Annotated in this window: 57 protein-coding genes (2 of these 57 cut by a window edge); 31 read left to right on the forward strand and 26 right to left on the reverse strand. The window is 65.1% G+C overall.

The window, feature by feature from the left end; translation table 11 throughout:
* Together ACE10X_RS07605 and ACE10X_RS07610 are read left to right on the forward strand one after the other, a co-directional pair.
* Positions 1–322: the end of a tripartite tricarboxylate transporter substrate binding protein gene (locus ACE10X_RS07605; protein WP_038384236.1), read on the forward strand. 668 nt of this gene lie to the left of the window's left edge; the window shows 322 of its 990 coding nt (coding positions 669–990); its start codon lies off the left edge, out of view; it ends in the stop codon at positions 320–322.
* Positions 323–462: 140 nt separating this feature from the next.
* Positions 463–843 (forward strand): hypothetical protein, encoded by a 381-nt coding sequence (locus ACE10X_RS07610; RefSeq protein WP_304557512.1) that lies wholly within the window; start codon positions 463–465, stop codon positions 841–843.
* On the opposite strand, the gene ACE10X_RS07615 is transcribed toward ACE10X_RS07610, so the two are convergent.
* Genes ACE10X_RS07615 through ACE10X_RS07630 form a run of 4 tightly spaced genes read right to left on the reverse strand, consistent with a single transcriptional unit; the run spans position 840 to position 3,819 of the window.
* Positions 840–1,313: a YbaK/EbsC family protein gene (locus ACE10X_RS07615; RefSeq protein ID WP_028341121.1), complete on the reverse strand. Its 474-nt coding sequence runs from the start codon at positions 1,311–1,313 to the stop codon at positions 840–842. The genes ACE10X_RS07610 and ACE10X_RS07615 overlap by 4 nt on opposite strands.
* Positions 1,314–1,318: 5 nt before the next feature.
* On the reverse strand, positions 1,319–2,062 hold the full coding sequence (locus ACE10X_RS07620; RefSeq protein WP_038384234.1) for a haloacid dehalogenase type II: 744 nt from the start codon (positions 2,060–2,062) through the stop codon (positions 1,319–1,321).
* Positions 2,059–2,898 carry a dienelactone hydrolase family protein gene (locus tag ACE10X_RS07625; protein WP_038384233.1) on the reverse strand — a complete coding sequence of 280 codons (840 nt, stop codon included), beginning with the start codon at positions 2,896–2,898 and terminating at the stop codon, positions 2,059–2,061. Before ACE10X_RS07625 ends, ACE10X_RS07620 begins: the two co-directional genes overlap by 4 nt.
* A 36-nt stretch (positions 2,899–2,934) precedes the next feature.
* Positions 2,935–3,819 (reverse strand): amidohydrolase family protein, encoded by an 885-nt coding sequence (locus tag ACE10X_RS07630; RefSeq protein ID WP_225162235.1) that lies wholly within the window; start codon positions 3,817–3,819, stop codon positions 2,935–2,937.
* A 470-nt stretch (positions 3,820–4,289) separates the two neighbouring features.
* Between ACE10X_RS07630 and ykgO the strand changes: the two genes are divergently transcribed.
* Positions 4,290–4,415 carry a type B 50S ribosomal protein L36 gene (gene ykgO, locus ACE10X_RS07635; RefSeq protein ID WP_002718645.1) on the forward strand — a complete coding sequence of 42 codons (126 nt, stop codon included), beginning with the start codon at positions 4,290–4,292 and terminating at the stop codon, positions 4,413–4,415.
* A gap of 123 nt (positions 4,416–4,538) precedes the next feature.
* Positions 4,539–5,207: a tetratricopeptide repeat protein gene (locus ACE10X_RS07640; protein ID WP_051002944.1), complete on the forward strand. Its 669-nt coding sequence runs from the start codon at positions 4,539–4,541 to the stop codon at positions 5,205–5,207.
* 97 nt (positions 5,208–5,304) lie between these two features.
* Here the strand turns inward: ACE10X_RS07640 and ACE10X_RS07645 are convergent, their stop codons facing one another.
* Complete coding sequence (locus ACE10X_RS07645) at positions 5,305–5,481, reverse strand: hypothetical protein (protein WP_018269760.1); 177 nt, start codon at positions 5,479–5,481, stop codon at positions 5,305–5,307.
* Positions 5,482–5,840: 359 nt separating this feature from the next.
* Here ACE10X_RS07645 and ACE10X_RS07650 point away from each other — a divergent pair, with 359 nt between their 5' ends.
* Together ACE10X_RS07650 and poxB are read left to right on the forward strand one after the other, a co-directional pair.
* Complete coding sequence (locus tag ACE10X_RS07650) at positions 5,841–6,803, forward strand: alpha/beta fold hydrolase (protein WP_038384230.1); 963 nt, start codon at positions 5,841–5,843, stop codon at positions 6,801–6,803.
* Between the two features lie 110 nt (positions 6,804–6,913).
* Entirely contained in the window at positions 6,914–8,650 is a 1,737-nt protein-coding gene (gene poxB, locus ACE10X_RS07655; RefSeq protein ID WP_038384228.1) for a ubiquinone-dependent pyruvate dehydrogenase, read from the forward strand.
* Positions 8,651–8,785: 135 nt separating this feature from the next.
* On the opposite strand, the gene cycA is transcribed toward poxB, so the two are convergent.
* Positions 8,786–9,178, reverse strand: coding sequence for a cytochrome c-550 CycA (cycA, locus tag ACE10X_RS07660; RefSeq protein WP_018269764.1), 393 nt, complete (start codon positions 9,176–9,178; stop codon positions 8,786–8,788).
* 236 nt (positions 9,179–9,414) lie between these two features.
* On the opposite strand from cycA, the gene ACE10X_RS07665 reads away from it, so the two are divergent.
* Positions 9,415–10,908, forward strand: a complete 1,494-nt coding sequence (locus tag ACE10X_RS07665) for an FAD-linked oxidase C-terminal domain-containing protein (RefSeq protein WP_137482614.1) — start codon at positions 9,415–9,417, stop codon at positions 10,906–10,908.
* Here the strand turns inward: ACE10X_RS07665 and ACE10X_RS07670 are convergent.
* The gene (locus ACE10X_RS07670; protein WP_038384225.1) at positions 10,905–11,318 is read right to left on the reverse strand and encodes a hypothetical protein; all 414 of its coding nucleotides are present in this window, start codon (positions 11,316–11,318) and stop codon (positions 10,905–10,907) included. The two genes, ACE10X_RS07665 and ACE10X_RS07670, sit on opposite strands and share 4 nt — an antisense overlap.
* A 319-nt stretch (positions 11,319–11,637) precedes the next feature.
* Between ACE10X_RS07670 and ACE10X_RS07675 the strand changes: the two genes are divergently transcribed.
* Positions 11,638–12,783, forward strand: a complete 1,146-nt coding sequence (locus ACE10X_RS07675) for an acyltransferase (RefSeq protein ID WP_038384224.1) — start codon at positions 11,638–11,640, stop codon at positions 12,781–12,783.
* Between the two features lie 143 nt (positions 12,784–12,926).
* On the opposite strand, the gene ACE10X_RS07680 is transcribed toward ACE10X_RS07675, so the two are convergent.
* Positions 12,927–13,412 carry a putative quinol monooxygenase gene (locus ACE10X_RS07680; RefSeq protein ID WP_244435765.1) on the reverse strand — a complete coding sequence of 162 codons (486 nt, stop codon included), beginning with the start codon at positions 13,410–13,412 and terminating at the stop codon, positions 12,927–12,929.
* 164 nt (positions 13,413–13,576) lie between these two features.
* Between ACE10X_RS07680 and ACE10X_RS07685 the strand changes: the two genes are divergently transcribed.
* The 7 genes from ACE10X_RS07685 to ltrA (ACE10X_RS07715) all read left to right on the forward strand — a co-directional run bounded on the left by ACE10X_RS07685 (position 13,577) and on the right by ltrA (ACE10X_RS07715) (position 22,643).
* Complete coding sequence (locus tag ACE10X_RS07685) at positions 13,577–14,293, forward strand: ArsR/SmtB family transcription factor (protein WP_375764132.1); 717 nt, start codon at positions 13,577–13,579, stop codon at positions 14,291–14,293.
* A gap of 32 nt (positions 14,294–14,325) precedes the next feature.
* On the forward strand, positions 14,326–15,561 hold the full coding sequence (locus ACE10X_RS07690) for an FAD-binding protein (RefSeq protein WP_038384222.1): 1,236 nt from the start codon (positions 14,326–14,328) through the stop codon (positions 15,559–15,561).
* Positions 15,558–16,874 carry a glycolate oxidase subunit GlcF gene (glcF, locus tag ACE10X_RS07695; RefSeq protein ID WP_304557523.1) on the forward strand — a complete coding sequence of 439 codons (1,317 nt, stop codon included), beginning with the start codon at positions 15,558–15,560 and terminating at the stop codon, positions 16,872–16,874. The genes ACE10X_RS07690 and glcF overlap by 4 nt, the downstream gene beginning before the upstream one ends.
* Positions 16,875–17,088: 214 nt before the next feature.
* Positions 17,089–17,505 (forward strand): hypothetical protein, encoded by a 417-nt coding sequence (locus tag ACE10X_RS07700; protein ID WP_038384219.1) that lies wholly within the window; start codon positions 17,089–17,091, stop codon positions 17,503–17,505.
* A 393-nt stretch (positions 17,506–17,898) separates the two neighbouring features.
* Positions 17,899–18,894 carry a TorF family putative porin gene (locus ACE10X_RS07705; protein WP_026192245.1) on the forward strand — a complete coding sequence of 332 codons (996 nt, stop codon included), beginning with the start codon at positions 17,899–17,901 and terminating at the stop codon, positions 18,892–18,894.
* A gap of 472 nt (positions 18,895–19,366) precedes the next feature.
* On the forward strand, positions 19,367–20,743 hold the full coding sequence (ltrA, locus tag ACE10X_RS07710; protein WP_028144467.1) for a group II intron reverse transcriptase/maturase: 1,377 nt from the start codon (positions 19,367–19,369) through the stop codon (positions 20,741–20,743).
* 574 nt (positions 20,744–21,317) lie between these two features.
* The gene (gene ltrA, locus ACE10X_RS07715; protein WP_375763020.1) at positions 21,318–22,643 is read left to right on the forward strand and encodes a group II intron reverse transcriptase/maturase; all 1,326 of its coding nucleotides are present in this window, start codon (positions 21,318–21,320) and stop codon (positions 22,641–22,643) included.
* A 239-nt stretch (positions 22,644–22,882) separates the two neighbouring features.
* Here ltrA (ACE10X_RS07715) and ACE10X_RS07720 read toward each other — a convergent pair whose 3' ends face one another.
* Complete coding sequence (locus ACE10X_RS07720) at positions 22,883–24,628, reverse strand: ABC transporter ATP-binding protein/permease (protein ID WP_375764133.1); 1,746 nt, start codon at positions 24,626–24,628, stop codon at positions 22,883–22,885.
* Positions 24,629–24,938: 310 nt separating this feature from the next.
* Between ACE10X_RS07720 and ACE10X_RS07725 the strand changes: the two genes are divergently transcribed.
* Both ACE10X_RS07725 and ACE10X_RS07730 read left to right on the forward strand, forming a co-directional pair.
* A complete protein-coding gene (locus tag ACE10X_RS07725) occupies positions 24,939–26,609 on the forward strand; it encodes an L-lactate permease (protein ID WP_038388060.1) in 1,671 nt (556 codons plus the stop codon).
* Between the two features lie 152 nt (positions 26,610–26,761).
* Positions 26,762–27,178, forward strand: a complete 417-nt coding sequence (locus tag ACE10X_RS07730) for an META domain-containing protein (RefSeq protein WP_038388059.1) — start codon at positions 26,762–26,764, stop codon at positions 27,176–27,178.
* Between the two features lie 60 nt (positions 27,179–27,238).
* Here the strand turns inward: ACE10X_RS07730 and ACE10X_RS07735 are convergent, their stop codons facing one another.
* Positions 27,239–27,916 (reverse strand): hypothetical protein, encoded by a 678-nt coding sequence (locus tag ACE10X_RS07735; protein ID WP_304557526.1) that lies wholly within the window; start codon positions 27,914–27,916, stop codon positions 27,239–27,241.
* A gap of 206 nt (positions 27,917–28,122) precedes the next feature.
* On the opposite strand from ACE10X_RS07735, the gene ACE10X_RS07740 reads away from it, so the two are divergent.
* A complete protein-coding gene (locus ACE10X_RS07740) occupies positions 28,123–28,761 on the forward strand; it encodes a bifunctional transcriptional activator/DNA repair enzyme AdaA (protein ID WP_244436010.1) in 639 nt (212 codons plus the stop codon).
* The gene (locus tag ACE10X_RS07745; RefSeq protein ID WP_028341102.1) at positions 28,718–29,185 is read left to right on the forward strand and encodes a PaaI family thioesterase; all 468 of its coding nucleotides are present in this window, start codon (positions 28,718–28,720) and stop codon (positions 29,183–29,185) included. Before ACE10X_RS07740 ends, ACE10X_RS07745 begins: the two co-directional genes overlap by 44 nt.
* A 201-nt stretch (positions 29,186–29,386) precedes the next feature.
* Here the strand turns inward: ACE10X_RS07745 and ACE10X_RS07750 are convergent, their stop codons facing one another.
* Complete coding sequence (locus ACE10X_RS07750) at positions 29,387–29,914, reverse strand: ester cyclase (protein WP_038388054.1); 528 nt, start codon at positions 29,912–29,914, stop codon at positions 29,387–29,389.
* 248 nt (positions 29,915–30,162) lie between these two features.
* On the opposite strand from ACE10X_RS07750, the gene ACE10X_RS07755 reads away from it, so the two are divergent.
* On the forward strand, positions 30,163–30,360 hold the full coding sequence (locus ACE10X_RS07755; protein ID WP_038388053.1) for a hypothetical protein: 198 nt from the start codon (positions 30,163–30,165) through the stop codon (positions 30,358–30,360).
* Positions 30,361–30,378: 18 nt separating this feature from the next.
* On the opposite strand, the gene ACE10X_RS07760 is transcribed toward ACE10X_RS07755, so the two are convergent.
* Positions 30,379–31,578 (reverse strand): hypothetical protein, encoded by a 1,200-nt coding sequence (locus tag ACE10X_RS07760; protein WP_038388052.1) that lies wholly within the window; start codon positions 31,576–31,578, stop codon positions 30,379–30,381.
* Positions 31,579–31,686: 108 nt separating this feature from the next.
* Positions 31,687–32,163, reverse strand: coding sequence for a MarR family winged helix-turn-helix transcriptional regulator (locus tag ACE10X_RS07765; protein WP_038388051.1), 477 nt, complete (start codon positions 32,161–32,163; stop codon positions 31,687–31,689).
* 98 nt (positions 32,164–32,261) lie between these two features.
* Here ACE10X_RS07765 and ACE10X_RS07770 point away from each other — a divergent pair, with 98 nt between their 5' ends.
* Positions 32,262–32,630 carry an antibiotic biosynthesis monooxygenase gene (locus ACE10X_RS07770; RefSeq protein ID WP_038388050.1) on the forward strand — a complete coding sequence of 123 codons (369 nt, stop codon included), beginning with the start codon at positions 32,262–32,264 and terminating at the stop codon, positions 32,628–32,630.
* Positions 32,631–32,661: 31 nt separating this feature from the next.
* Here ACE10X_RS07770 and ACE10X_RS07775 read toward each other — a convergent pair whose 3' ends face one another.
* From ACE10X_RS07775 to ACE10X_RS07785, 3 genes are all read right to left on the reverse strand, one after another.
* The gene (locus ACE10X_RS07775; protein WP_038388049.1) at positions 32,662–32,952 is read right to left on the reverse strand and encodes a hypothetical protein; all 291 of its coding nucleotides are present in this window, start codon (positions 32,950–32,952) and stop codon (positions 32,662–32,664) included.
* Between the two features lie 90 nt (positions 32,953–33,042).
* Positions 33,043–34,689: a chaperonin GroEL gene (gene groL, locus ACE10X_RS07780; RefSeq protein ID WP_038388056.1), complete on the reverse strand. Its 1,647-nt coding sequence runs from the start codon at positions 34,687–34,689 to the stop codon at positions 33,043–33,045.
* A gap of 204 nt (positions 34,690–34,893) precedes the next feature.
* The gene (locus ACE10X_RS07785; RefSeq protein ID WP_018269780.1) at positions 34,894–35,190 is read right to left on the reverse strand and encodes a co-chaperone GroES; all 297 of its coding nucleotides are present in this window, start codon (positions 35,188–35,190) and stop codon (positions 34,894–34,896) included.
* Positions 35,191–35,507: 317 nt separating this feature from the next.
* On the opposite strand from ACE10X_RS07785, the gene ACE10X_RS07790 reads away from it, so the two are divergent.
* Entirely contained in the window at positions 35,508–36,026 is a 519-nt protein-coding gene (locus ACE10X_RS07790) for a hypothetical protein (RefSeq protein ID WP_038388048.1), read from the forward strand.
* Between the two features lie 258 nt (positions 36,027–36,284).
* Here ACE10X_RS07790 and ACE10X_RS07795 read toward each other — a convergent pair whose 3' ends face one another.
* From ACE10X_RS07795 to ACE10X_RS07805, 3 genes are all read right to left on the reverse strand, one after another.
* Positions 36,285–36,563, reverse strand: coding sequence for a hypothetical protein (locus ACE10X_RS07795; RefSeq protein ID WP_080583566.1), 279 nt, complete (start codon positions 36,561–36,563; stop codon positions 36,285–36,287).
* Between the two features lie 189 nt (positions 36,564–36,752).
* Positions 36,753–37,226, reverse strand: a complete 474-nt coding sequence (locus tag ACE10X_RS07800; RefSeq protein WP_304557531.1) for a hypothetical protein — start codon at positions 37,224–37,226, stop codon at positions 36,753–36,755.
* Between the two features lie 510 nt (positions 37,227–37,736).
* Complete coding sequence (locus ACE10X_RS07805; protein ID WP_038388046.1) at positions 37,737–38,513, reverse strand: protein phosphatase CheZ; 777 nt, start codon at positions 38,511–38,513, stop codon at positions 37,737–37,739.
* A 310-nt stretch (positions 38,514–38,823) separates the two neighbouring features.
* Here ACE10X_RS07805 and ACE10X_RS07810 point away from each other — a divergent pair, with 310 nt between their 5' ends.
* Positions 38,824–39,630 carry a L,D-transpeptidase gene (locus tag ACE10X_RS07810; protein ID WP_038388045.1) on the forward strand — a complete coding sequence of 269 codons (807 nt, stop codon included), beginning with the start codon at positions 38,824–38,826 and terminating at the stop codon, positions 39,628–39,630.
* 168 nt (positions 39,631–39,798) lie between these two features.
* Here ACE10X_RS07810 and ACE10X_RS07815 read toward each other — a convergent pair whose 3' ends face one another.
* The 6 genes from ACE10X_RS07815 to ACE10X_RS07840 form a co-directional block, all read right to left on the reverse strand.
* Entirely contained in the window at positions 39,799–40,653 is an 855-nt protein-coding gene (locus ACE10X_RS07815) for a DUF2076 domain-containing protein (RefSeq protein WP_304557532.1), read from the reverse strand.
* A gap of 180 nt (positions 40,654–40,833) precedes the next feature.
* A complete protein-coding gene (locus ACE10X_RS07820; protein WP_304557533.1) occupies positions 40,834–41,676 on the reverse strand; it encodes a ChbG/HpnK family deacetylase in 843 nt (280 codons plus the stop codon).
* On the reverse strand, positions 41,673–42,719 hold the full coding sequence (locus ACE10X_RS07825) for a glycosyltransferase family 2 protein (protein ID WP_038388039.1): 1,047 nt from the start codon (positions 42,717–42,719) through the stop codon (positions 41,673–41,675). The genes ACE10X_RS07820 and ACE10X_RS07825 overlap by 4 nt, the downstream gene beginning before the upstream one ends.
* A gap of 141 nt (positions 42,720–42,860) precedes the next feature.
* Positions 42,861–43,838 carry an ATP phosphoribosyltransferase gene (gene hisG, locus ACE10X_RS07830; protein WP_016848035.1) on the reverse strand — a complete coding sequence of 326 codons (978 nt, stop codon included), beginning with the start codon at positions 43,836–43,838 and terminating at the stop codon, positions 42,861–42,863.
* On the reverse strand, positions 43,835–45,001 hold the full coding sequence (locus ACE10X_RS07835) for an ATP phosphoribosyltransferase regulatory subunit (protein ID WP_038388043.1): 1,167 nt from the start codon (positions 44,999–45,001) through the stop codon (positions 43,835–43,837). The genes hisG and ACE10X_RS07835 overlap by 4 nt, the downstream gene beginning before the upstream one ends.
* A 264-nt stretch (positions 45,002–45,265) precedes the next feature.
* A complete protein-coding gene (locus ACE10X_RS07840) occupies positions 45,266–46,015 on the reverse strand; it encodes a 16S rRNA (uracil(1498)-N(3))-methyltransferase (RefSeq protein ID WP_375764134.1) in 750 nt (249 codons plus the stop codon).
* Between the two features lie 456 nt (positions 46,016–46,471).
* Here ACE10X_RS07840 and ACE10X_RS07845 point away from each other — a divergent pair, with 456 nt between their 5' ends.
* Complete coding sequence (locus ACE10X_RS07845; protein WP_038388037.1) at positions 46,472–47,206, forward strand: hypothetical protein; 735 nt, start codon at positions 46,472–46,474, stop codon at positions 47,204–47,206.
* A gap of 10 nt (positions 47,207–47,216) precedes the next feature.
* Positions 47,217–48,149 (forward strand): 4-hydroxybenzoate octaprenyltransferase, encoded by a 933-nt coding sequence (gene ubiA / locus ACE10X_RS07850; RefSeq protein WP_038388036.1) that lies wholly within the window; start codon positions 47,217–47,219, stop codon positions 48,147–48,149.
* 215 nt (positions 48,150–48,364) lie between these two features.
* Here the strand turns inward: ubiA and ACE10X_RS07855 are convergent, their stop codons facing one another.
* Positions 48,365–48,889, reverse strand: coding sequence for a DUF6101 family protein (locus ACE10X_RS07855; RefSeq protein ID WP_038388035.1), 525 nt, complete (start codon positions 48,887–48,889; stop codon positions 48,365–48,367).
* Positions 48,890–49,163: 274 nt separating this feature from the next.
* Here ACE10X_RS07855 and ACE10X_RS07860 point away from each other — a divergent pair, with 274 nt between their 5' ends.
* The 6 genes from ACE10X_RS07860 to lpxK form a co-directional block, all read left to right on the forward strand.
* Positions 49,164–50,552 (forward strand): TldD/PmbA family protein, encoded by a 1,389-nt coding sequence (locus ACE10X_RS07860; RefSeq protein ID WP_038388034.1) that lies wholly within the window; start codon positions 49,164–49,166, stop codon positions 50,550–50,552.
* Complete coding sequence (locus ACE10X_RS07865) at positions 50,539–51,348, forward strand: 3'(2'),5'-bisphosphate nucleotidase CysQ (RefSeq protein WP_038388033.1); 810 nt, start codon at positions 50,539–50,541, stop codon at positions 51,346–51,348. Before ACE10X_RS07860 ends, ACE10X_RS07865 begins: the two co-directional genes overlap by 14 nt.
* Positions 51,349–51,493: 145 nt before the next feature.
* Positions 51,494–51,742 carry a DUF4170 domain-containing protein gene (locus tag ACE10X_RS07870; protein WP_016848023.1) on the forward strand — a complete coding sequence of 83 codons (249 nt, stop codon included), beginning with the start codon at positions 51,494–51,496 and terminating at the stop codon, positions 51,740–51,742.
* Positions 51,739–52,452, forward strand: a complete 714-nt coding sequence (locus ACE10X_RS07875) for a lysophospholipid acyltransferase family protein (RefSeq protein ID WP_038388032.1) — start codon at positions 51,739–51,741, stop codon at positions 52,450–52,452. Before ACE10X_RS07870 ends, ACE10X_RS07875 begins: the two co-directional genes overlap by 4 nt.
* On the forward strand, positions 52,415–53,749 hold the full coding sequence (locus ACE10X_RS07880) for a 3-deoxy-D-manno-octulosonic acid transferase (RefSeq protein WP_050384218.1): 1,335 nt from the start codon (positions 52,415–52,417) through the stop codon (positions 53,747–53,749). Before ACE10X_RS07875 ends, ACE10X_RS07880 begins: the two co-directional genes overlap by 38 nt.
* Positions 53,742–54,282 carry the 5' portion of a tetraacyldisaccharide 4'-kinase gene (gene lpxK / locus ACE10X_RS07885; RefSeq protein WP_038388028.1) on the forward strand. It continues 482 nt past the right edge of the window, so only the first 541 of its 1,023 coding nucleotides appear in the window; it begins with the start codon at positions 53,742–53,744; its stop codon lies off the right edge, out of view. Before ACE10X_RS07880 ends, lpxK begins: the two co-directional genes overlap by 8 nt.

Consider the following 54,282-nt stretch of genomic DNA (forward strand, 5'->3'; position numbering starts at 1 on the left):
TAAGATGCGCGTGCTCGCCAATTGGGGCGCCGAGCGGATCGCGAGCTTCCCCGATCTGCCGACGTTCAAGGAGCTCGGCTACAAGGACGTCGAGTTCTACATCTGGGCGGGACTGTTCGCGCAAGCCGCGCTGCCGGTGCCGATCATGGACCGGCTGCGCGCCGCGATGGCCGATGCCGTGAAGGCGCCGGAGGTGATCAAGACCTTCGAAACCGCGGGCAGTCCGGTCGCCTATATGGACGCGCCGGCGTTCTCAAAATTTGTTGCAGACGACAGCGCGCGGTTGATCGCGGCGGTGAAAAAGATCGGGAAGGTCGAATAGGTCCCTCCGGGACAAATTCTCTTCACTTTTAGTTGTCCGCGTGAACGATCCTTGGCCGCATTCATTGGGCAGCTTTGGAGCAAATCGCGGCGCGGGAACTTGCGCGCGCGGGCCAATATCTGGAACTACGGGAGCCCGACATGCGATCGCAGCGGATCGTCCTGAGCCTTGCCATAGCGATCGGCGGAGCTGCCACGGCAACGGCCGCGGTCGCCGAGGAGTATCGGGGAACCTGGGAACAGCAGATGGCGTGCACACCGGACGTGTGGCGGCTCTGCAGCGATCAGGTGCCCGACGTGCAGCGCATCGTGGCTTGCCTGCGGCAGAACACGCCGCAACTTTCCAACAGCTGTCGTGCCGTGTTCGAATCGAACGCGCAACAGCAGCAGACACAAGGCCGGGCCCAACAGCCGCAAATGCAGGGTCGTGCGCCGCAGCAGCCGCAGATGCAGCAGCGGCCGCGTGCACCACAGCCGGTGCAGCCGGCGCCATCGCGGCCACCGTTCGACGATGAGGACTAATTCTCGGGTCTGACTTCGCAGACGTCGACCCATTCGGCTGCGGTCAGCTCCGCCATCCTGTCGGGCGTGATGCGGACCGCGCTGTGGGTCGAGCCCGCGGCCGGCACCACGACATCGAATGCCTTCAGCGATACGTCGCAATAGACCGGCAGTGGCGTCTTCAGCCCGAACGGGCAGACGCCGCCGACCTCGTGACCGGTGATGTCGGCGACCTCGTCGAGGCCGAGCATCTTCGGCTTGCCGCCGAACGCCGCCTTGACCTTCTTGTTGTCCATCCGCGACGTCCCGGCGGCGACGATCAGCACCACGCGGTCGCCGACCCGCAGGCTCAACGTCTTGGCGATCCGCGCCGGCTCGACGCCATAGGCTTCCGCCGCCAGCACGACGGTCGCGGAGCTCGTGGTGGATTCGATCACGGAGATTTCGGGCGCCTTCTCGGCGAAGAAGGCGCGGACGGAGTCGAGACTCATAATGTTCAGGACCTTGCAGACACCAGGGTGGGAAGTTCGGAGAGACCGTGGATCCGGTGATCGGGCACGACGCCGAGCTCGTCCATCTGGGTACGCAGTGCCTTGAACATCGTCAATGGCGCGACCGTCTCGTTTTCGACGCAGGCCAGCGCCATCGCTTCCGGCGTCACCCGCTCGATCCAGGCGACGCTGAGGCCGAACGACTTGGCACCGCAGGCGTCCCACGGATTGGAGGAGATGAACAGCACCTCCGCCGGCGGTACTTTCAGCACCTCCTCGATCAGCGTGTAGGCCTCCGGCGCCGGCTTGAATACCTTGTGCGCATCGACGCTGATGGTCGCATCGAGCACGCGGTCTAGTCCTGAGTTGCGCACCAGCGCATTCAGCATATCAGGGCTGCCGTTGGAGAGGATCGCGAGCTTCTTGTCTTTCATCGCCTCGAGCGCGGCGACCGCATCCGGATACAGCGCCAGATGCTGATACTTGTCGATGATGCGGGCGAAGGTCGCCGCGTCATATTGCAGGCCGAGGCAGCGCAGCGTGTAGGCGAGGGAGTCGCGAGTTACGACGGCGAAATCCTGGTAGCGCCGCATCAGCGAACGCAGCCAGCTATATTCGAGCTGCTTGATGCGCCAGATCTGCGTGATGATGTCGCCGTAGCCGGGGAACGCATCCTCGGTGACGTCGGCCACCGACTGGACGTCGTAGAGTGTGCCGTAGGCGTCGAAGACGATTGCCTTGATGGTCATTGTGATCTCTCTTGCCCGCCGATTGTCGCATACAGGAATTTCCTGAGTGCGTCGATGGATTGATCCCTTGCCACCTCGTTGAATTCGAGGTGATGACCGAGCAGCTTCTGGGGCGCGCGGAATGACGGTACGTCGAAATCATGATAGGCGCCGGGATAGATGATGAGTTCGATCGGATACCCCAGCTCTTTCTGCCGTGAGATGCCGTAGTCATCGCGGCCTTCGGCCAGATTCCGGCACTCCTTGGCCGGGGTCCAGTCGTCGAGCTCGCCGACCATGATCAGCGTCGGCACCGTCATGTCGCCCTTGATGCTGAGGCAGGGCGGATAGAACGCGACGGCCGCACGGAATTTCTCCTTGGCGTTACGCTCGATCGCGCCGCTCTCTACCGAGAGCAGGGCAAGCCACGCTCCTTGCGAGAACCCGATCACCGCGACGCGGGCAGGATCAACCGCCGATTGCCGCGCGAGGAAACTCAGCGCACGATAGGCGTCGTGGACGGTCGCAGCCGGCGGCCCGCTCGCGCAGGTGCTGGTGATGCCCCGTGGGCCGAACCGGTCGACCGTGAGGGTGACGTAGCCCCAGGCCGCCAGCCGCTTGCCCCAGCGCTCGTCGAGTTGCTTGAAAAAGCCGCCGCAGCCGTGCAGCAGCACCACGGCGGGCGAAGGGCCCGGTCCATCGGGCAATCGCAGATAGCCCTGCAGTGGCTGCGCACTTGCAAGCGGGCTCTCGAATTCGACGAACGCGGCCGGCTGGCCGGCGCGTGCCGCGCAGCAGAGTTCTGCGCTTCCGATCAGGAGTGCGGAGAGGGTGGCAAGTCCGGTGAAGTTCGTCATGAACCACCTCCGAAGCTTGCCGCCGACAATACTCCCCTAGATGCCCAAAATCTTCCGCGCGTTGGCCTTCAGGACCTTCGGTCGGATCTCGTCGCGGATGTCGAGCTTGGCGAAATCGGCGAGCCAGCGGTCCGGCGTGATCACGGGCCAGTCCGAGCCGAACAGCATCTTGTCCTGCAGGATCGAGTTGATGTAGCGCACCAGGATCGGCGGGAAGTATTTCGGCGACCAGCCGGAGAGGTCGATATAGACGTTCGGCTTGTGGGTCGCGACCGACAGCGCCTCTTCCTGCCAGGGGAAGGAGGGATGCGCGAGGATGATCTTGAGGTCGGGAAAATCGGCCGCGACGTCGTCCATGTACATCGGGTTGGAATATTTCAGCCGCATCCCCATGCCGCCCGGCATGCCGGAGCCGACGCCGGTCTGGCCGGTGTGGAACAGCGCGATCGCGCCGCCGTCATTGATGGCTTCATAGAGCGGGTAGGCCATGCGGTCGTTGGCGTAGAAGCCCTGCATGGTCGGGTGGAATTTGAAGCCGCGGACGCCGTATTCCTCGATCAGCTTGCGTGCCTCGCGGACGCCGAGCTTGCCCTTGTGCGGATCGATCGAGACGAACGGGATCAGCACGTCGAGATGGTCGGAGGCGACCTCGAGCATTTCGTAATTGTTGTAGCGGCGGAAGCCGGTCTCGCGCTCGGCGTCGACCGGGAAGATCACCGCGGCGATGTTCTTGGCGCGGTAGTAGGCGGCGGTCTCCGGCACGGTCGGCGGATGCTTGTGCGGCGACTTGAAGTAGTCGGCCATCTGCGCCTGGAAGTCGTCATAGCCGTCGTCGCCATGCATGCCGCATGGCTCCTCGGCATGGGTGTGGATGTCGATCGCGGTGACCTTTTCGATGTCGGGCAGTTTGAGCTTGGGCATTCGGCTTCCCCGGCGGCGTGTTCATTGGTGATGGAAAATAATTATATGATATAACGATTTTCGCAAGCGCCGAGGAGTTGAAGGCTTATGGTTGCGCGCCGAGCTCAATCCGGCGCAAAGTCCGGTTCTGTCACGGTCGGGGGCGGCGCGCGGAGGACGGAAACGCGATTCGGCGGCCGTGACGCCACCGTCAAAGGGACATGGCGGGTCGCCTCGATGGCCCGGATAATTGTGGCCGTCGCCGTTTCCGGAGCGATCTCAAGGACGTGGCTCGGTGCCTCGCGCGGGTTCCAAGCCAGGATGGGCCCGAAAATCGGCCCGTCTCGGTTGACATTTAACGGTCCGATGGCTTAGAACCCGGCCGTCCCGGGCGGCAGGCCGCTTATCGGGATAAATCCCATTTTGCCAAATATTGGCATTGATCAGGTACGGCCTCCAACACGGGCCTTTCGAAGCAACAGGATTGTCCCATGAAGGTCCGTAACTCGCTCAAGTCGCTGCGCGGCCGCCATCGCAACAACCGTCTGGTTCGCCGCAAGGGCCGCGTCTACGTGATCAACAAGGTCCAGCGCCGCTTCAAGGCGCGCCAGGGTTGATCCGACCAATCTGATCGACAAGGCTGATCCTGCCCGGGTCGCCGGCCGATTTCGATCCTTCCTTCACAGGTCTTTGACGCCGCGCTGCTTTGCAGTGCGGCGTTGTGCGTCTAGACTTCCGCCATGGGATTAAAGCTCGGATCCAAGTTCCTGGGGCCCGCCAACCGCCGGCTGGCGATCCTCATCGCCGCGCTTCTGGCCATGCCTGTTGCAGCCGTTGCGCAGGACGATCCGCGGGTGGTCCCGCCGCCCAAGGCCCAGAAAAAACTACCTGAAGCTCCGACCAAGCTGCCGAAGGTGCCGGCCGACCGCACCCGCGGACTGGATTTCCTGTTCGGCGCCCTGAAGGCCGCCCCCGACGAGGACAGCGCCCGCCATGTCGAGGCGCGGATCTGGGCGCTGTGGCTGCAAACTCCGAGCGATACCGCGGCGCTGTTGATGGTGCGCGCCAAGGCGGCGATCGATGCCCAGAATGTCGATGTCGCGCTGAAGCTGCTGGACGCGGTGATCAAGCTCCGCCCCGACTATGTCGAGGCCTGGAACCGGCGTGCGACGATCTACTATTTGAAGAACGACTACGTTCGTTCGCTGGGAGACCTGCAGCAGGTGCTGACCCGTGAACCCCGCCATTTCGGCGCGCTGGCGGGCGTCGGCATGATCATGCAGGACATGGGCGACGACAAGCGTGCGCTCGACGCCTTCCGCAAGGCGCTGGCTGTCGATCCCTACCTCGAGAAGGTGCCGCAGATCGTCAAGCAGCTGACCGAAAAGGTCGAAGGCCGCGACATCTGATTGCGTGCGATTGATCGCGATCGTGGGGCGATGGCCGCGAATGGGCACGTTGCTCACGAGCCTGATGCTTGCTCGCGATACGGTCCGGCGCAGGAGGCTAGTGCAAGAACTTGCCGCGGGACGCGGTGTCCTGGGCTACGGCAGCATAGAATTGCTGAAGCTCCGCCTCCAGATGCTCATTCACCAGCAACAGTGCCTTCAGGGCGCCGCGCAGGTCGCCATTGCAGCTCGCCACGATCTGATCGATGGCCGCATCGCTAGGGTCGGAAATCATGGTACTCCTCCGATTACTTCCCGTTGAACTCGTCATGCGGACGCCGGTTCCTGTGGATACTGTGTACAAGCCAGGAAGCGTTCCAGTAGCGTCCCGGTGTCGATGAAGCCTCGCGTCTGATGGCGAAAATGCCACCGCCAATCTATGAAATTACTAATGACGCAGGTATGAACCCGCTATCCACAGGCTGGGCGCATTGTGGACAACTCCGCGCCGGGGCGCGAGCCGGAAAATCGACAATTGGCTTTTCGAACAAGAGCATGTCCGGGCAGGGGGAACATCCGCGCGAAACCTGATTTCGGCTTCGTCGTAATTGTCAGGTGCCCAATCAGGTGCCTACGACCTTTCGGATCCTCTCGATGTTGACCGTAATCATTGCGCTGGCGGTAGCCGGGCTGGCGCTGGCCTTGGCGACACAGCTCGGCGCCCTGCTGATCCAGCGCGCCTTTCCGCCTCGGGGCCGAATGATCGATGTGGCCGGGGCGTGGCTGCATGTGGTCGAACTCGGTCCGCGCGACGCGGTTGGGCCGCCGGTCGTGATGCTGCATGGCGCAAGCTCCAATCTGCGCGCGATGCAGCCGCTCGGCGATCGCATTGCCAAAGCGCGCCGGGTCATCCTGATCGATCGGCCGGGTCACGGCTGGAGCCCGCGCGAGCGCGTCGCGGATTCGACGCCCGCGATCCAGGGCCGGATGATTGTGGAGGCGTTGACCAGGCTCGGCGTCGAGCGGGCGATCGTGGTGGCGCATTCCTGGGCCGGCGCGCTTGCCTTGCGCATTGCGCTGGATCATCCGGATCGCGTCGCCGGCCTCGTGCTGCTCGCCCCTGTGGCCTATCCGTGGCGCGGCGGCGCCGGACGCTACAATGACGTGATTGCGACGCCGCTGATCGGGCCGTTGCTCGCGCACACGATCACGCTGCCGCTCGGTCTCCTCATTGCCAGTTCGGCTGCGCGCAGCGTGTTCGCGCCGCAGCCGATACCGGCTGACTTCGTCCGCGACAGCGAGGCATTGTTGCTGCTGCGTCCGCGCGAGTTCATCGCCAATGCGCGCGACCTCGTCACGCTGAAGGCCGCCGTCGTCGAACAGGCCCCGCGCTATGCCGAGATCAGGGCGCCGCTGTCAATCATTTCGGGCGACATCGACAAGACGGTCTCGACCGGCATCCATTCGCGGCCGCTCGCCGCATCGGCGCCGAACGCGAAGCTGATTGTGCTGCCGGGCACAGGCCACATGGTGCAGTACGTCGTGCCTGACCTCGTGGCGTCCGAGATCGAGACAATGGCCGACCTGATGATGCGGGACGTGGTGACGGCGCAATAGCTGCCGCGCCTTTGCGCCGCGCGAATGTGATCCGGCAAGGCTTGCGCCGCCCCGCGGCGCCGAACATCATGCGGCTCACCGGTTTCGGATTGCAGCAAAGGACACGTCTCATGCGGATCGACAACATTGCCGACCTCATCGCTGAAACCCTTGCCCAGGCCGGCGTCGAGCGCATCTACGGTGTCGTCGGCGACAGCCTCAACGGCCTGACCGAGGCGTTGCGCAAGCGCGGCACGATCGATTGGCTGCATGTGCGTCACGAGGAGGTGGCCGCGTTCGCCGCCGCCGCCGAATCCCAGATCACGGGCGCGCTCGCGGTGTGCGCGGGTTCCTGCGGCCCGGGCAATCTCCATCTCATCAACGGCCTGTTCGACGCGCATCGCAGCCGCACGCCGGTGCTGGCGATCGCGGCGCAGATTCCCTCCGCTGAAATCGGCGGCGGCTATTTCCAGGAGACCCATCCGCAGGACCTGTTTCGCGAATGCAGCCATTATTGCGAGCTGGTGTCGGATCCGGCGCAACTGCCCTACATGCTGGAGAACGCGATCCGCGCCGCGGTCGGCAAGCGCGGCGTCGCCGTATTGGTGCTGCCCGGCGACGTCGCGATGCGGACGGCGCCGAAGCGCGACATCGCGCCGAATGCCGGCCTGCTGCCGCCGGCGCCGGTGGTGCGTCCGGCCGAACCTGAGTTGAATGCGCTGGCGGCGCTGCTCAATGGCGCGCGGCGCGTCACGCTGTTCTGCGGCCGCGGCTGCGCCGGCGCGCATGACGGCTTGATCAAGCTTGCCAAGACGCTGAAGAGCCCGATCGTGCACGCGCTCGGCGGCAAGGAATATGTCGAATACGACAACCCCTACGACGTCGGCATGACCGGCTTCATCGGCTTCTCCTCCGGCTATGCCGCCATGCACGGCTGCGACGTGCTGCTGATGCTGGGCACCGACTTTCCCTACAAGCAGTTCTTCCCGACCGGCATCAAGATCGCGCAGGTCGACATCCGCCCGGAAAATCTCGGCCGCCGCTGCAAGCTCGACCTCGGCATCGTCGGCGACGTCGGCGAGACCATCGCCGCGCTGCTGCCGAAGCTCACGGCAAAGACCGACCGCAAGTTTCTCGACGCCAGCCTCGCGCATTACAAGGATGCCCGCGCCGGCCTCGACGACCTCGCCCGCGGCAAGCCGGGCCAAAAGCCGATCCATCCGCAATATCTGGCGCGCCTGCTCAGCGAGCAGGCCACCGAGGACGCGGTGTTCACCGCCGACGTCGGCACGCCGACGATCTGGGCCGCGCGTTATCTGAAAATGAATGGCCGCCGCCGTCTGGTCGGCTCCTGGGTGCATGGCTCAATGGCCAATGCGATGGCGCATGCGATCGGCGCACAGGCGGCGCAGCCCGGCCGGCAGGTGGTGTCGATGTCCGGCGACGGCGGCTTTGCCATGCTGATGGGCGATTTGATCACGCTGACCCAGGCCAAGCTGCCGGTGAAGGTCGTGATCTTCAACAACAGCGTGCTCGGCTTCGTCGCGCTGGAGATGAAGGCCGCCGGCTTCATCGAGACCGGGGTCGATCTGAAGAATCCGGATTTCGCGGCGATGGCCCGCGCCATGGGCATTCACGGCGTCAGGGTGGAGGATCCCGGCGAGCTCGAGGGCGCGATCCGCGACGTGCTCGCGCATGACGGCCCGGCGGTGCTCGACGTCGTGACCGCGACGCAGGAACTGTCGATGCCGCCGACCATCACGCTGGAGCAGGTGAAGGGATTCAGCCTGTGGGTGCTGCGCGCGGTGATGAGTGGCCGCGGCGACGAGGTGGTCGATCTCGCCAAGACCAATCTGTTGCCGCGCTGATCGCGGCGGCCGAGCTTGATCCGGAAAAAGTGCGTAATCAGAGAGCCAGACGGGATGGCGTTTCGAAGAAAAGCCATCCCGTTCTAACGTCCGCCCCAGCATTGGCGCCGGGCGGACGGCGACCGATACCGCCGATTACTTCTGCTTGCCGTCCTTGTCGAACGACGAGACGTAAGCCCAGAGGTTGTTGGCCTCGTTCTCGTTCTTGATGCCGGCGAATGCCATCTTGGTGCCGGGGATCTTGGCCTTCGGATCCTTGATGTATTCGAGGAAGGTTTCCTTGTTCCAGGTGATGCCGGAATTCTTGTTGGCATCGGAATAATTGTAGTCCGGCGCGGAGCCGGAATGGCGGCCGTCGAGGCCGTTGAGCTCGGGGCCGACCTTGTTCTTGGCGCCTTCGCCGATTGCGTGGCAGGCGAGGCATTTATTGAACGAGGTCTTGCCGGCGGCGGCATCCTGCGCCAGCGCGGAGGATGCGGAAGCCAGCGATGTGACGACCGCCAGCGCGCTCAAGGTCTTTAGGTTCATGGGGTTCTCTTCGTTTCGTCCCGGGAGGTAGTGATCGTTTGTGGCATGTCCGGCTTGGACAGGACAAGCCACGAAACTTTGACAGGTTTCGCGGCCGCCCGCTTGTCCGAGAGAGAACTCGCCATTGCGGGGTGGGGCAATCCGACCTTCGGCCGGTCCACTGAAACAGGTGCAGACGTGATTGATTTGTCGTAACAAATCGGCGAAGGGCAAAAAGCCCAGCCGAGGGAACAACGATGTCCATCATGATGCCGGCGGCCGACCAGGCCGTCCTCGCTCGCCGCGCCGAAATCGTGGCCGCCTTGCGCGCAATCGTCCCGGGCGAGGGCGTGATCGACAGTGCCGCCGAGATGCTGGCCTATGAATCCGACGGCCTGACCGCCTATCGGCAGCCGCCGATGGTCGTGGTGCTGCCCGATACCACCGAGCAGGTGTCGAAGGTCCTCAAATATTGCCAGGGCCAGGGCATCAAGGTGGTGCCGCGCGGCTCCGGCACCTCGCTGTCCGGCGGCGCGCTGCCGCTCGCCGACGGCGTGCTGCTCGGACTAGGCAAGTTCAAGCGGATTCGCGAGATCGACTTCGACAACCGCGTCGTCGTCACCGAGCCCGGCGTCACCAACCTCGCGATCAGCCAGGCGGTCGCCCATGCCGGCTTCTACTACGCGCCCGATCCGTCGTCGCAGATCGCCTGCTCGATCGGCGGCAATGTCGCGGAGAATTCCGGCGGCGTGCACTGCCTGAAATACGGCATGACCACCAACAACGTGCTCGGCTGCGAGATCGTGCTGATGTCGGGCGAGATCCTGCGCATCGGCGGCAAGTCGGCCGAGAATGCCGGCTATGATCTGATGGGAATCATCACCGGCTCGGAGGGGCTGCTCGGCGTCATCACCGAGATCACCGTGCGCATCCTGCAGAAGCCGGAGACGGCGCGTGCGCTGATGGTCGGCTTCGCCGAGGTCGAGGCGGCCGGCGAATGCGTCGCCCGGATCATCGGCGCCGGCATCATCCCCGGCGGCATGGAGATGATGGACAAACCCGCGATCCACGCCGCGGAGGCGTTCGTCCATGCCGGTTATCCGCTGGACGTCGAGGCGCTGTTGATCATCGAGCTCGACGGCCCTCAGGTCGAGGTCGACGAGCTGATCAAGCGCGTCGAGGCGATCGCGCAGGGCTGCGGTTCGACCTCCTGCCAGATCTCGACCTCGGAGGCCGAGCGCAATCTGTTCTGGGCCGGCCGCAAGGCGGCGTTCCCCGCGGTCGGGCGCATCTCGCCGGACTATCTCTGCATGGACGGCACCATCCCGCGCGGCGCCTTGCCGAAGGCCCTGGCGCGGATCCGCGAGCTCTCCGAGAAATACGGCCTCGGTGTCGCCAACGTGTTCCACGCCGGCGACGGCAATCTGCATCCCTTGATCCTCTACGATGCCAACAAGCCGGGCGAGATCGAGAAGGCGGAGGCGTTCGGCGCCGACATCCTGCGCTGCTGCGTCGAGCTCGGTGGCGTGCTCACCGGCGAGCACGGGGTCGGCATCGAGAAACGCGACCTGATGCCGGACATGTTCACCGAGATCGACCTCAACCAGCAGCAGCGGCTGAAATGCGCCTTCGATGCCGAGGGCCTGCTCAACCCCGGCAAGGTGTTTCCGACCCTGCACCGCTGCGCCGAGCTCGGCCGCGTGCATGTCCACGCCGGCAAGCTGGCGTTCCCGGATATCCCGCGGTTCTAGTATCGTCTGAGCAGCCCCGACGCCGCGCCGCTATCGCCATAGCCGGCGCAGGCCGCTTCCGGGTCTCTGATCAACGCCGCCCGGACTCGCTTGAAGGTCTTGCCGGCCGCTTCGGACACCTCGGGGCGGAATTTGCGCGGATCGTAGTCGTTGCCGTCGTGAGCCTTGATGGCCGCGTCGAAGGCATTGATCATGGCCATCGCGGCGTCGGGGCTGCCGAGGAGTCTGGCGCCCGTTTGAACGCCGCCGGCACCATTGGCCTCATAGCCGGTGCATCGTTGTTCGAGCACCGCGGCTGCGGTAGCGAGCTGGTCGAGGAACATCGCCTCGGCGTCGGTCAGCATCGCGGCACGCGCCTGTCCTGGCGCGATCATCGCGAGCAGCGCGATGGCTATCGGTTTGATGTGCATCGTGATGGTTCTCCTGGTGGAGCCGCGATCAAATCAACGGTTGCCGAATGACGATAACAAGCCTGCTTCCAGGGCATCAGGAGCCACGTCAGCTATTGGCCCCGAGGCCAACATGCGTGAGCGTGCGCCCAGGGCCACCAACGCGCGAGGGCCGGTCGATACAATTCGACGGATCGCCCTAGCCATTCGATAACCTTAACCGATGCTTGCCGCGGTGGCCGCTGTCGCGCGTCGCTGCAATTACAGCGCGGACCCATTTACACGGCCTTAGACTGTTGCTCGGTATTTTCCGCAGATGCATGTCTTCGGGAGCACATCAATGCCCAGCCTGGCCGATCAGCTGGCGCTTTCGCGCAATCGGCCCGCGGGCTTCGATTACATGCGGATCGCGCTGGCGGCGTCGATCATTGGCCTGCACAGCACGAATGTGACGCTCGGGCTCGGCCGCGCGCTGGAAATCCAGAGCACGCTGCGCATCGGCGTCGCGATGATCCTCGCGCTGTTCTTTGCCCTGAGCGGCTTCCTGGTGACCGCGAGCCTGCTCCGGTGCAAGAGCCTGATTTCCTTCCTCGGCCTGCGCGTGCTACGGATCGGGCCGGCGCTCGCGGTCGAAACCACGCTGTCGGCCATCATCATCGGTTCGGTCTTCACCGAGCTGCCGTTGGCCCAATATGTCGCCGATCCGAAATTCCACGCCTATTTTCTCAATATCGTCGGCGACATTCATTACGAGCTGCCGGGCGTATTCCTGCACAATCCGCTGCCGGATCTGGTGAACGCCCAGCTCTGGACCGTGCCGTATGAGCTGTGGTGCTACGTCATCCTGGCGCTGCTCGCCGTGCTCACGATTTGCTTCAATCGGGTTGCGTTCCTGGGGTTCATGGTGATCGCCCAGATCGGGCTCATCGTCTACGACATCTACCGCTGGGACGAGGTGCCGATCCAGCTTCGCCCGCACCTTCTGGTGTTCTGCTTCCTTGCCGGCGTCGGCTTCTACCTCTGGCGCGACAAGGTGCCGTTCAACCGCACCGTGTGCCTGCTGGCGCTGGTGCTGTGCGCCGCCGGCATGGCGACCGGACGCGGCGACGCGCTGGCTCCCGTGCCGGCCGCCTATGTCGCGTGCTATCTCGGCCTGATGAACCCGCGGCGGAGCTGGATCGTCTCGTCAGGCGATTACTCCTACGGGCTTTATCTCTACGGCTTCGTCATCCAGCAATGCGTCGCCACCTTCGGCCCGCCGGTCCAGCACTGGTATCTGAACCTCCTGATCAGCCTGCCGCTCGCCTTCGGCGTCGCCGTCGCGTCCTGGCATCTCGTCGAGAAACGCGCGCTTCGGCTCCGAACCCAGGTCGAGAGCCTCGAGGCCGCGGTGCTGTCTCGGATCTCGATCGTCGGCTTCTGGCGCAGGCCGCCCGAGCGGGCCGGCTTGCGCACAACGCTCGGCAACAGCGGCGCATCGATCTGACCCGCGCCGGCGGGAAGGACGAGCTTCGGTTCTGATTGAATCAGAACCGAAGCTCTCGCTTCTTGTTTTGACGCGTTTTCTTCACGCGAACCGGGTCCACTTCGCTCGAAAACGCTCTACCATCCTCCCCACCGCGCTTTTCTTCACAGCAGCGCGTATTGCGACCGCTCGCGCTTGGCGAGCAGCGGCAGCGCTTGCTCCGCGATGTAGGTCTTGAAAGCCGCGCTGTCCTGATGTGCCTTGAACGCGGCTTCGTCCTGGAACAATTCGTAGAACAGGAATTGCGCCGGATTGTCCTTGCCGCGGCCGATCAGGAACAGCTTGGTGCCGGGGTCCTTCTGCGCCTCGGGCAGGAAGCCGTCGAGGATTTCCGCGACCTTGTCGGCCTGTCCCTCCTTGGCTTCCCATTGCGCCACAACCAGAAGGCCAGCGGTGTTGATTGCATCGCTGATGGTTCTCGTGCTCATCGCATAGTGCTTCATTGGCAGTCCTCCGTTGCTGTGCTCCGATCGAGCTTGCGATCCGGCGAAGGGCGAGACGCCGGCGATCGCCATGATCGCTGCGGACCAGCCGACGGCCGATCGCCGGGTGAGCATCATCGTCGTGGTCGTCACTTCCGAACGTTTCATGTTCGCCTCCAGATGATTCGCGCCAACCGTCCTGCCGGCCGAACCGCAACGCGAGAGATAGTCGATCGTTCGGCGAACCGAGTTCGGTGATGGTCGAAATGTCGATGTCGTGAACATTTCGATCATGATCGAAGCGTTGCAGCGGCATGACGTGCGACAAACAGATGACGTCGATCGATGCGGAGCCGGCCATGCAGACCATCGCACCAGAGCTTGCCGAACTCGCCGGGCTGATCGCCGATTCCGGCCGCGCCAGCATCCTGTCGCGGCTGATGGACGGACGCCCGCAGACTGCGAGCGGACTGGCGCTGGTCGCGGGCGTGACGCCCCAGACCGCGAGCTGGCACCTTTCGCGCATGGTCGAGCGGGCGCTGCTCAAGGTCGAGCGGCGTGGTCCGCGCCGCTTCTACCGGCTGGCCACGCCGCTGGTTGCGCAGATGCTCGAGGGCATGATGACGGTTGCCGCGATCGATCCGCACCCGTCCCGGCCGCCACCGCGCATCGATCCCGAGATGCGCCGGGCCCGGACCTGCTACGACCACCTTGCCGGCGAGCTCGGCGTCGCCGTCACCGATGCGATGCGGGACCGCGGCCACCTCAATCTGGACCAGGAGGCCGGGGAGCTGACTGCTTCCGGCCGTGCATTGCTCGGCGATCTCGGCATCGACCTGCGTTCGCCGGCGCGGAGCCGGCGGATCTTGTGCCGGCCGTGTCTCGACTGGAGCGAGCGGCGTCCGCATCTGGCCGGGCGGGCAGGGGCTGCGGTCGCCGACGTTGCGTTGCAACGGGACTGGATCCGGCGCCGGCCGCAGGGCCGCTCCGTCGAAATCACCGACGCCGGACTCCTCGCATTCAGAAATTTGTTCGGCGCGCGCATTTGATTTCGGAGCCGAATTTGGTTACCGGCTAGGGCGTGGACACGCTCAAGGTCAGAGACGCAAAAGACGTCGAGGAAGTGGTGCGCGCGGCGGTTGCCAGCGAGCAGCCGCTTGAGGTCATTGGACATGGGTCGAAGCGCGCCATCGGCCATCCGATGGCGACCAATGCGCTGCTCGACGTCTCGGCGCTGAATGCGGTCAGTTCCTACGAGCCGAACGAACTGATCATTACCGTGCAGGCCGGCGCGCCGCTCGCCGACGTGCAATCCCTGATCGACGCCAAGAACCAGCAATTCGCCTTCGAGCCGATGGACACGTCTGTACTGCTCGGCACCGCGGGCGCCGGCACGATCGGCGGCATGATCGGCGCCGGACTGGCCGGTCCCCGCCGCATCAAGGCCGGCGGTATCAGGGATCATCTGCTCGGGGCGCACGCAGTGTCCGGGTTCGGCGACAGCTTCAAGACCGGCGGGCGGGTGGTGAAGAACGTCACCGGCTACGACCTCTGCAAGCTGCTGACCGGCTCCTGGGGCACGCTCGCGGTCATGAGCGAGGTGACGCTCAAGGTCATGCCGAAGCCGGAAGCCGAGCGGACGCTGCTGCTGCGCGGGCTCGACGACGTCACCGCCAACAAGGCGATGACGGCGGCGCTGGGCTCGCCCTTCGACGTCTCCGGCGCCGCGCATCTGCCGGGTTCGGCGTTGCGGTCCGGGGGCGGTGCGCTCGCCGGCCTCGCCGCCGGCCAGCCGGTCACGCTGGTGCGGCTGGAGGGGATTTCGGCGTCGGCGGCACATCGGGCGGCCTCGCTCAGCCAGACGCTCTCGTCTTTTGGAGCGGTCGACAGCCTCGCCGATGATGCGTCGGCCGCAATCTGGAGCGCGCTGCGCGACGTGGTGCCGTTCGCGGCGAACGGCGCGCTCGGGGCCTGGCCGGTGTGGCGCATCGTTTGCCCGCCAGCCTCTGGCGGCGCGCTGGGCCAGGCGTTGTCGCGCGCCACCGGCGGCGACGTGATCTACGACTGGGGCGGCGGGCTGATCTGGGCCGCGGTGCCGCCGGGCGCCGATGCCCAGGCCACGCTGGTCCGCGGCCAGGTCGAGGCGATCGGCGGACACGCCACCCTGATCCGCGCCACCGAGGATGTACGCCGGGCGGTCGATGTGTTCCAGCCGCAGGCGGCCGGGCTTGCCGCGCTCGGTGAACGGGTCCGGGCGAGCTTCGATCCGAGGTCCGTCCTCAACCGCGGCCGGATGATGCGAGGCGGGGCTGCATGAAGACCGAGTTTTCCCTGGCGCAGCTCGCCGATCCCGACATCAAGGAAGCCGACAAGATCCTGCGCGCCTGCGTGCATTGCGGCTTCTGCACCGCGACCTGCCCGACCTATGTGCTGCTCGGCGACGAGCTCGATAGTCCGCGCGGCCGCATCTACCTGATCAAGGAGATGCTGGAGAAGGACAAGCCGCCGACGGCCGACGTGGTCAAGCATATCGACCGTTGCCTGTCGTGCCTCGCCTGCATGACCACCTGTCCGTCGGGCGTGAACTACATGCACCTCGTCGACCAGGCCCGGGTCCGGATCGAGCGGGACTACCAGAGACCGCTGACCGACCGGCTGCTGCGGTCGGTGCTCGCCCTCGTGCTGCCGCGGCCGGGCCTGTTCCGGATCAGCATGATCCTGGCCGGGTTCGCCCGTCCGTTCGCCGCATTGCTGCCGACGCCATCGGTCGGTGCGTCGAGCCCGGGTCTGCTGCGGAGGATCAAGGCGATGCTGGCGCTTGCGCCACGCGGCCTGCCGCAGCCGGGGCCGGCTGCGGGAACCGTGTTTGCGCCGATCGGCCGGCGGCGCGGCCGGGTCGCGCTGCTGCAGGGCTGCGCCCAGCAGGTGCTGGCGCCACGCATCAATCAGGCCGCGATCAATGTCCTGACCCGGCACGGCGTCGAGGTGGTGCTGGTCAAGGACGAGCAATGTTGCGGCGCGTTGACCCATCACATGGGGCAGGACGGCGACGCGCTGGGGCGCGCGCGGGCCAACATCACGGTGTGGCAAAGGGAAGCGGACCAGAACGGGCTCGACGCCATCCTGGTGACGACCTCGGGCTGTGGGACAGTTGTCAAAGACTACGGCTACCTGCTGCGCGAGGACAAAACATTCGCGGAGCCGGCCAAGCGAATCTCGGCGCTGGCAAAGGATATCACCGAGTATCTCTCGGCTCTCGAGCTCGCGCCTTCAACGCAGAAAGGCGACGTCACCGTCGCCTATCACTCCGCTTGTTCGTTGCAGCATGGACAGAAAATCACTCAACTTCCGAAAGAATTGCTTTCCAAGAATGGATTCGTGGTGAAAGATGTGCCCGAGAGCCATTTGTGTTGCGGTTCGGCGGGGACCTACAACATTCTCCAGCCCGACATTGCGAGCAGATTGCGCGATCGCAAGGTCGCCAATATTGCGCTTGTCAAACCGGACATGATCGCTGCGGGCAATATTGGCTGCATGGTTCAGATTGCCGGCGGTACGTCAGTTCCTGTGGTGCACACGATTGAGCTTCTCGATTGGGCGACAGGAGGTCCCCGGCCAGGATTGAATTGATCGACTGCCACTCGAGCATGATCCGGACCTCAGCCTTGCCCTGACGCAACGTGAAGGACCGGCGCTTCCTTGCCACAGACGCGAAGCGATCGCGCGGCCATCATGCCCGACAAGCGAAGTGGAGAGTGCCTCTCCTCGAGGTGCAGCCAACGTCCGGCAAGCGATCACTTCAATGCGCCCGGTGGACTCAGATAGCGGCAACAGGAGGACCACGATGGCGAAGTCGAAGAAGGCGAAGAAAAGCAAGAAGGCCAAAAAGGCCAAGAAGGTGGTAGCAGCGAAGAAGAGGTCCGCGAAGAAGTCGGCCAAGAAGGCTGCGAAGAAATCCGCCAGGAAGACTGCAAAGAAATCGGCGAAGAAGTCGGCCAAGAAAGCTGCGAAGAAAACGGCAAAGAAAGCTGCAAAGAAGGCTGCGCCGAAGAAGGCCGCCAAGAAAGCCGCCGCCAAGAAGAGCGCGCCGAAGAAGGCCGCTGCTCCGAAGAAGGCCGCCGCGCCGAAGCCGGCCGCCCCCGTCGCGGCGCCCCCGGCGCCCGAGACCGAGCCGCAGCCGGCTCAGAGCTGGGCCACGCCGAGCCACGAACCGGCGCCGGGCTGGATTGCCGGGTCGGCCGACGGAGGCGAGCACCACTAAGCCGCCGCCACATTGCCGAGGTTCAACTGATCGAAGCCGCAGCGCGCCACGCTGCGGCTTCTTCCGTAGGTGCGGTGACGATCCGTGCTTTTGCGGGCACGGCGATTCGCGCCGATGCTCTCGCGCCGGGCCGACTGTTGCCGTTTCCCTCTCCGGATGATCCGTTCAACCGGTGCGGGAGCAGCAGTTTTGTGGTGCAAATGCAACACCCGCAAATCAACATGCGGCAAGATGGCTAGAACGCCTAAAAAGGCGGCACATGCATGTCTTTTTGGCTTCACGGTACCGTGCACGGGCCTCAGATTGATCCACGCGATTTAGTTGCAGTCCGTTAGCGCGCGCCCTGGGGGCCACCGGAGCTGGGCTGTCTGGAAAAGTTAGATGGGGATCGTCATGAAGAAACTGGCTTTGTTAGCAACGGCGCTAGCAATGATTTCGAGCTCGGCAATGGCAGCTGACATGGCGGTGAAGGCCGTCAAGGCGCCGCCGCCGGCTCCGTTCGACCCGTGGGACATCGCCTTTGGCGCTGGCATCATGAGCGACTACATCTTCCGCGGCGTCACCCAGTCCAACCACAATCCGTCGGTCACCGCCTATTTCGAGCCGCGCTACAACGTCAGCAAGGACCTGCAGCTCTACGTCGGTACGTCGACCGAAAGCATCTCCTTCGCCAACCGCGCCGCGGCTGAAGTGGACGTCTACGGCGGTATCCGCCCGACCTTCGGCGCCTTCGCCTTCGACATCGGTGTCTGGGGTTATCTGTATCCGGGCGGAACCTGCTATTATGGCGGCGGTGCCGTGGCCGACTTCGCGGGCAATCCGCTGAGCGCAGAATGCCAGGCGAACACTCTGACCAATTTCAACGTGATGAAGAAGGACGTCTCGTTCTTCGAAGTCTACGGCAAGGCGACCTGGACCATTAACGACAACTGGGCGTTCACCATCAACGAGTACTACTCGCCGAATTTCCTCAACACCGGCGCCTGGGGCAACTACTCGTCGATCATCGGCAAGTACACCGCGCCCAGCACCGTGTTCGGTTCCAGCGGCGTCGGCATGTATGTGTCGGGTGAGTTCGGCCGGCAGTGGCTCGGCACCTCGGACAGCTTCTACGGCGTTCCGGCCTTCCCGAACGGCATCAAGTATGCCGATTACAACACCTGGAACATCGGCATCGGCTTCACCTACAAGGTGTTCACGCTCGATCTGCGCTACTCCGACACCGACATGTCGAAGGGTGATTGCAGCGCCTTCACCAGCGACTTTACCGCGGGCGGCAATACCAACGTGACCCCGATCAATCCGGGCGGCACGGGCTCCAACTGGTGCGGCGCGGCCGGCATCGCCAAGCTCTCGGTCGACCTGACCGCGATGTCCAACTTGAAGTAATCTCTCCTTCCGGAGATCGAGGGGCGGCAGAGCAATCTGCCGCCCTTTTTGTTGTGTGCCGAGTATGAGCGACAGCTTGGAGGTGGAAGTCCTCTATCCAGCCTGATGGCGGCGAAGGATTAGCGAAGCGCAAGGGCGTCATCGTGAGGTGGGGTCTGAAGAAAGCGTGGAGCAAAGCCGCGGCCCGATGGACAAACACCGGATAACGAGGCCTACCCGGCCGGACGAGCGAGCAATTGATCGCGAAGTCCAAGGTCATCAAAGGTCGGGGTGGTAAATTCGGCGGGCGTGCGGTGAAGGCGGTCGGTCTTACCTCGGGAGGTCTGCGCTGTGTCTCGGCAACGAGACTGAGACCGTCGCAAGACGGCCTGACCGCAGCGCAGAAGTCAGCCGAGGGCGTAGTAGGCGGCAGCGCGCCGCTGAAGGCCTGAACGGTGGAAGTGGTCAGTAGAGCGGCGATCTCGTGCGAGCCATGCGGCAGAAGAATCAGGTCGAGCTGAACTTGAGCCCCGGAGCGGAGGGTGAAGCCCGAAGCGCCGGCGCCCGAGAGCCTGAAGCGCGTGCGGCGGAAGTCTGTCTCGAACGCCCGGCGGTCGCAGGACCGTCGATGGAAGACGTTGTCGAGAGTGAGAATCTGAAGGCAGCGTTGGCGCAAGTAAAGCGCAACAAGGGCGCGGCGGGCGTCGACGGGATGACCGTCGGCGAGCTGTCAGCCCACCTGAAGGAGCACTGGCCTGCGATCCGAGCCCAGTTGCTTGACGGCACCTACAAGCCACAGCCGGTGCGGCGGGTGGAGATACCGAAGGCGTCGGGCGGCCTGCGGCCGCTCGGCATTCCGACGGTGCTCGACCGCTTGATCCAGCAGGCGGTGATGCAGGTGCTGCAGGCGGATTGGGATAGGACGTTCGCCGAGACGAGCTTCGGCTTTCGGCCGGGGCGCTCGGCACATCGGGCGGTGGAACGGGCGCAGGCGTACATTGCGGCCGGCCACAGCATCGTGGTGGACATCGACCTGGAGAAGTTCTTTGACCGGGTCAACCACGACATCCTGATGGGACTGGTTGCCAAGCGGGTTGCTGACAAGCGCATCCTGAAGCTCATCCGCGCCTTCCTGAATGCGGGTGTGTTGGAAGGAGGGCTGGTCAGTCCGACGGAAGAGGGCACGCCGCAGGGCGGTCCGCTCTCGCCGCTGTTGTCGAACCTGATGCTGGATGTGCTGGACAAGGAACTGGAGAAGCGCGGCCACCGCTTCGTGCGTTACGCCGACGACTGCAACATCTACGTGCGCAGTCAGCGGGCGGGCGAACGGGTGCTGGCTGGCGTCGAGAGGTTCCTCGAAAAGCGCCTCAAGCTCAAGATCAACAAAGCGAAGAGCGCGGTTGCCAAACCGAGTGTTCGCAAGTTCCTGGGCTTCAGCTTCACCGGCGGGCAAGAACCGCGGCGGCGCATCGCGCCGCAGGCACTCGCCCGCTTCAAGGCGAAGGTTCGGGAGCTCACGCGACGCACGCGTGGTCGATGCCTCGTGCAGATCGCCAAAGAACTGTCGACCTACCTGATTGGGTGGCACGGCTACTTCGGCTTCTGTCAAACCCCGTCGGTGTTGCGCGTGCTTGACCAGTGGATCAGGCGACGGTTGCGCGCCGTTGCCTGGAAGCAATGGAAGTATGGACCCGCTCGCTTTGCCGAGTTGCGACGCCGCGGCGTCGGCCGGGATCTGGCGGCGCAAACCGCCGGCAGCCCACGTGGCCCTTGGCGGCTCGCGAACAGCCCCGCGCTCACCATTGCTCTGCCAAACGGCTTCTTTGCCTCACTCGGCTTGGCTTCCGTCGCGGCACGGCGACCCGCATAATCCGCTGAACCGCCGGATACGGACCCGTATGTCCGGTGGTGTGGGAGTTGCGCCTTGCAAGCGCGTTGAAATCTGCCGTCTGAGATGACGGCCACGGCAAAGCCTAGCGAGCGGCCGTGTACCAAGTCTTGCGTGGCGTCCGGTAACGGTCGCTACGAAGCGTAGACAGGGAGGTTGCAGGCCGGAATGAAGTGAACGGGAAGATAGCCCCGAAATCGAACGTGATCGGAGTAGCCGACCCTGTCTCTCAAAGGGGAAGGCGGAATCGCAACCCGCGTCATCGCGAGCGGGCTGAGGTGCTCCCGGGGTTCGTACCGCCAGCATGCAACCAAGGGGATTGACGTGAACAAGGGAGATCCGTCCGGTTCAAGCGCAAGCTTGTAGGACCTGCCAAGCCGATGAGGTGAGAAGGGTCTGATGACCGGGTGGAAGTCAGACTGACTGATAGTACTCGGAGGTCGGGAGAGCCGACTACATGGGGAAGCGGTCAGCGGTAGTTGAATTGTTCTTGGGCGACATGGGCTCCATTCAACGGGAGTCACGGCCTTCTATCCTAAGAGAAGATCAGCTGACCATGGAAACGAAACTTGAACAAATAGCAGTGAAAGCTCGGCGCGAGCCAAATCTTCGCTTCACCTCGTTGGCCCATCACATCACGCGCGACCGAGTGCAAAAGAATCTATTACAGATTCCGAAGCGCTCCGCCGCCGGGGTGGACGGACAGACGGTGGAGGCGGCGAGGGAGAGCTTCGACGGATGGATCGAGCCGATGCTCCAATCCATCCACCGACAGGGATATCGGGCGCCGAACATTCGGCGTGTCTATATCCCCAAGCCCGGTAAGACGGAGAAGCGCCCCCTCGGGGTTCCAACTGTCGCCGACCGGGCCCTCCAGCGCAGCACGGCTGAGGTGTTGTCCGCCATCTACGAGCAGGACTTCTTGCCCAGCTCGTTCGGCGGCAGGCCGAAGCTCAGCGCCCATCACGCCTTGGCGACCCTCAATGAGGTCATCGCCGGCGGCATGATCAGCTGGGTGTTGGAGGCGGACTTGAAGAACTTCTTCGGGAGTCTCGATCATGATTGGGTCCTCCGGTTTGTCGAACATCGAGTCGGTGATCCGCGCCTGATCAGCTTGATCCGGCGCTGGTTGAAAGCGGGTGTCTTGGAAGACGGAGCAGTGCATCCGAGCGAACAAGGAACGCCACAAGGCGGATCGATCAGTGTGCTTTTGAGCAACCTCTACCTTCATTACGTTCTCGACCTCTGGTTCGAACGCGTGGTGAAGGGTCGGTTGCGGGGCGAAGCCCGACTTTTGCGCTATATCGACGACTTTGTGATCTGCTTCCAATATCGATCGGACGCCATCCGCGTACAGGAGGCCCTGCGTCTTCGGTTGGGGAAGTTCGGCCTCACTCTAGAGCCGACCAAGACCAAGTTGGTCGAGTTTGGTCGGTTCGCGCAAAGACACGCGGGCAAACGCGGCAGAAACCGCCCGGAAACAATCTACTTTCTGGGGCTGACGCTCTATTGCACGCGAAACCAAAGAGGCAACTTCAAGGTTGGGATGCGTACCGAGAAATCTCGGCTAAAGCGCAGCCTCATGTCTCTGCAGGAGCTGATGCGGCGAATACGGCATTACAAGATCAGTGACCAGGCCGATGAAATCAACGTCGTCCTGCGCGGCCACTATGGCTATTACGGCGTCGCCGGAAATCTCCGGAGCCTCGTAAAAGTTTATCGGGCAGTGGAGCGTTACTGGCGCGGAATGCTGCGCAGCCGCAGCTGGGCAGGCCGACGCCTCACTTGGGACGCCTTCAACCAAATCAAAGAACGGACACCGTTGCTGAAGCCTAAGCTGCGCCTCCCTTATCGGGAGCTGCAGGCGCTTGCGGTGCTGTGAACCAACTGTCGAAGAGCGTCGGTGCGGGAAATCCGCACGCCACGTTCTGTGGGAACCGGGGGCGGGCGACCGCCTCCGGTGACCCGGTGGGCGGAGCCGCGAGGCTTCCCCCTATCCCGATTTTGCGGATAGGTCTGATGGGCACAGGGCGGACAATAGCGAAAGGCGCTCGCGAGACCTGTGGGCTGCCCCCGCTGGGGTAAGCCACAAGCCGTGGCCGCGGCTGACCCGTAGTGCCGCTACGACGCGGCGACCTTGGCCGCGTCGCGCAACGTGAAGCGGTCGCCGTCGCGGACCAGCGTGACATTGCGCTGGTGGAAGGCATCGAGCGTCGAGCGGTGGCCGATCGAAACCACCGTCGTGCCGGGCAGCCTTTCGGCAATCAGCCTGTACAGCGCGGCTTCCGCCGGCTCGTCGAGCGAGGCTGTCGCCTCGTCCAGGAACAGGAATTGCGGCGCATGCAGCAGCGCCCGCGCGATGCCGAGCCGCTGCTGCTCGCCGAGCGACAGCATCCGGTTCCAGTGCGCCTGTTCCTCGAGCCTCGCCGCGAGCTGCGGCAGTCCGACCGCGGTGAGGACCTCGCGGACCCGTCCCGCATCGAATTGCACGGCCTCGCCCGGATAGACGACGGCGTCATGCAGCGAGCCGATCGGCAGATAGGGACGTTGCGGCAGCATCATCAGGCTGGCATTGGCCGGGATCTCGACCGCGCCATCGCCGAACGGCCAGATGCCGGCCACGGCGCGGAACAGCGTCGACTTGCCGGCGCCGGAGGGGCCGGTCATCAGCGTGCGCTCGCCCTTGCGGAAGTCGAACCGGTCCGCGTTCAGCAGCGGCGTTCCGTCGGGCAGCCGCAGCACCAGGTCCTGCAGGCTGACGGCGCCGCCGCCCGGCGTCGGCGTGACATGAATTCGATCGTCGCGCTTGGCAAGGTTCGATGCCGCCGCGATCCCTGCCTCGAATCCATCGAGCCGGTTCACCACGGCCTGCCATTCGGCCAGTTGACGATAGATGGTGACGAAGTACGAGAACGCGCCCTGGACGTTCGAAAACGCCGATGCGGTCTGCATCATGCCGCCGAGCTGGATCTTTTGCGCAAAGTAGGCCGGCGCCACCAGCACATAGGGGAAGATCACCGAGGCCTGATTATAGCTCGCCGTGAACGCGGTGATCTTCTTGGTCCGGTTCATCAGGGCGATCCAGTTCTCCACCACCCGTCCGAAGCGAACGCGCAGGCGCTCGCGCTCGGCCGGTTCGCCCTGCAGCAGCGCGATCTGCTCGGAGTTCTCCCGCACGCGCACCAGGTTGAAGCGGAAATCGGCTTCATATTGCTGCTGCTTGAAATCGATGCCGACCAGCGGCCAGCCGATCAGATGGGTCAGCACGGTGCCGAGCGCCGAATAGATCAGCGCGCACCAGACAAGGTAGCCGGGAACTGAATATTCCGTACCGAACAGGTGCAGCGGTGCCTCATTGGAAAGGCCCCACAGCAGTGTGAGAAAGGACGCCAGCGTGACGACCGAGCTCAACAGGCCGAGGCCGAGCGTGAGCGTGCGATCGACGAACAGCTTGACGTCGTCGGTCATGCGCTGGTCGGGGTTGTCGGCAGCGTCGCCCTGGAGCTGCATCCGGTAGTGATTGGCCTGGCGCAGCCAGTCACCGAGATAGTGCGTCGTCATCCATTGCCGCCAGCGGATCTGCAGCCATTGATTGAGGTAGAGCTGGTAGACCGCCAGCAGGATGAAGAAGGCGACCAGGACGGAGAAATAGATGATCTCGCTGACGAAGGAGTCCCAATTGCGTTCCTGCAGCGCGTTGTAGAAGCGGTTGTTCCACTGCGTGAGCAGGACGTTGATGCCGACGATCGCGAGTTCGATCGCGATCACCGCGGCAAGCAACCCGCGGCCCGCCCATTTGTCCTCGGAGCTGAAATAAGGCGAGGCGATGCGCCACACGGTCGCGAGCGTCGAGCGAATGTTGTTCACAGATTATCGTCTCCGGGGAAGGGGCCGTAAAGGCCTGAAGAATCGGAACAATCGGGGTGATCCTCGACTAAAGTCGTAGGTCTGGCATGCAAGCGTTGGCTTGTCCCGGCAATCGAGTCAACCCTAGCATGAGGACAACGGCGAGGGGCGGGGGACCTTCGATTTTTCGCGAGGATGTGAGCGATCCTTACCGATCGTTCATTCGCGAGCCGGGGCTGCAGATTTTCCGACGGACTCCCGCAATCGCACCAGTCGCGCCTGCCCGCATGCAGGCCGGCGCGCTGCATAAAAATGTGGGAAGGATCCCGAGATGAACACCTGGAATCAAATCTACAACCCGCTGGGCCATGCGGCGCTGTCGACGGTCGCGGCCGCCATTCCCGTGGTCACGCTGCTGGTCCTGATCGCCAGCGGCAAGGTGAAGGCGCACATTGCCGCCATCATCGCCGTGATCGTGACCAACCTGATCACGATCTTCGTCTTCACCATGCCGGCCAACATGTCGATCCGCGCCACGCTGCTCGGCGTGATCACCGGGTTCTTCCCGATCGGCTGGATCGTGCTCAACGTCATCTTCCTCTACCAGGTCACGGTGAGGTGCGGGAAGTTCGAGCTGCTCAAGCGCGCGGTCGGCGGCGTCACCGAGGACCGGCGGTTGCAGCTGCTGTTGATCGCGTTCTCGTTCGGCGCCTTCTTCGAGGGCGCCTCCGGGTTCGGCACGCCGGTCGCGATCACCGGCGCAGTGCTGATCGGGCTCGGCTTCTCGCCGCTCGCCGCGTCCGGCCTGTCGCTGATCGCCAACACGGCACCCGTTGCCTACGGTGCGCTCGGCACGCCGATCCAGGGCCTCGCCTCGGTCACCGGCCTCGACCCCTACATCCTCGGCGCGATGGTCGGCCGGCAGCTGCCGCTGTTCTCGCTGATCGTGCCGTTCTGGGTGGTGTGGGCGTTTGCCGGCTGGCGCGGCATGAAGGAGGTATGGCCGGCGATCCTGGTCACCGGCGTGTCGTTTGCGGTCCCGCAATTCGTGATCTCGAACTACATCAATCCCTGGATCGTCGATATCGGCGCCTCGCTGATCTCGATGGGCGCACTGATCCTGTTCCTGAAGGTCTGGCAGCCGCGGCAGCTGTGGCTGTCGCCGGCGCTGCGCGGCCGCGATGAATCGGCGGCTACGATGGCCGCCGCACCGCCGCTCGACAAGACGCCGCTGACCCAGGGCGAAATGTGGAGCGCGCTGCTGCCGTGGATCATCGTCTGCATCCTGATGCTGATCTGGGGCAACGGTGCCTTCAAGGCCTGGGCGAACGCCAACTTCGTCTGGAACTATCCGGTCCCCGAGCTCGACAAGCTGATCTTCAAGGTGCCGCCGGTGGCTGCCAAGCCGACTCCGGAAGGCGCCGTGTTCGGCTTCACCTATCTGTCGTTCACCGGCACCGGCATGCTGATCGCCGCGATCATCTCGGGTCTGTTGATGGGCTTCTCACCGCTCAAGCTGATCGCCGAGTATGGCCGCACCATCCGCCTCTGCGCGATCTCGCTGATCACGATCTCGGCGATGCTGGCGATCGGCACGCTGACCCGGCTGTCCGGCGTCGACGCCACGCTCGGCCTCGCCTTCGCCGCGACCGGCGTGCTCTATCCCTTCTTCGGCACCTTGCTCGGCTGGCTGGGCGTGGCGCTGACCGGATCGGATACCGCATCGAACGTGCTGTTCGGCAATCTGCAGAAGATCACCTCCGAGCAGCTCGGCCTGTCGCCGATCCTGATGGCGGCGGCGAACTCCTCGGGCGGCGTGATGGGCAAGATGATCGACGCGCAATCGATCGTGGTCGCCTCGACCGCGACCAACTGGTACGGCCACGAGGGCTCGATCCTGCGCTACGTGTTCCTGCACTCGATCGTGCTGGCGTGCCTGGTCGGCCTGTTCGTGACCCTGCAGGCCTATGTCTATCCGTTCACGATGATGGTGCTGAAATAGCGCCGCGACGCGTCCGTCGAACCAGAAATCCCCGCGAGCGGACAGCTCGCGGGGATTTGCTTTTCAAGTTTTCTGACGATGCCAATCTGGCCAATCGCGTTCTGCTCCCATAGAAGGGGCGCGCAGTTGCGCGTCGCATTTCGAGGATTGGCATGATTTCGATGAGGCGATGTTTGAACGGCGGCATCGCCGCGTTGGCGCTGGTTGCCGCGGCTCTCGGCGCGGTTCCGGCGCGGGCCCAGGAGGAGTTCCCGTTCGGCTTCGTGATGACGCTCGATGCCGCGCGCATGCCGGGCTCCAAGCGGATTCCCTCGATCGAGGTCGGCGACAATGGCGAGGTGATCCTCGAGCTGTGGTGCGACGGCGGCAAGGGCCAGTTTTCGGTGGCCGGCAACACCATCGTCTTCGTTCCCGGCGCGATGGAGAACCGCACCTGCACGCCGGAGCGGGCGCAGGCGGACAAGGATCTGCTGGCGGCGCTCGGCGACATGACGGGCTGGCGACGGCACGGTGACGAAGTAACCTTCACCGGCAGCAAGTCGCTGCGTTTCGTGATCAACAGCAACTAAAGCGTTTTCGGGCGAAGCGGACGGCGGTTCGCGTCAAAACAACGCGTCAAGACAAAACGCTCAGGGCGTTGCGATCAGTCCGCTTGCGGTGGCGACGATCCAGCGGTTGCCCCAGCGCACGATGGAATCGACCCGTCCGAGGCCGGGGACGACGTCGCCGCGCGCGGCCATCTTGACGCCCTCGGGCCCCTCGAGCACGGCGGTGCCGTCGCGGACTTCGACCACCGACCATCCCGGGATGGTGCTCGGCCGCGTTTCCGGCGCCGCCGCCGGCGGCTGCTTCGGCCCCAACGCGGCGGCCTGTGCATTCAAGGTCGTCGGCGCGGCGCCCAAGGCGAGCGGGCGCGGGCCGGCCGGCGTGGTCCTCGGAATGCTGCCGGTGACGATGGGGTCGGCGTTGGACGCGGCCCGGCGCGGGCCCTCGTTCTTTCGGCTCGGCGCCACATCCGCAATGTGCGGGGCCGGCGCCTCCTTCTGGGCCACCGGCACCGGGGCGGGAGCCGCGAGGTCGTGCCAGTTGGCTCCGCCGGTCCATCCCAGCACGAAGCTTGCGGCCAGTGCCGTCGCCGCCAGTAGCGCGGTGCCGATGCGGTCGGCAAACGGCTCCCGCAGCAGCAGGGCTGCGTCGTGATTCTCGCCGGTGACATCCCAGAGGTCCGCCGTCTGTGCCGGCGAATGACCCTCCGGCACATCTGTTGGCCAGATGCTCGCAGCGCTGATCGGCTCGCGGTCTTGCATGACGTGACCTGTGTTCGATGGTGCGAAGCATGATCCTCGAAACTAAATCGAGCCTTAATTTTCGGTGACCGAACTGCGGCAGCACGAAGTCTTTTGGTCGCAGGCCCCCGTAGTTGCCCGGGTTTCTTCTGCATAAGCGGTCGATTCCGGACGTCGTCTCCGCAAAGCGGGTCGTCGCGGCGCGCGGGCGGGGCTATAGCGGTCGCATGCTCGATTTCGCCGCGCAATATGCAGCCTTTCAACGCCGCGATCCGGCGTGGGACGGCATCGTGTTCGTGGCAGTCAAGACCACCGGCGTGTATTGCCGCCCGGTCTGCCGGGCCCGCACGCCGCTCGCGTGCAATGTGCGGTTCTATGGCAGCGCCGCGTCGGCCGAGCGCGCCGGTTACAGGCCCTGCCTGCGCTGCCGTCCCGAGGCGGCGCCGTTCTGTCCGGCATGGAAGGGCACCAGGACCACCGTCGAGCGCGCCCTGGCGCTGATCGAGGCGGGCGCGCTCGACCGCGGCAGTGTCGAGGCGCTGGCGGGGCGGCTCGGTGTCGGCGCGCGGCATCTGTCGCGGCTGTTCGCCGAGCATCTCGATGCCTCGCCGCTCCAGGTCGCGCTGTCGCTGCGCGTGCAGCGCGCCAAGCGCCTGATCGACGGCAGCGAGCTGCCGCTTGCGTTGGTGGCGCAACACGCCGGCTTCTCCAGCGCGCGGCGCATGAATGCCGCATTCGCAAAACTCTACGGCCGCTCTGCCGCGTCGCTGCGGCGCAAGCGGCCGGCCGCCACGATGCAGCGAACCCCGATGGAGATCGGCAATGGCCAAGAGCTACGGTACCGTCAGTGCGGAACAGAAACTTGAGATGAGCGGTCTCGCATTCGTGCAGGGCCTCGCCAGCGGCGCATTGCCGCTCAACACCATCGCGCGGACACTCGGTTATGACGTCGCCGAGGCCGAGCGCGGCCGCGTCGTCGTAACGCTGGTGCCGACCGACGCGCATCTCAATCCGGCGGGCACCGTGCATGGCGGCCTCACCGCGACGCTGCTCGACAGCTGCATGGGGCTTGCGGTGCAGTCGACGCTCGATGCCGGCACCAGCCAGACCACGCTCGAGTTCAAGATCTCGCTGGTGCGTCCGATCACGCCCGACACCGGCCCGATCAGAGCGGAAGGCAATGTGCTCAATTGCGGCCGCCGCATCGGCACCGCCGAAGGCAGGGTCACCGACGAGCAGGGACGGCTGCTCGCCCACGGCACGACGACGTGCCTGATCTTCCCTTCTTGACGCCGAGCGCTCGGAGAGGCTGCGCCGGCATTGCATCGGGAGATCCGATACCGGCGCAGTAATATTGGAGTGCCTCCAGCAAGCTTACGGCTTAGAGATCTTCAAGTTCACCGCACCGATCGATTACGTTACCCGAACACGCATCAAGCGCGTTCGGGTAGTGATGATGCGATCGTCGATGGAGCCATGCACTCCGGCCGTTCAGCGTGGCCCCTCCGGATATCCCGGCATGTTGTTCCAGCCGGCAGGCAGCTCGCCGCCGGGCCGCGACGCGGCTCCGTCGCTTTCGGGCAAACGAATGAGGCCGAGCTGAAGCATGGCGGTGATCGCATCTTCCTGTCCGAGCTCCTCGGCGATCCGTCCGTCCTGCACACGCAGCACGGTGGTGCCGGCGAACGTCATCTTGCGGCCCGAGGCCGCCGGCAGCGAGCCGAGCCGGAAGTCGCTGAAGGCAGGTCCGGTGTGGGTGCCGCCGCCTTCCCAGCGGCCGACCACGAGGTCGCCCTCCGCGATGAGATCGCCGACGCCCCAGAAATTGAGATCCGGAAACGCGTCGCGAAATTCGGTCATGAACTTCATGACCGCGGCGCGGCCCTTCTTCGGTTCGTGCATCGGGTAATGCACGACAATGTCTGCTGTGGCGAGTTCGTTGATGATGCGCGGATTCCAGGGGTTGCCCCAGAACTCCTTGAACCACCGGCCGACGACGTCCTTGTTTTCCTCTGACATCTCTTCGTCTCCATTTGCGCGTTGCCGGTATCGCGGCCGGCGTTCTGTCGATGCGCGCAGTGAACATTTGGAGACGTGTGTCGTGCCACCCGATTTCAGATCGGGCGCTCGGTCGGCGTGCAAGCAAGATTCCACTGTGTCGATATGGCGCTTAGCACCGCTTCTCGATCGTCGTCGCGGAATCGGGAAGCGGGTGGTTCGCGGAACGCGAACGCAAGACCATCTTCGCGATCACACGGGAGAACATCATGCGCAACTTCGATGCGATCGCCGCGCTGCGCGGCGACGGACTTCGTCCCGAGCTGCGGGCGCTGCTCGATCGCGCTGCGATCGAGCCTCGTTCTGAATTGTTCGTCAGGAGCGACGGGATGCTTCAGTCCGGTCCGGACGCCACCCCGAAGACGGTGCGCGACAACGTCGTGCCGCTGAAGACGCGGGCGGCCTGAATCAGGAGAGCGGCGGCCTTACCGCCACACCGACTTGTCGGCGTCCCAGCGCTGGCCCTTGAACTCCTTGATCAGCGCATCGATCGCGCCGTTGTCGTCCCTGGTCTCGCTGCCTTCCTCGTCGTTGCTGGAATCGTCAGACAGATTCAGCTTGGCGCCGGCGCTGTCGTCCGATGTCGAGACGGTGGGGCTCGAGACCCACAGTATCAGCCGGTCAGAACTTCCGGGCTTGTCGGGCGAGACCAGGGCAGTGACCTCGTAATTCTGGGTGAGGCCGAGTGCCGGGTAAATCGTGCTGGGCCGCTTCAGCACCAGCTTGAGCTTGCCGGTGTTCGCATTCCACGTCGCTGAGGCGGGCTTTGCGGCAAGCGTCTTCGCCAGCACGCCCGCGATCGCGGTTGCCAGCTTGTCACGGTTGAGCTTGTCGCCGTCGCGCCAGTCGGCGGCGGCAAAACGGATGGTGCGGTCCATCTCGACCACACCGCTGGTCCAGCCGGCCGCGGTCACGCCGGGCGCCGATTTTGCCTTGGCGAGCAGCGCGCCGGCGTGCTCGGGATCGACGGTGAGGTTGATGGTCTGCTCGCCGGAGCGCATCGCATCGCAAGTCACCGCGAGGCTGGAGGTGCCGATCTCGACCGCCTCGCCCTTCAGGCTTTTGAGGAAGTCCGCCACCGCATCGAGCTTCACCCGCACACCGATCGATTCCGGCGAAACGTCGGTGAAATCCTTCGGCTGCGGCGTGATGCCGTCCTCGGTGGCCTGATTGTCCTGGAATTCCTTCTCGCTGAGATCGGAATTGTCCGTCGAGGCGACCTCGGTCACGGTCTGGCCGATCGTGATCTGGCCGCGGAACTCAAAACCGTCGCCGGTTTGCTTGCGGTTCAGCTTGACGGTGACCGGCTGCTTGTCGGCGACGCTCTGGGCGGTGCCGGAAAGTGTCTGGCCGCTGACGGTCAGGTTGGCGACGAAGCGGTCCTTGCGGTCGGAGCTCTTGTCAGCGGGATAGCAGACGTCGAGCACGGCCGCGGTCACGGTCTTGCCCTGGCGGGTTTCCTTCAGGACGACGTCGGCATTGCCGTCCATCAGGCCGTCGATCGAGGTGAAATAGCGTGTCTCGGGGCCACTGGCGGGCGCCGCCTTCGATTGCAGCTTCATCTGGGCGAGAGCAGGCGCCGAGGCGACGGCAAGACCGAGCAGCAGGAGCGGGAGCGCGCGCATACGATAAGTCCTCGAAGGGCAGAATCGGTTCCGTCGTAACTAGCAAACCTCCATGTCATTGGCCAAAAAAGAAGGCCGCCTAACGGCGGCCTCGCGCCGCGATCGCGGTCATGTGCGTTCGTCAGGTTCCTGGCCGCTCTCCAGCCGGCCGCGCAGCACCGTCACGACGCGGCCCACGGTCTCGAGGTCCTTCATCGACAGCCCGTCGGCGAGGCCGTTCACCCAGGGCAGCTGCAGGCGCATCGCCGCGTCGAAGCTTTGCCGCCCCTTGGCGGTCAGCACGACGAGCTGGGCGCGGCGGTGATGCGGGTTGGTTTCGAAGGCGACGAGCCCCTCCCGCTCGAGATCGTTGACGATCCGCTGCACGTTCTGTCTGGCAGCGCCGAGGTCGCGCGCCAGCCATGCGACCGGTTGCGGGCGCTCGGCGGCGACGATGGCACCGAGGATCTGCCAGCGCGCGCTGGTCAGCCCGAGCCCGGCCACCAGCCGGTCGCCTGATGTGAACAGCAGGCCGTTGAGCCTGAACAGGTCGGGAATCAGGGTGCTCAGGGCTTCGCCCGCCGGCGTTCGTTTTGCATTCGGCATTTGTCACCATATAAACGTATTGACATCATAATGTCAATTTATATATGTATCCATCATAACGGAATGACATCATAACACCATATAGAACGGAGCCGACCATGCCGCAGATGCGCCCCCTCGACCCCGCTTTCCCGATCGACCGCCAGCTCGCGGTCGATGCCACCAACGTCGTGCTCGTCAACCTCTTCACGCTCGATGCGGCCGACGAGGACACGTTTCTCAAGGCCTGGCAGGACGACGCCGCCATCATGAAGCGGCAGCCGGGCTTCATCTCGACCCAGCTGCACCGCGCGATCGGCGAGAGCCCGGTCTATCTGAACTACGCGGTCTGGGAATCGACCGCCGCCTTCCGCGCCGCGTTCATGAACCCCGAGTTCAGGGCCAAGCTCTCGGCCTATCCCGCCTCGGCGGTGGCCTCGCCGCACTTGTTCCAGAAGGTGGCGATCCCGGGCGTGTGCGTCGCGTAACGGACTGTCAGGCCGTCGCGTCAAGGATCGGTCAGCTGTGCACCAGCATGCCAACCCCAAGCGTGGCAGCAGCGGCCAGAAACGATATGTCCAGAAATCGCAGCGGCGCTTTTGGACGATGACCGGCAGAACCGGAAATGACGTAATAGAGCCCATAGCCCGCGCCGAGAACGACGAACGTCAGCGTTTGCTTGAGCCAGAACGTCAAGACGACCGCAAGATCATCGATGCTGTCCAGGGCATAGGCGCCTAACGCGAGCAACGTGCCGATCGCGTAGAACAGCACGAGCGTTGACGTCAGTGATTTGGCGTCGCGGGACATGCGATGATCCTTGCATCCCGATCGTAATCAAACTGCAAAAAAGAAGGCCGCCCGGAGGCGGCCTTCGATCTCGATGGGGATGTGGGAGGCTTAGAAGCCGCCCATGCCGCCCATCCCACCCATGCCGCCGCCGCCCGGCATTGCCGGCGCCGCGTCCTTCGGCAGTTCGGCGACCATGGCTTCGGTGGTCACGAGCAGGCCGGCCACGGAGGAGGCGTCCTGCAAGGCGGTGCGCACCACCTTGGCGGGGTCGATGATGCCCTTGTCGACCATGTCGACATAGTCCTCGGTCTGGGCGTCGAAGCCGAAGGTCTCCGACTTGTTCTCGAGGATCTTGCCGACCACGATCGAGCCCTCGACACCGGCGTTCTCCGAGATCTGGCGGACCGGAGCTTCGAGCGCCTTGAGCACGATGTTGATGCCGGCCTGGACGTCGGCATTCGGGTTGGTGAGCCGGCCGACCGCCTTCTTGGCGCGCAGCAGCGCGACGCCGCCGCCCGGCACGATGCCTTCCTGCACCGCGGCGCGGGTCGCGTTCAGCGCGTCCTCGACACGGTCCTTCTTCTCCTTGACCTCGACCTCGGTCGCACCGCCGACCTTGATGACGGCAACGCCGCCGGCGAGCTTGGCGAGGCGCTCCTGCAGCTTCTCACGGTCGTAGTCCGAGGTGGTCTCCTCGATCTGCGCCTTGATCTGGCCAACGCGGGCGTCGATGTCCTTCTTCTTGCCGGCGCCCTTGACGATCGTGGTGTTCTCCTTGTCGATCACGATCTTGCCGGCGCGGCCGAGCATGTTGATCGTGACGCTCTCGAGCTTCATGCCGAGGTCGTCGGAGATCAGCTGACCGCCGGTCAGGATCGCGATGTCCTCCAGCATCGCCTTGCGGCGATCGCCGAAGCCGGGGGCCTTGACGGCGGCGACCTTGAGCCCGCCGCGCAGGCGGTTGACGACCAGGGTCGCCAGCGCCTCGCCCTCGACGTCCTCGGCGAGGATCAAGAGCGGACGGCCCGACTGCACCACGGCTTCCAGCACCGGCAGCATGGACTGCAGGCCGGACAGCTTCTTCTCGTGCAGCAGGATGTAGGCATCCTCGAGCTCGGCGGTCATCTTCTCGGCGTTGGTGATGAAGTAGGGGCTGAGGTAGCCGCGGTCGAACTTCATGCCCTCGACGATATCGACCTCGGTCTCGAGCGACTTGTTCTCCTCGACGGTGATCACGCCCTCGTTGCCGACCTTCTGCATCGCCTGCGCGATCATCTTGCCGATCGCGGCATCGCCATTGGCCGAGATGGTGCCGACCTGGGCGACTTCGGACGAGGAGGCGACCGGCTTGGCGCGCTTCTCGATGTCCTTGATCACGGCCGCGACCGCGGTGTCGATACCGCGCTTCAGGTCCATCGGGTTCATGCCGGCGGCGACCGACTTGGCGCCCTCGCGCACGATGGCCTGCGCCAGCACGGTCGCGGTGGTGGTGCCGTCACCGGCGGTGTCGTTGGTCTTGGAAGCGACCTCGCGCAGCATCTGCGCACCCATGTTCTCGAACTTGTCGTCGAGCTCGATCTCCTTGGCGACGGTGACGCCGTCCTTGGTGATACGGGGAGCGCCGAAGCTCTTCTCGATGACGACGTTGCGGCCCTTCGGGCCGAGCGTCACCTTCACGGCGTTGGCGAGCACGTCGACACCGCGCAGCATGCGGTCGCGGGCCTCTCCGGCGAATTTTACGTCCTTGGCAGCCATTGATTTGAACTCCTGGAATGATTGGATGCGGTCGCCCGGCATCTGCGCCAGTCATTGTCGGGCGAAAGCACGAAGTGCGTCTTCGTGCCAGATGACCCGGCAATCCATCGTCCTTGCGAGAATCTTGCGAAGATTGATGGATGCCCGGATCAAGTCCGGGCATGACGGCGGAGGGAGTGGGCGTTCTCGAATTGGTCGTGGCGCTTACGCCAGCACGCCCATGATGTCGGACTCCTTCATGATCAGGAGTTCCTGGTTGTCGAGCTTGACCTCGGTGCCCGACCATTTGCCGAACAGCACGCGGTCGCCGACCTTGAGGTCGATCGGGATCAGCTTGCCGGCCTCGTCGCGGCCACCCGGGCCGACGGCGACGATCTCGCCCTGGGACGGCTTCTCCTTGGCCGAGTCGGGAATGATGATGCCGCCCTTGGACTTCTCCTCGGCATCGATACGCTTGACCACGACGCGGTCGTGCAGGGGGCGGAAGGTGGATTTAGCCATGACGTTCCCTCTTGGAGGCTCGGTTTCAGGTCCGGTTCATCGGGACCGGCGTTGGATGCCGGCCGGTCGGCGCTGGGCAGAACGCCCGGCGCTCTTAGCAATCGTGGTGCGAGAGTGCTAATTGTGGGCCGGGAAATATGGCTTGGCGCAGTTTCTGTCAAGCAAACGGGTTAAGGCCTTGGTGAGGCCAATATAGGATGGTGGACCAGAAACCAAATCGTAGCGATGACGTAATTTTGTCAGACGTCATTGCTCCGCCTTAAGTTTTACGCTTGGCTGCAGGACGGGTGCGGCCGGGACATAGTCGGGGGATGCATATGATCAGGTCACTCAACGCGCGATTGGTCGCACGGTTCGCGGCTGTTTCGGCGCTGACGACACTCTTGGCGGCGTGCGGCAGCATGAGCCTGCCGTCGTTGTCGTCGAACCCTGAGCCGGCGCCAGCCGAGCCGGGCGTAGCCCCCGAAATGCCCGCAAGCATTCGCGCCGACGAGATCGTCGGCCGCTGGGGTCTCGCCTCGTTCCAGAATCCCGCCGACCGCGCCCGCACCGAGGCCGCCGCGCGCGGCCAGTGCAAGCAGCCTTACGTGATCGGCGCCGGCCAGAACGGCGGCGTCATCATGCATCTGGCCGACCAGGCCACCCCGCAGGAACTGCGGCTGAAGGGTTCCCCGAGCGGCAAGAACTATATCGGCCCGCCAGGACCGACGCCCGGCGAGCAGGACCGCGAGATCGTCTCGTTCGACGGCCGCGTCATGATCACCCGCTTCGTCGACAAGGACGCCGGGGTCCGCTACGGCAACATGGTCTATGTCCGCTGCGCCCCGAGGGCGTAACGGCGGGACTTCGAGCGATCTGCCGACATAGCGCCGCATAGGCGGTGCATCTCTCCCCCTGTGGGAGAGGCCGGATTGCATCGCCAGATGCAATCCGGGTGAGGGGTCTCTCTTCGCGAGTGACCCTCTCGCGATCCGCGTGTGCGGCGACACCCATTCATCCGGCGCGCCATAGCTGATGCGAAGCATCGGCCCTCGACAGGGCGGCGGCCGCGAAGCCTCCTCCCGTTCAAAAGTCGTGACCCGCAAACGACCGTCTTATCGCCGCACGCCAACCCGATTGACGCCGCCATTCAAATTGCCGCCCGCATTGTGACGGACCGCGGCGCGCGCCACCGGACGAGGCCTGAGCACGACGCCCGCCCTCGCCACGCAACCCTGCGGGTAACCGACATACGTGCAGTAAACCACGGCCTTGGCCGGCGCTGGCGTGAGAGCGACAGCTGCAAACCCCAACATGAGGCTGGCCGCAATCCCCGTAACTGTCACTGACCTGGTGGAAAGAATGCTCGTCCGATGCATGGTGATCCTCCTCATCGCAGGCGAACCGAAAGGTGCGGAGCCGCTTCGGATGCGTCCCAACATATGAGTTGCAAGCGTCAGGTGATGTTGACGCAGATCAACACTGGACGTGTCCCGTCGCCATGCGAGATCGCTGCTTCTCCACGAAGTCAAAGGGCGGCTCGTTGAGCCGCCCTCTGCGATGCCGTTGCGCCGGCGCCGACGTCACTGACAGACGTACATGCGGCCGTCAGCCATCTTGGTCATTGTGCCAGGCTCGCAGCCGATGCCATTGGCTGCCTTGTACTCCGTCCATCCGGCGTATCCGTAATACGGACTGATCCTTTGGTAGGCTCGTGCCGGATAGTAGGGCTGGCCAAAGTAGGGATCCGTCTGGGCCGCATACGAATTGGTCCAATCGTTTGTGCCCCAGCCCGAATAGGCCGGCGCGGTAGCGGCTGCCGTGGCGACCGCCGCCGTAGCGGCGATCCCCGCGCCGTATCCATACGCGGCGCGCCGGGTTTGGCGACGCGCAACGCCCGCGACGCTCACGGGCGTCAGCGGTCGGCCCACACGCGCCTGGGCGCTTTCGACTGAAGCCGAAATGCCGCCCTGCTCAGACCAGGTGATGGAGAACAGTGTCGCACAAGCGAAAGTCGAAAGCGCAATTGCAGTATTCCTGACAATTCCTTGCGTCATGTTCAATCTCCAGTGTTGAGTACTCCAGTGGCTCCCCCCAAAATCAGTGATCCGATAACAAGGCGGACGCGGTCAGCGCGAATGAAAGAAACCCGCCGCTGATCGTCACAGCTAAAAAAGGCGGCCTCGCGCGTCAGCAGCGTGCGAGGGATGGCAGTTCGCCCTCGTTGGATACGCCCGGCGAGCGGCCGCGAACCTGTGATGGTGTGATGAGTGGACGTGAAGCCCTGCGCGGGGACGACCGGATTTAATCCGGAAGTCCGATCCAACCGGCACCCAATGTTGGCTCCCGGCATACGCATGAGAATTTCCCCTCACGCACAGTATGCGTCAGCGACGCCAAGGCTGCCAGTAGATTTCCAATTGTCGCAATTGGCACAAACTGCATGTGGTGGCTGCGATTCGGGTGGTTCGTCCATCTCGGGTGACCCGCTGCGAGCGTGAAACCATCGCTCAAACAAAAACGCCGGCCCTCGAGGCCAGCGTTTTGTATTCTCAAGTTGCGATCGCTCAGTTGAACATCGCGTCGATGTCGTCCTGCGAGGCGTGGCCGGCGTCGCCGTCGAGCTTCGGGCCGTTGAGCAGGCGGGCATCGCCCTCGCGGATGTCGACGATCGCCGGAACGTGCGACTTGATGGCGTCGACGCCGCCCCAGATGTTCATCATCTCGTTGATGTGCTGTTCGATGAACTTCATCGTCTGCATCACCTTGCTGATGCGCTGGCCGGTGAGGTCCTGGAAGTTGCAGGCCTCGAAGATCGAGACCACGCGCTCCTGAATATCTTCGCTGAGCCGCTTCTGCTGGTCGGGCGTGACGTTGTTCGCGAGCGCGGTCGCGGCCTGGTCGATCGCCTCCACCGCCTCGAGGATCTGCTGGGTCGCCTGTTCGGTGCCGCCGACCACGGCGCCGAGCTCGCCATTGACCTTGGCCATCTCCTCGCCGTTGAAGCTCTTGCCGTGCAGCACGGCGATCTCGCGCTTGGTGCGGCTGATCGCGTCGTGGATCAGGTCGAGCTCGACCTTGAGCTTCTCGCACTGTTCGACCTGCGCGCGGTAGGTCTCGAGCAGCGCGTGGGTCTCAGCGACTTCGCGGGCGACCGCGGCATCGACGCTGTCGCCGGTGCGCTGTGCCGGTGCTGCGGCCATCTGGGCGCGGATCGAGCGAAGCTCGGCCATGATCTCGCGATGCATCGGACCGAGATCGGCGCCGCTGGAAACATCCGGCTCCGGCATCACAACCTCGCCCATCGCCTGCTCGACACGAAAACGCTTGCGCTTCACTGACATGATTTCATTCCCGCCCCTTCACTGAAGTCCGTTCTAGACAGAGCGGATTTAACGTCAGGTTCACGCCGGAACTGTTTGCGCTCATAGCGCGCAACGGCCGCGCTACCGGCGATTAACCATGTCGCCGCGCCGTTCACGCAAAATAAACGCTGTCAGGGAAAACCGCGCTCCATTGCCGACGTGGTGAATCGAAACGGCCGATCCGTTTACCAAACCGATGCGGTTTTCATTGCCTATTGACCACGTGCAATGGCGCAAAGTCGGCGCCCTCGCGCATCACGTCACGACGAAACCAGTACAGAGTACGTCGATGTTCAGGAAAACCACGCTTGCGCTGCTCGCCGGCGCGTCTTCTCTTATTGCCGTTCCCCATCACGCCATGGCGATCGACGCGGCAGCGCCCGCCGGGCCCGCCGTCATCTATGCCAATCAGGGCGCTCCGCAGCCGCCGATGCGCACCGCCTATGTGCAGCCGCAGCGCTCCAACATGGGCGGCGGCTTCATCGAATTCCTGTTCGGCGATGCGCCGTCGTCGCAGGGGTATTCGCCGCAGCCGATGTATCAGCAGCAGCCCGGCTATTACGGCAACCGTCAGCTGCCGCCGATGGATCCGCAGCAGCAGATGCTCCGGCAGCAGGAGGAGGCCGCGGGCGATCCGGCGCAGCGTCCGTTCGATCCGAGATACGAAAAGCAGCTGGTCGACTATTCCGGCAAGGAAGGCGCCGGCACCATCGTCGTCGATACGCCGAACAAGTTTCTCTATCTGGTGCAGGGCGACGGCCGCGCGCTGCGCTACGGCATCGGCGTCGGCCGGCCCGGCTTCACCTGGGCCGGCGTGAAGACGATCTCGGCGAAGAAGGAGTGGCCGGCCTGGACGCCGCCGCCGGAAATGCTGGCGCGCCGTCCCGACCTGCCGCGGCACATGGAAGGCGGCCCGGAAAATCCGCTCGGCGCCCGCGCGATGTATCTGGGCTCTTCGCTCTACCGCATCCACGGATCCAACGAGCCCTGGACGATCGGCACCAACGTCTCGTCCGGCTGCATCCGGATGCGCAACGAGGACGTCATCGACCTCTACGGCCGCGTCAATGTCGGGGCCAAGGTCGTCGTGATGTGAGATGCCTGTCTTTGTAGCCCGGATGGAGCGAAGCGAAATCCGGGACGGTCTTCACCGCGGATAGAGTTGCCCCGGATTGCGCTTCGCTTCATCCGGGCTACGAATTGATCAAACTAAAACGGCCGCTCGATGAGAGCGGCCGTTCGCGTTCGTGCGATACGCACACACTTACGCGTAGTTGCTGTCGTCGCCGTCGCCGCCACCATCGAAGCCGTCGTCATCATTGTCGAAGTCGTCGGCGTCTTGATCATCGTCACTGTCCCGGTCGGCCTGCGCCTGGTCGAACGCGCCGGCGCGCGAGCCGCTGTCGCGGTTGGAGCCGACATCGTTGATCCCGGCGTCACGGGCGAGGTCGCTCGACGACTGGTCACCGCCCCACGGGCGTGAACCGCCGCCGAGGCCGCCGGCATCGGCCATCGACTGGTGGCTGCCGCCACCCATCATGCCACGGATGCTGGAGAGCAACAGTCCGCCGCCGACCACGCCGGCCGCGGCCGCCGCTGCGGTGCCGAGGAACGAACCGCCGCCGCCACCGGGAGCGCCACCGCCGAACGCCGGCGGCTGCGGGCCGCCATAGCCCTGGCCGTAGGATTGCGCGGGCTGGCCGTAAGGCTGGCCATAGCCGCCGCCGGCCTGCTGCATCGCCTGGCCCGAGTTCCAGACCGGGCGGCCGCCCGGATCGCGGCCGCCCATGTCGGGCGCCCGCACCGGCGGCACCGAACCATGCTGCTGGCCCTGTCCGCCGAAGATCGCATCGCGCATCGAATCGAGGAAACCGCCGCCCTGCTGCTGGGCTCCCTGCTGCTGGCCGACCGCGGCCTCGAGTTCCTGGATCCGGTCATGGGCGCGCTTCAGCGCCTCGTCCTGAACCAGCGCGGTCTGCACCAGCGCGTAGACCGCATTCGGCGCGCCGCGCAGGCCCTGCACGATCGCGGACATGGCCTCGCCGTCGCGCGGGGCATTCTCCAGCTTGGCGAGCCGGTCGAAGAGATCGTCGATCAGTTGGCGTTCTTGCGGTGTCATGGCGTTCTCCATCGCGCCGATCGAATCGGTGCGTCCGGGATGTAGGACTGGGTTTGTGGCGCAAGGAGTGGGGGCCAGAATTAAATTTATGTATGCGACAATACGACCGGCGGTTTTTGGTGAACCTGAAGCGTTTTCGAGCGAAGCCAGCCCCGCACTTGATGCGGGGTGGGGACCGGTTCAGGCCAGTGTAACTTTATTCAGGGCCAGCAGCGCGGGGAAATCGTCGCCTGCCAGATAGGCATGCTCGGTCTCGCGCTGCGTCGTCAGCGGGTCGAGGCTCTTCAGCGTTTCATCGACAAAACCGGGATGGCACATCACGAGCCCGTCCTCCGGCATGCCCTCGAGGAAGCCCTGCATCAGCGCCGCGAAATCATTGCCGCGCGTAAAATCATAGGCGCCGGCGAAGGCCGGATTGAACCGCAGGCCCGCTCGCTGTGCCTTGATCCGGAATTGCGTGCTGAGCACGTTCAGCACCAGCGCCTTCGGCGCCGCCAGCTGGCGCGCCAGCGGGCCTTCGCGTCCGCACTGCCGCACCCAGGCATCGGGCGCGCGCTCCTTGACGGCGCGCAGGAAGCCGTCGCGCACCTGCGGGAACAGCTGCGCGTGCTGATGACCGTCGACGAAGTCGGGTGCGCGGCCGAACAGATCATGGAAGGCGTCGAGCTGCGCCAGCACCTCGGCATGGACCAGTTCGGCGTCGAGCCGATGCATCAGCCCGGCGCGCAGCAGCCGTGGGAAGGGCAGGAACATGTCGCCGTCGAGCGGGCGGAAATGCATCGTCAGCGGCCGGAACGGCGCGGTCAGCGTCACATGCAGCCCGATCGCACAGCGCGGGCTGTTCGCCACCGACGCCGTGAGCGCGGCAGCTGCCTCGCGGCCGATCGCCGGCGCCACCATCATCACCGACGTCGCGTTGAGGCGCCCGCGCTCGATCAGATCGCGGATCGCGCGATTGACGCCGTCGCTCAAGCCATAATCGTCAGCACACAGCCAGATCCGGCGCGGCGTATCGGTGTTCATTCCGCGGCGGTCCGCTCGGAGGCATTTTGCGCTGCGCCGCCGTCGGCGTGCTTCTCGGTGTGCTCGGCGACGAAGTAGATCGGCCGCGCCTTCAGCTCGGAGAGGATCTTGCCGATATATTCGCCGACGATGCCGATCATGATCAGCTGCACGCCGCCAATCGTCATCATGCCGATCATCAGCGACGGATAGCCGGGGACCTGCTTGCCGGTGGTCAACACTTCCCACAGGATCGAGAGGCCGAACAGGAACGCCGCGCCGGCGAGCAGCGCGCCGAGCAGGCTGGCAAAGCGCAGCGGCGCCACCGAGAACGAGGTCAGGCCCTCGATCGACAGGCCGATCAGCCGGCCGGCATTGAAGGTGGTGACGCCGTGCGCGCGCGGCGCCGGCTCGTAGTCGACGCGGATCTGCCGGAAGCCGATCCAGCTGGCGAGGCCCTTGAAGAAGCGGTTGCGCTCCGGCAATTGCCGGAGGGCCGCGGCCGCGCGCGGCGACAGCAGGCGGAAGTCACCGGCATCCTCCGGGATCTGCTGCCGGGCGCCCCAGTTGATCAGCGCGTAGAAGCCGCGCACGGCCAGCCGCCGTGCGGCCGATTCATTGTCGCGATGCGCCTTCGCCGTGTAGACCACGTCGTAGCCGTCATCGATCCAGTGTGCGACCAGTTGCTCCACGAGCGTCGGCGGATGCTGGCCGTCGCCGTCCATGAACAGCACCGCGCCGCGGCGGGCATGGTCGAGGCCGGCCATCAGCGCCGCCTCCTTGCCGAAATTGCGCGACAGCGACACCACCTGCAGGTCGAGCCCGTCAGCGGGCAGGCCGCGCGCGATCGTCAGCGTGTTGTCCGCGCTGCCGTCATCGACATAGATCACCTCGCAGGCGAGGCCGTAGCGGGCGCGCAGCGTCTTGGTGAGGTCGATCAGCCGCTCATGCAGCGCCGCAAGCCCGGCCGCCTCGTTGCAGACGGGCACGACGATCGACAGACCCTGCGCGGCGGCGGTCTTGGCGGTCGTGGTCAGGCTGGAAACGTCAGAGCCCAGCATCATCGGTCAGGTTCCAGAACTAGAGCGTCTTCGAGCGAAATGGCCTTCCGCCTCGCGCAAGGAAAACGCGTCAAAACGAGAGATCCCTCGAACACAATATGGTACCGCAGGGCAGCTGTCGCCAACATGAACGGCGTGGCCGCCTCATTGTCGCAGGAACGCCTCAAGCCGGGCGAACAGCGGGTTCTCGCGATCGAACACATAGTCCAGCGATACCACCGACACGGTTTCGGCGCCGTGCTCGCGCAGGAAGCTGCCGAGCGCGTAGAGCTTGCCCGGTGGGCAGTGCAGCGTAAGCATGCCCGACGAGGTCGGGCCGCCGAACGGGGCGACGACGCCGAAACGGTTATGCGCCTCCGACAGCAGCGCATCGTTGCAGCCGGCGAAGCGGGTGCGGACCTCGCGATACTTGCTGGCGCGGGCGCGCGCCGCGATGTGGTCGAGGATGACGCGCGCGGTCTCGCGGGCGCCGGTCGACCAGTCGGCATCCCGCGACGCAACGAGGTTGGCCTGGCTGCGCAGCATGACGCCGTCGTCGAGCACCTTGAGCCCGTTGGCGGTGAGCGTCGCCCCTGTCGTCGTGATGTCGACGATCAGTTCGGCGGTGCCGGCGGCAGGCGCGCCCTCGGTGGCGCCGGCGCTTTCGACGATGCGGTAGTCGCCGACGCCGTGCCTGGCGAAGAAGCCGCGCGTCAGATTGATGTATTTGGTGGCCACCCGCATGCGGTGATTGTGCTGCTCGCGGAAGCCGGAGGCGACGTCGTCGAGATCGGCCATGGTGCGGACGTCGATCCAGGCCTGCGGCACCGCGACCACGACATTGGCATAGCCGAAGCCGAGGCCTTCGATCATCAGCACGCGCTTGTCGGCATCGGGAATGCTCTCGCGCACCAGGTCCTCGCCGGTGACGCCGAGATGCACCGAGCCGCGAGCCAGATTGGCCGCGATCTCGCTCGCCGAGAGATAGGCGATCTCGACATTGTCGACGCCGGCGATGGTGCCGCGATAGTCGCGGGCGCCGCCGGCCTTCGACAAGGTCAGCCCGGCGCGGGCGAAGAAGCTTTCGGCGTTTTCCTGCAGCCGCCCCTTGGAGGGAACGGCGACGACGAAGGGCGTGCTCATTGGGCGCCTCCGAAGGAGGTGGCCTGGCCATGCCGGGTCATCGCCTCGATCCAGACCGAGAAGCCGACCGCGGGGATCGGGCTCGCCGAGCCGAGCTGCGTCATCAGCCCGTCATAGCGCCCGCCGGCGACCAGCGGCTCGGCGCCGTTGCCCTTGGCGTGCAGTTCGAACTCGAAGCCGGTGTAATAGTCGAGGCCGCGGCCGAACGCGGTGGAGAACCGGGCCTTTCGGATGTCGATGCCGCGCGCGGCCATGAAGCCGATCCGGCTCTCGAGCTGGTCGATCGCGGCGGCAAGATTGAGCTTGGCGTCGGAGGCAAGCGCGCGCAGTTGCGCGACCGCGTCGTCGGGATCGCCCGCGATCGCCAGGAAGCGCTTGATGGTCGCGACCGCGTCGCGCGGCAGCGCGCCGCCCTTCAGTGTCGATTGCTCGAGGAAACGGTCGGCGATCTCGGCGACCGTGCGGCCGCCGACATTGGTGGTGCCGGCGATCGACATCAGATCGGTGACCAGCGCCAGCGCCGCCTTGCGGTCGGAGCCGGCCAGCGCAGCGAGCACGCCCTCATATTCGTTGCGGCCCGGCGCGGTCTTGAGCGTCAGCTGCTCGATGTCGTCGGTCAGCGAGACCTTGCGGTTGAAGTCCTTGATCAGGCGGCGCCGCCACACCGGATAGAGGTCGAGCGCATCGATCAGCGCGTTGAACAGCGCGACGTCGCCGGTGCGGATCTCGACGTCCTTCAACCCGAACGCCGTGGTCGCCTCCAGCGCCAGCGCCAGCATCTCGGCGTCGGCCGCGGCGCGATCCTGCCGCCCGAACGATTCGATGCCGGCCTGCAGGAACTGGCTCGGCGCACCGCCGCGATAGCGGAACACCGGGCCGAGATAGCTGAAGCCGGCGGGCTGGCCGGCGCGGGCGGAGGCGAGGTAATCGCGCGCCACCGGGATCGTGAGGTCCGGGCGCAGGCAGAGCTCCTCGCCGCTCGGGTCCGTCGTCAGGTAAAGGCTCTTGCGGATGTCCTCGCCGGAGAGATCGAGGAAGGGCTCGGCCGGCTGCAGGATCGCGGGCTCGGACCTCTGATAGCCGGCCTGCGCGAACGAGGCCAGCAGCGCATCCGCCCAGACGGCGGATCCGGCGGCGGATCGTGGTGCGGCAGCTTCGGTCATCTCGACGTCCAATAGGTCCGGATTCGGTTCCGGTGGGGGTTCCAAGGGTGGTTCGGGGCAGCCCTTACCATGGCCGGATCGGGGTTTCGACAGCGATCGGCCAAGTGGCTTAATGATTGCGTGCGTTAACGATTTTACGACGGCTTGGCTAGGGGCAGATGTTCCCCACAACCGGGTGGCCGTAGCCCGGATGAAGCGCAGCGAAATCCGGGGCATCTCGCGCCGCCGAGAGGCTTTCCCGGATGGCGCTACGCTTCATCCGGGCTACGCAGAACGCCAATCCCCCAGTGCGGCTTGCACCAGTGCCAGCGCGGCGACGGCGGCGGTGTCGGCGCGCAGGATGCGCGGGCCGAGGGCGAGGCGGAGGATGGCGGGCTGGCGCAGCAGCAGCGCGCGCTCTTCCTCGGCGAAGCCGCCTTCCGGGCCGATCAGGACATCGATGCCGGCGTTCGCGGCCGTTGCCGCCTGCAGCGCCCGCACCGGGCTTTCGACCTCGGCGGCCTCGTCGCAGAACACCAGCAGCCGCGCCGGATCGCGCCCCGCCAGGAAACGTTCGAGGGGGAGGGGATCGGCGACCTCGGCGAGCGAGATGATGCCGCATTGCTCGGCCGCCTCGACCACATTGGCGCGCATCCGCTCGCCGTTGACCCGCGACACCTGGGTGAAGCGTGTCAGCACCGGCACCAGCCGCGCGGCGCCCATCTCGACGGCCTTCTGCACCATGTAGTCGAGCCGCGCATGCTTCAGCGGCGCGAACACATAGCTGACATCGGGCGGGCGGTCCTGCGCGCGGGTCTGCGCTGATACCGTCAGCATGTCGGCCCGCTTGCGGCCGGAAATCTCGGCGCGCCATTCGCCGTCACGCCCGTTGAACACCAGCACGCTGTCGCCGGCGTTAAGCCGCAGCACGTTGCCGAGATAGTTGCTCTGGTCGCGTGCGAGCGGAACGGTTGCGCCGGCGCCGAGCGGGGCATCGACAAACAGGCGGGGGCTGCGAAAATCGTGTTCAGGCATGTCCGAGGCGGCTTCATTGCGGTGTGGCAAGTTTACCAAACGATGCGACACCGTAGTCCCGCGGACTCGTCAGGAACTCGCCGGCCGGGTAGTAAGGAGGCGTCGATATATTGCTTCAGTCACCAAGTCATTTCTTTAGTCCAAAGGGGCCGCTTGCACGCAGCCCCTTTTGCTTTTCAGTCGCCCGTGCGCGGCATCGGGCCGTTAATCCAAACCGAGGCCTTGCCGAAAATCGCGTTCAGGCAAATTTGATGGTCCGGTTTTACCGCCGTTCGTAGCCTAAAGGCTTAGAATCGGGGAACAATTTAATGTGGCCGGTGTGGCCCTACGCCGCGCTGTCGCCCAAATCGACGGGTTGTTAAGGCCTCACAGGAATCGTAAAACGCCCCCAAAATTCGTTGCTTCGTTTTTGTTGCGCTGGGGTTGCCTGGACCTTTTGCCGGAGAAACACCCTCGATGATCCGCCGACTGATCGTGCTGACCGTTGCCGCGACCGCCCTGTCCGTGGGGCAAGCCGCCGCGCAGAGCGCCTTTCCGGCCCCGTTGCCTAATCAGGCCGGTAAGGCCGGCACCGCGTCCGACCCCGCGTTTCCGCCGGTCAATGGCATGCGTCCAAGCCAGGCCGGAACCGCCTCGGATTCCGCATTCCCGCCGGTCAACGGCGCGCCGGCGGCCAGGGTCGGTGCCACGCCGTCGGCATTTCCGAGCAGTGGCGCGGCCCCCATCGCCGGTGGCGGGCTGTCGTCGCCGCCCCCGCCGGGTGCGGGTGGTGGTGGTGCCGCCGACGCCTGCATGAAGAATTTCACGCCGCTGCGTGAGGATGCGGAGAAGCGCGGCAAGGCGATCAAGGCGGCGAGCGATCGCCACGCCAGCCCCCAGGAGGCTTGCAAGCTGATCGGCAATTACAGCCAGGCCGAGATCAAGATGATCAAATATGTCGACACCAACGCGCAGAAGTGCGGAATTCCGCCGCAGATCGCCGACCAGCTCAAGGCCGGACACAAGAATACCGAAGCGCTGCTGAAGAAGGTCTGCAATGTCGCGGAGCAGGCGGCGGCGCAGCCGCGTGGGCCTGCCGGGCCGACCTTGAGCGACGTGCTCGGCTCGTCCGCCTCGCTGCCGGAAGCGACGCCGACCAAGAAGGGCGGCAGCACCTTCGATACGCTGAACGGCAACGTCCTCACCCGTTGATGGATCACCCATGAGCGATGTCTCCACCCGCGTTGCCGATTCCACAGGCAACTGGGTGGATACCCATGCGCCGGTCTGGTCGCGGCCCTATCTGCGGCTTGCGCGCTACGACCGGCCGATCGGCTCCTGGCTGCTGTTGATGCCGTGCTGGTGGTCGGCGGCGCTTGCCGCCGGCGTCGCGCATGACGTGCGCTCGCTGCCGCTCGTGGTCCTGCTGTTCTTCATCGGCGCCTTCGTGATGCGCGGCGCCGGCTGCACCTGGAACGACATCACCGATCGCGATCTCGACGCCAAGGTCGAACGCACGCGGTCGCGGCCGATCCCGGCGGGGCAGGTCACGGTGACGCAGGCGGTGGTCTTCATGGTCCTGCAGGCGCTGATCGGGCTTCTCGTGCTGCTGCAGTTCAACCGCTTCGCTGTCATGACCGGCATCGCCTCGCTTCTGATCGTCGCGATCTACCCGTTCATGAAGCGGATCACCTGGTGGCCGCAGGTCGTGCTCGGCCTCGCCTTCTCCTACGGCGCGCTGATGGGATTTGCGGTGACGCTCGCGCGCATCGATCTGGCCGCGATTGCGCTCTACGCCGGATCGATCGCCTGGGTGATCGCCTACGACACCATCTACGCCCATCAGGACGCCGAGGATGATGCGCTGATCGGCGTCAAATCCACCGCGCGCCTGTTCGGTGCACGCACCCATCGTGCGCTGGTGATATTCTATGGTCTCGCCGTGCTCTTGATCGGCGTGGCGTTCGCGCTTGCGGGGGCGCGCTGGCCGGCCTGGATTGGGCTAGCGGCGTTCGCGCTGCATCTCGCCTGGCAGGTCCGGCGGCTCGACATCAGCGATGGCGCGCTCTGCCTGCGCATCTTCAAGTCCAACCGCGACGCCGGCTTCATCCTGTTCGCGAGCCTGGTCGTCGACGCGGTGCTGCAGGCAGCGTAGCCGCGCTCCCTCACGCGGATGTCTGACTCACCGGCCGAACCACACATTCGTGTCGTCCCTGCGAAAGCAGGGACCCATAACCACCAACATTCATTGTTGAGCGAGGCTGGAACGACAAGTCGCGTCTCCACAACGTCGGCTGCGGCGTATGGGTCCCTGCTTTCGCAGGGACGACAGCGGTTGTGAGGCGAGCTGTGTACGAAGAAACGATAAAACTAATTCCGCGCGATGATCTCGCGTTCGCCGCGATGCACGCTGGTGCCGTGGAGCCGGAAGCCCGCGCGGCGGCGGACCAGGAATTTCGGCCTCCGCGCGCGGATCGCGTTGCGGCGGCGACGGCGCGGGGAGGGCGTCCGCGGCGCCGGCTCGGTCAGTTGCGGAAGACGGAAGATGTCGCTCCACATCTGCCAGGCGGAGCTGATCTCTTCGGCATCCGAACTGGAGCCGAGCGGAATGCTGAGCGCGGGATCGCGGTGAACCAGCACCAGCATCTGCGCGTCGTCGATCCCGCGCACCGCGACGCCGAGAAAGTCGCTGACGCGAACATTGACCGCCATCCGCATGCCGAGAACGGCACGGCGCAGCACGACATGTTCGCGATGAAGCTCGACCTGCCGCATGCCGCCATCCGCGCGCGCGTCCTGCGCGTGGAAGCTGAGCGGAAGGGAAAGAGGGTCGAGCCGCAATGCGCAGCTCGACCCGGCGGAATTGATTCCGCTTGTTGGTGTTTGACGCCTCAAAGCTCTGTCTCCCCGCCGGGATTTTGTTCCCGGTCGTTGTGTGAGAGCCTAGCCGAGCGATGTCCGTTCCCCCTTAAAAAGCCTGGTTAATCCCTCCTCACCTCGTGCCATGATTGACAAGAGGTTGGCCCGCATGATTGACGAAGCCTTGTCCCGATCACTCAAATCTTTGTTGCCTGCCGGTGCAAAGTGCTTGAAATCCCTGTGAAACCGACACATCTGGTGGATCTGTCGACCTCGTTCCCGGCCCCCCTCAATCCGCAGGAATTCGTTCGTGAACTCTTCACCATCTGCATCGCGACACGGCGATACCTCCGATCTGTTTGACCAATCGGGCCTGAGCGACCTCGCGCAGCGCCTGGTCGATGCCGCAAAGCGCGCGGGCGCCGATGCGGCCGATGCCATCGCGGTGCGCGGCGTCTCGCAGGGCGTCGAGGTGCGCGACGGCCGCGTCGAGGAAACCGAGCGCTCCGAAGGCGATGACGTCGGCCTGCGGGTGTTCGTCGGCCAACGCCAGGCGGTGGTGTCGACCAATGACGTCAGCGGCGACGGGGTCGCCAAGCTTGCCGAGCGTGCGGTCGCGATGGCGCGCGTGGCGCCGGACGACAAATATGTCGGTCTCGCCGATCCGGCGCTCCACGCCCGCGATTTCCCCGATCTCGATCTGCTCGATCGCAAGGTTCCGAGCACGGCCGAACTGGAGCAGCGCGCGATCGAGGCGGAGGCTGCGGCGCTCGCGGTCAAGGGTGTCACCAAGTCCGGCGGCGCGTCGGCCTCGACCGGGATCGGCGGCATGGTGCTGGTGACGTCGACCGGCTTCCACGGTTCTTATCTGCGCTCCAGCCACGGCATCTCGACGACGGCGATTTCCGGTGAGGGCACCGGCATGGAGCGCGACTACGATTTCACCAGCGCGCCGCATGCCTCCGATCTCGATTCACCTGCCACCGTCGGCCGCAAGGCCGGCGAGCGCGCGGTGGCGCGGGGCAATCCGCGCAAAGTCGAGACCTGCAAGGTGCCGGTGGTGTTCGATCCGCGGGTCGCCGGCTCGATCGTCGGCCATCTGGTCGGCGCCATCAACGGCGCCTCGATCGCGCGCAAGACCAGCTTCCTGAAGGACAAGCTCGGCGAGCAGCTGTTCTCCAGGGACATCCGCATCATCGACGATCCCTTGCGCGTGCGTGGCCTGCGCTCGCAGACCTTCGATGCCGAGGGCGTCAGGGTGAAGAAGACGGCGCTGATCGATGCGGGCGTGCTCACCACCTGGGTGCTGGATTCGGCGACCGCGCGCGAGCTCGGCCTGGTGACGACCGGGCATGCGCATCGCGGCGTGTCGTCCTCGCCGTCGCCCGGAACGTATAATCTGCATCTCGAGCCCGGTGCGGTGACGCCGAAGGAGCTGATCTCCGACATCAAGCAGGGCTTCTATGTCACCGACCTGATCGGCTCCGGCGTCAACGGCGTGACCGGCGATTACAGCCGCGGCGCGTCCGGCTTCTGGATCGAGAACGGCGAGATCACCTATCCGGTCAGCGAAGTGACCATCGCCGGCCATCTGCTGCCGATGTTCAAGTCGCTGGTCGCCGCCAACGATCTGGAATTCCGCTACGGCGTCAATTCGCCGACGCTGCGCACCGAGGGCCTGACGCTTGGCGGACGCTGATACGGACGACTGGACCAAGGCGCGCGATGCCGCCTTGCTGACCAGATCGGTGCGGGAAGCGGGCCGGCTCGCATCGTCGCTGTTCCGCACCGAATTGAAGAACTGGATCAAGGGCGCGTCCTCGCCGGTCTCCGATGCCGACATCGCGGTCAACGACCTGCTGGAGCAGCAGCTGCGTTCGGCAACGCCTGGCTACGGCTGGCTGTCGGAAGAGAGCGCCGACAACGACTCCCGCCTCGGCAGGCGCTTCACCTGGATCGTCGATCCGATCGACGGCACCCGCGCCTATCTCGCCGGCCGCGAGGATTGGTGCGTCAGTGTGGCGCTGGTTGAAAATGCAGCGCCGGTGCTCGCGGCGGTGTATGCGCCGGTCAGCGAGGAATTCTTCTTCGCCGCCCGCGGACAGGGCGCCACCCTGAACGACGGCGCGGTGCATGCAACCGCAGGCACCGATTTCAATTTTCCACGGATGGCGGGACCGAAGCCGCTGGTGCAGCGGCTCAGCCCGACGCCGGACGAGATCACGCTCTATCCGCGGATCGGATCGCTGGCGCTGCGGTTGTGCCGTGTAGCACAAGGTCGACTTGACGCGGCCTTTGCGGGCGGGCAAAGCCGCGACTGGGATCTTGCCGCCGCGAATTTGATCGTGCAGGAAGCGGGTGGTAAGATGACTGCGCTCTCGGGGGACGCGATTGAGTACAATCGCCGGGAGGTGACGCATGGGGTGCTGGTGGCAGCAGGACGCGAACGTCATGCACGCATTGTCGAGCATTTTCGCAGCCGTCCTTTGCCGTGAGGCCCCGCCGATCCGCGCCGCGTTTCCGATTGTGACGACCAGACCTGCTGCGACAGCCTTGTGACGACCAGACTTGTGACGACCAGACCTGTGACGACCACGACTTCATTTGTTTGCCGGGCATCTCGTTAGGAAAACCACCATCATGTCAGACAATGCCCAGCCCCAGCTGCTTCATCTCGTGATCGGCGGCGAGTTGACCGATCTCGAGCACAACACCTTCAAGAATCTGGACGAAGTCGAGATCGTCGGCGTCTACCCGAACTATGCGACCGCCTATGCAGCCTGGAAGGCGAAGGCGCAGCAGACCGTGGACAACGCCCAGATGCGCTATTTCGTCGTTCATCTCCACCGGTTGCTCGATCCTGAGCAGGACACAAAGCATTCCCATTGAAACGACTTTTTCGCGATCTGCTGCGCAGCGGCTTCGTGCAGCGCGCGCTGGGTGTGCTTGCGGCCGAGTATCTGCGGCTGGTGTGGTACACCAACCGCTTCAGCTACCAGCCGCATGACGTGTACGGGATCGTCGAGCCCCTGATGCCGGCGATCTTCGTGTTCTGGCACGGTCAGCACTTCATGACGCCGTTCATCAAGACCAAGGAGAGCTACCGCGCCAAGGTGCTGATCTCCCGCCACCGCGACGGCGAGTTCAACGCCCTCGCGGTGGAGCGGCTCGGCATCGGCACGATCAGAGGTTCCGGCGATCATTCCGGCGCGTTCCATCGCAAGGGCGGCGTCGGCGCCTTCCTGGAGATGGTTCGGGCGCTGGAAGACGGCTGCAACATGGCCACCACCGCCGACGTGCCGAAGCGGGCGCGGGTGGCGGGCCTCGGGGCCATCATGCTGGCGCGGGAGAGCGGCCGGCCGATCATCCCCTTTGCGATGGTCACCAGCCGATTCATCCGGTTGAAAAACTGGGATTCGACCACCATCAATTTGCCATTCGGGCGCGGCGCAGTGGTAGGTATTGAGCCGGTCTATGTGCCGCCCGACGCCGACGCCGCGACGATGGAAAAGCTTCGGCAGCACGTGGAGGAACTTCTCAACGAAGCGACCCGACGTGCCTATGCAGCGGTCGGGCGGCCGGAGGCAGCGCTTGGCTAGCTCGCTACCGATGACGTTGCGTGTGTACCGCAAGCTGTCGTCCGCGATGGTGCCGCTCGCGCCTGCCCTGATCAAGCGGCGGCTCAAGCTCGGCAAGGAAGATCCCGAACGCGTCGGCGAGCGGCGCGGCGTGAGCGCCGATACCAGGCCGCAGGGCCCGCTGGTGTGGATTCACGGCGCCAGCGTCGGCGAGGTGCTGGCGGCGGCCGGGCTGATCGAGCGGCTGCGCGCGCTCAATCTGCGCATCCTGCTCACCTCGGGCACGGTGACCTCGGCTGCGATCGTCGCCAAGCGCTTCCCGCCCGACGTCATCCATCAATACGTGCCGTACGACTCGCCGCGTTATGTGACGCGCTTCCTCGATCACTGGCATCCGTCGCTGGCGCTGTTCATCGAATCCGATTTGTGGCCGAACCTGATCCTGTCGAGCGCCGCGCGGCGGCTGCCGATGGTGCTGATCAACGGGCGGATGTCGCAGCGCTCGTTCCCGCGCTGGCGCCGGGTCTCCAACACCATCGGCGCGCTGCTCGGACGGTTCGACATCTGCCTCGCGCAGTCGAACACCGACGCCGAACGTTTCGCCGCGCTCGGCAGCCACAACGTCGTCGTCACCGGCAACCTCAAGCTCGACGTCGCGGCGCCGCCGGCCGATCCGGCCAAGCTGGAGCGGCTGATGTCGGTGACCCGCGGCCGCGCCATCGTGGTCGCCGCGTCGACCCATCCCGGCGAGGAAGAGATCCTGATCGAGGCGCACAAGTCGCTCGCGGGATTCTTCCCCGGCCTGCTGACAGTGATCGTGCCGCGGCATGCCGCGCGCGGCGAGGCGGTGGCGCGGCTGGTGACGGAGGCGGGCCTCCGCCCCGGCCTGCGCTCGCATGAGGATCTGCCGGTCGCGACGACGGATATCTATGTCGCCGATACGATGGGCGAGCTCGGCCTGTTCTATCGCCTCGCGCCGATCGTGTTCATGGGCGGCTCGCTGGTCGCGCATGGTGGCCAGAATCCGATCGAGGCGATCAAGCTTGGCGCGGCGATCGTGCACGGCCCGCACGTGTTCAACTTCACCGATGTCTATGAGGCGCTCGATCGCGCCGGCGGCGCGCGGCGCGCCGATGATCGGGAAGCGCTGGTCAAGCAGCTCGGCCAGTTCCTTGCTGATTCCGCGGCACGCGACACTTCGCTGGCGGCCTCCGAGCGCGTCGTCGAACAGCTCGGTGGCGCGCTGGAGCGCACGGTGACCGCTCTCGAGCCCTATCTGTTGCAGTTGCGGCTCGAGATGGGAGCCGCCAATGCGTGAGCCGGCCTTCTGGCACCGGCCGTCGTCTTGGACATCGCAACTGCTCCAACCGCTTGCCGCGCTTTACGGCGCGGTCGCCGCGCGGCGGATGCGGCAATCCGGCGTCGACGCCGGCATTCCCGTGATCTGCGTCGGCAATTACCATGTCGGCGGCGCCGGCAAGACGCCGACGGTGCTGGCGCTGGCGAAATTGCTGCGCGAAATTGACGAGCGGCCGGTGGTGCTCAGCCGCGGCTATGGCGGCAGGCTCGGCGGCCCGGTCAAGGTCGATCGCGACGGCCACACGGCAGCCGATGTCGGCGACGAGCCGCTAATGATGGCGGCGAGCTTGCCGGTCGTGGTGTCGCGCGACCGCGCCGCGGGCCTGGCGCTGGCGCGCGCGCAGGATGCCAGCGTGATCCTGATGGATGACGGCTTCCAGAATCCGAGCGTGCTCAAGGACACCTGCCTGATCGCGATCGACGGCACGCGCGGCGTCGGCAATGGCCGCGTGATTCCTGCGGGACCGTTGCGCGCGCCGCTGTCGCCGCAGC

Source organism: Bradyrhizobium sp. Pha-3, assembly GCF_042258325.1.
In the GTDB taxonomy this organism is placed as follows: Bacteria; Pseudomonadota; Alphaproteobacteria; order Rhizobiales; family Xanthobacteraceae; genus Bradyrhizobium; species Bradyrhizobium elkanii.

Excerpts from the sequence above, each read along its gene's own strand:
- ACE10X_RS07645 (WP_018269760.1), bottom strand. The coding sequence starts at position 5,481 with ATGATTTCCGACCCTAGCGATGCGGCCATCGATCAGATCGTGGCGAGC.
- ACE10X_RS07705 (WP_026192245.1), top strand. The coding sequence starts at position 17,899 with ATGAAGAAACTGGCTTTGTTAGCAACGGCGCTAGCAATGATTTCGAGC.
- ACE10X_RS07810 (WP_038388045.1), top strand. The coding sequence starts at position 38,824 with ATGTTCAGGAAAACCACGCTTGCGCTGCTCGCCGGCGCGTCTTCTCTT.
- ACE10X_RS07740 (WP_244436010.1), top strand. The coding sequence starts at position 28,123 with ATGCTCGATTTCGCCGCGCAATATGCAGCCTTTCAACGCCGCGATCCG.
- ACE10X_RS07725 (WP_038388060.1), top strand. The coding sequence starts at position 24,939 with ATGAACACCTGGAATCAAATCTACAACCCGCTGGGCCATGCGGCGCTG.
- ACE10X_RS07770 (WP_038388050.1), top strand. The coding sequence starts at position 32,262 with ATGCCGCAGATGCGCCCCCTCGACCCCGCTTTCCCGATCGACCGCCAG.
- ACE10X_RS07685 (WP_375764132.1), top strand. The coding sequence starts at position 13,577 with ATGACGTCGATCGATGCGGAGCCGGCCATGCAGACCATCGCACCAGAG.
- ltrA (WP_375763020.1), top strand. The coding sequence starts at position 21,318 with ATGGAAACGAAACTTGAACAAATAGCAGTGAAAGCTCGGCGCGAGCCA.
- ltrA (WP_028144467.1), top strand. The coding sequence starts at position 19,367 with ATGCGGCAGAAGAATCAGGTCGAGCTGAACTTGAGCCCCGGAGCGGAG.
- ACE10X_RS07825 (WP_038388039.1), bottom strand. The coding sequence starts at position 42,719 with ATGATGCTGGGCTCTGACGTTTCCAGCCTGACCACGACCGCCAAGACC.
- ACE10X_RS07795 (WP_080583566.1), bottom strand. The coding sequence starts at position 36,563 with ATGAGGAGGATCACCATGCATCGGACGAGCATTCTTTCCACCAGGTCA.
- groL (WP_038388056.1), bottom strand. The coding sequence starts at position 34,689 with ATGGCTGCCAAGGACGTAAAATTCGCCGGAGAGGCCCGCGACCGCATG.
- poxB (WP_038384228.1), top strand. The coding sequence starts at position 6,914 with ATGCGGATCGACAACATTGCCGACCTCATCGCTGAAACCCTTGCCCAG.
- ACE10X_RS07670 (WP_038384225.1), bottom strand. The coding sequence starts at position 11,318 with ATGCACATCAAACCGATAGCCATCGCGCTGCTCGCGATGATCGCGCCA.
- ACE10X_RS07700 (WP_038384219.1), top strand. The coding sequence starts at position 17,089 with ATGGCGAAGTCGAAGAAGGCGAAGAAAAGCAAGAAGGCCAAAAAGGCC.
- ACE10X_RS07730 (WP_038388059.1), top strand. The coding sequence starts at position 26,762 with ATGATTTCGATGAGGCGATGTTTGAACGGCGGCATCGCCGCGTTGGCG.
- ACE10X_RS07735 (WP_304557526.1), bottom strand. The coding sequence starts at position 27,916 with ATGCAAGACCGCGAGCCGATCAGCGCTGCGAGCATCTGGCCAACAGAT.
- hisG (WP_016848035.1), bottom strand. The coding sequence starts at position 43,838 with ATGAGCACGCCCTTCGTCGTCGCCGTTCCCTCCAAGGGGCGGCTGCAG.
- ubiA (WP_038388036.1), top strand. The coding sequence starts at position 47,217 with ATGAGCGATGTCTCCACCCGCGTTGCCGATTCCACAGGCAACTGGGTG.
- ACE10X_RS07615 (WP_028341121.1), bottom strand. The coding sequence starts at position 1,313 with ATGAGTCTCGACTCCGTCCGCGCCTTCTTCGCCGAGAAGGCGCCCGAA.
- ACE10X_RS07675 (WP_038384224.1), top strand. The coding sequence starts at position 11,638 with ATGCCCAGCCTGGCCGATCAGCTGGCGCTTTCGCGCAATCGGCCCGCG.
- ACE10X_RS07765 (WP_038388051.1), bottom strand. The coding sequence starts at position 32,163 with ATGCCGAATGCAAAACGAACGCCGGCGGGCGAAGCCCTGAGCACCCTG.
- ACE10X_RS07755 (WP_038388053.1), top strand. The coding sequence starts at position 30,163 with ATGCGCAACTTCGATGCGATCGCCGCGCTGCGCGGCGACGGACTTCGT.
- ACE10X_RS07650 (WP_038384230.1), top strand. The coding sequence starts at position 5,841 with ATGTTGACCGTAATCATTGCGCTGGCGGTAGCCGGGCTGGCGCTGGCC.
- ACE10X_RS07835 (WP_038388043.1), bottom strand. The coding sequence starts at position 45,001 with ATGACCGAAGCTGCCGCACCACGATCCGCCGCCGGATCCGCCGTCTGG.
- ACE10X_RS07625 (WP_038384233.1), bottom strand. The coding sequence starts at position 2,898 with ATGACGAACTTCACCGGACTTGCCACCCTCTCCGCACTCCTGATCGGA.
- ACE10X_RS07630 (WP_225162235.1), bottom strand. The coding sequence starts at position 3,819 with ATGCCCAAGCTCAAACTGCCCGACATCGAAAAGGTCACCGCGATCGAC.
- ACE10X_RS07745 (WP_028341102.1), top strand. The coding sequence starts at position 28,718 with ATGGCCAAGAGCTACGGTACCGTCAGTGCGGAACAGAAACTTGAGATG.
- ACE10X_RS07640 (WP_051002944.1), top strand. The coding sequence starts at position 4,539 with ATGGGATTAAAGCTCGGATCCAAGTTCCTGGGGCCCGCCAACCGCCGG.
- cycA (WP_018269764.1), bottom strand. The coding sequence starts at position 9,178 with ATGAACCTAAAGACCTTGAGCGCGCTGGCGGTCGTCACATCGCTGGCT.
- ACE10X_RS07790 (WP_038388048.1), top strand. The coding sequence starts at position 35,508 with ATGATCAGGTCACTCAACGCGCGATTGGTCGCACGGTTCGCGGCTGTT.
- ACE10X_RS07680 (WP_244435765.1), bottom strand. The coding sequence starts at position 13,412 with ATGAAACGTTCGGAAGTGACGACCACGACGATGATGCTCACCCGGCGA.
- ACE10X_RS07760 (WP_038388052.1), bottom strand. The coding sequence starts at position 31,578 with ATGCGCGCGCTCCCGCTCCTGCTGCTCGGTCTTGCCGTCGCCTCGGCG.
- ACE10X_RS07840 (WP_375764134.1), bottom strand. The coding sequence starts at position 46,015 with ATGCCTGAACACGATTTTCGCAGCCCCCGCCTGTTTGTCGATGCCCCG.
- ACE10X_RS07815 (WP_304557532.1), bottom strand. The coding sequence starts at position 40,653 with ATGACACCGCAAGAACGCCAACTGATCGACGATCTCTTCGACCGGCTC.
- ACE10X_RS07785 (WP_018269780.1), bottom strand. The coding sequence starts at position 35,190 with ATGGCTAAATCCACCTTCCGCCCCCTGCACGACCGCGTCGTGGTCAAG.
- ACE10X_RS07775 (WP_038388049.1), bottom strand. The coding sequence starts at position 32,952 with ATGTCCCGCGACGCCAAATCACTGACGTCAACGCTCGTGCTGTTCTAC.
- ACE10X_RS07665 (WP_137482614.1), top strand. The coding sequence starts at position 9,415 with ATGTCCATCATGATGCCGGCGGCCGACCAGGCCGTCCTCGCTCGCCGC.
- ykgO (WP_002718645.1), top strand. The coding sequence starts at position 4,290 with ATGAAGGTCCGTAACTCGCTCAAGTCGCTGCGCGGCCGCCATCGCAAC.
- ACE10X_RS07880 (WP_050384218.1), top strand. The coding sequence starts at position 52,415 with ATGCAGCGGTCGGGCGGCCGGAGGCAGCGCTTGGCTAGCTCGCTACCG.
- ACE10X_RS07610 (WP_304557512.1), top strand. The coding sequence starts at position 463 with ATGCGATCGCAGCGGATCGTCCTGAGCCTTGCCATAGCGATCGGCGGA.
- ACE10X_RS07820 (WP_304557533.1), bottom strand. The coding sequence starts at position 41,676 with ATGAACACCGATACGCCGCGCCGGATCTGGCTGTGTGCTGACGATTAT.
- ACE10X_RS07845 (WP_038388037.1), top strand. The coding sequence starts at position 46,472 with ATGATCCGCCGACTGATCGTGCTGACCGTTGCCGCGACCGCCCTGTCC.
- glcF (WP_304557523.1), top strand. The coding sequence starts at position 15,558 with ATGAAGACCGAGTTTTCCCTGGCGCAGCTCGCCGATCCCGACATCAAG.
- ACE10X_RS07800 (WP_304557531.1), bottom strand. The coding sequence starts at position 37,226 with ATGACGCAAGGAATTGTCAGGAATACTGCAATTGCGCTTTCGACTTTC.
- ACE10X_RS07620 (WP_038384234.1), bottom strand. The coding sequence starts at position 2,062 with ATGACCATCAAGGCAATCGTCTTCGACGCCTACGGCACACTCTACGAC.
- ACE10X_RS07870 (WP_016848023.1), top strand. The coding sequence starts at position 51,494 with ATGTCAGACAATGCCCAGCCCCAGCTGCTTCATCTCGTGATCGGCGGC.
- ACE10X_RS07805 (WP_038388046.1), bottom strand. The coding sequence starts at position 38,513 with ATGTCAGTGAAGCGCAAGCGTTTTCGTGTCGAGCAGGCGATGGGCGAG.
- ACE10X_RS07750 (WP_038388054.1), bottom strand. The coding sequence starts at position 29,914 with ATGTCAGAGGAAAACAAGGACGTCGTCGGCCGGTGGTTCAAGGAGTTC.